Source organism: Arenibaculum pallidiluteum, from assembly GCF_017355985.1.
In the GTDB taxonomy this organism is placed as follows: Bacteria; Pseudomonadota; Alphaproteobacteria; order Azospirillales; family Azospirillaceae; genus Arenibaculum; species Arenibaculum pallidiluteum.
The window spans coordinates 1-55,443 of record NZ_JAFIQU010000016.1; the positions used below are offsets into that span (position 1 = coordinate 1).

Consider the following 55,443-nt stretch of genomic DNA (forward strand, 5'->3'; position numbering starts at 1 on the left):
CGCCAGCGACGCCCCGGTGAGCATGGAGATCATCTCCGCCGACGACATCCGCCGCACCGGCGCCACCAACATCCCCGACATCCTGCAGCAGGTGGTCGGCATGGACGTGCAGCGCTGGGGCGTTGGCGCGGCCGACGTGGCCGTGCGCGGCTACAATGCACCCTACAGCCCGCGCCTGCTGGTGCTGGTCAACGGCCGCCAGGTATATCTCGACCACTACGGCATGACGTCCTGGAACGTCATTCCCGTCGAACTCTCCGAAATCCGCCAGATCGAGGTCGTGAAGGGTCCGAACACCGCGCTGTTCGGCTTCAACGCGGTCGGCGGCGTCGTCAACATCATCACCTACAACCCGCTCTACGACGACGCCGACAACGTGACGGCGCGGATCGGGACCCAGGGCCATCGCGAGGTCTCGGGCGTGACGACCTTCAAGCTCGGCGAGAAGGTCGGCGTGCGGCTCTCAGCCGGCGGCTACAATGCCGACGAGTTCGATACCGACCGTTCCGCCGCGGAGCGTGCCCGCTGGATCGACCCGTCCCGCCGCTCCGCCGCGGCCAACGTCCTGGCCCAGGTGACGCCCGACTCGCAGCTCGGTGTCGAGCTGACCAAGAGCGACGTCGAGCAGTCGGAGGTGATCCCCGTCGCGCTGGCCACGACGCCGGCGGAATACGACACCTGGTCGGGGAAGGCGACCTACACCGTCAACACCGGCCTGGGCCTCGTCGAGGGCACGGTCTACCGGAACCAGGCGAACGTTAAGCTGTCGGGGCTCTTCGAACTCGACAACACGGTGACGGTCGCCAAGGTGCAGGACCTCTTCAAGGTCGGCACCGACCACAGCTTCCGCGTCTCCGGCGAGTTCCGGCGCAACGAGCTCGGCATCGAGGGCCAGCGGGCCGAGGTCTCCTACGACGTCTACTCGGTCGGCGGCATGTGGGACTGGGCCGTCACGGAGAAGCTGAGCCTCGTCAACGCCGTCCGCCTCGATCATCTCGTGCTGGGCCGCACCGGGCCCTTCGCGACGGCCGCTGCGCCCTACACAAACGACGATTACGACCGCACTGTCACCGAGCCCAGCCTGAACAGCGGCGTCGTCTTCAAGGCGACGGACAAGGACACGTTCCGCGTGACCTTCGCCCGTGGCGTCCAGGTCCCGAGCCTGCTCGAATACGGTTTGCAGCAGTCCAGGGTCGTCTACGGCAATCCCGACATCTCCCCGACCATCGTCACCAACTACGAGCTCGGCTACGAGCGCGCGGTTGCCGAGATCAATGGTTCCGTGAAGACCTCGGTCTACTACCAGACCAACGACGAGGTGAAGGCGCGCCTGCGCGCTGGATTTGCGAATGGCGCGCTGTACCAGACCTTCGACAACGTCGGAGACTCCTCCGCGATTGGCTTCGAGGCCTCGGCCAAGGGCAAGCTCGACGCCAACTGGGGCTGGAATGTCGGCTATGCCTTCGAATCCGTGAAGGATGATCTCGTCGCGGGCGCGCCGCTCAACTTCGAGGACGCCACGCCCCGCCACAAGGTCAATGCAGGCCTCGGCTACACCCGGGGCGCCTGGGAGGCCAACGTGAACGGCACCTACGTGTCGTCCACCGACATGCTGCGCAACCTCAACAACGGGCTCGGCGTCCGTTCCTACGATGTGCCGTCCTATGCGCTGGTGTCGGCCCGCGTCGGATACGAGTTGAACCCCGGCACTGTCGTGGCGCTCTCGGCCTTCGACCTGCTCCAGGACGAGCAGCGCCTGAACGCCGGGCCCGCCGAGGAGCGGCGGGTCTATCTCTCGCTCTCGTCGAGCTTCTGATCCCTTCGGAAGTCCGAAATGTGAAGGGGGGGCGCGCCCGGTCGGGCGCGCCCCCCTCTGTATCAAGCGCCGCCCTTACTTCCAGCCGGCGCGGTCCGTGATCTTCAGCGCCTCGGCGTTGTTGCGGCCGTAGATGCTGGCGTTCAGCTGGTCCTCCTTGAACTCGCCCCAGGAAGCGATGGTCGCGTCGGCCTCGACGCCCTTGACCACGGGATATTCGAAGCTGCGGCCCGCGAACATCTTCTGAGCCTCGGGGCTGACGAGGTACTCGATGAACTTGATCGCGTTCTCGCGGTTGGGCGCGGACTTGGCGACGCCGGCGCCGCTGATGTTCACGTGTGTCCCGCGATCGCCCTGGTTCGGGAACACGACGCCGAGCTTCTGGCCCAGCGCCTTCTCCTCGGGCTTGCTCGAGTTCAGGAGCCGCGCGAGGTAGTAGGTGTTGGAGACGGCAACGTCCCCTTCGCCGGCCGCCACCGCCTTGATCTGGTCGGTGTCGCCGCCCTGCGGCGGGCGCGCCAGGTTGGCGACGATGCCGCGGGCCCAGTCCTCGGTCTTCTTCTCGCCATGTGCAGCGAGCATCGAGCCGACCAGCGACTGGTTGTAGACGTTGGTCGAGGAGCGGATCAGCAGGCGGCCCTTCCACTTGGGATCGGCCAGGCCCTCGTAGCTCGTGATCTCGGACGGCTGCACCTTGTCCTTGTTGTAGATGATCACGCGCGCCCGCTTGGCGACGCCGGTCCAATAACCCTCCGGGTCGCGCAGGTGTGCCGGAACCTTCTCTTCGATCACGGCGGACTTCGTAGGCTGCAGAAGGCCCGCGTCCCGGGCGCGCCACAGGCGCCCGGCATCCACCGTGATCAGGACATCGGCAGGGCTGTTGGCGCCCTCGTTCCGCATGCGCTCGATCAGCTGGTCCTCGCCGCCCTCGATCAGGTTCACCTTGATGCCCGTATTCCTGGCGAAGGTGTCGTAAAGGGCGCGGTCCGTGTCATAATGCCGCGCAGAATAGACATTCACCTCGGCCGCAGAGGCGACGGAGGCCAGACCACCGACGGTGAGGCCTAGCAAGGCGGCCAATCCGCGAGCGCGCAGGGACATGTGATCCTCCGATGTAGCATTGAGAAGCGTTCTTAGGCGCGGCGACTATCAAAGCGCCCCTGAACCGTGTCAAGGATGATTGAGAACCGTTCGCATTCGCTGCGTGCTTCATTCCGGGTGCGAACCGGCCTTGGAGGGTGCCCGTGCAACACCTGCAAGAAATCGCGTCAATGTTTCTTGACCTGTTGCGCAGGGGGTTGGTCGCCTCGGAAGAAGTAGTGTATATGAACCGGACGGGGTATGGCTTCCGGTCGATAACCAAGGGAAAAACTGGGATGCGCTGGCTGAAGATCCTCATTGTGTTGGCGGGTGCGGCCCTTACCTCGGCTGCCGCGGCGCAGGGAAACCAGTTTGGGATCGACACCTCGGATTTTGGGCCTGAGGGTGTCTGGAACAACTACTGCGAAGTCGATCGGATGACCGACGTCGCTTCGTGCAGGCTCTATATCTACCGCCTGTACGAGAACGGCCGCGAGGTCGAGTACATGTCCCTAAGCATCATTCCCATGGGACAGGGCTTCGCCGTGTTCCTGTCGACCTCCGAGGGGCTGCTCGAAAGCTGTGCCGTGCGTGTGGACCGGCAGAACCGGATCGAGACGCGGATGGCCTCCATCAACATGTGCGTCTTCTCCGACGCCACGGGCAACCAGCTCGTCGAGCAGTTCAAGAGCGGCTCGTCCATGCTGGTGCGCGCGAACTACCTGCGCAACGGCCGCCGCGACGTGGACTTCACGCTGAGCGGCTTCTCCCGGAACTTCGAGGAGATGCAGCGCGCCATGCAGGTGGCGCGCCGCTGAATACGTCGGGCGGGCCCCGCGCGGGCGGTTCGGCTTACCAGATCTTCGCGCCCAGGCGCGGATGGCGAAAAAGGAACGGGCGCCCGGTTGCGGGCGCCCGTTTCTCGTTTCCGGCACTCCTTGCTCGGCCGTGCGTGCTTCGGGTTCAGCGCCGCGCTGCGCGCCTGCCGTGGGCGGGGGCCGCGCCGCGGCGCGGATCCTCGTCGAAGAGTTCGGCCAGCTTCTCCATCATGGTGCCGCCAAGCTGCTCGGCGTCCACCAGGGTGACGGCCCTGCGATAATAGCGGGTGACGTCGTGCCCGATGCCGATGGCCACCAGCTCCACCGGCGACCGCGTCTCGATCCATTCGATCACGGCGCGCAGATGCCGCTCCAGGTAGTTGCCGGCATTCACCGACAGCGTCGAGTCATCGACCGGCGCGCCGTCCGAGATCACCATCAGGATCCGCCGCTGCTCCGGCCGCGCCAGAAGCCGGTTGTGAGCCCACAGCAGCGCCTCGCCGTCGATGTTCTCCTTCAGGATGCCTTCGCGCAGCATCAGGCCGAGGTTCCGGCGGGCGCGCCGCCAGGGCTCGTCCGCGGCCTTGTAGACGATGTGGCGGAGGTCGTTCAGCCGGCCGGGGTTGGGGGGCTTGCCGGCGGCAATCCAGCGCTCCCGCGACTGCCCGCCCTTCCAGGCCCGCGTCGTGAAGCCCAGCACCTCTACCTTCACGCCGCAGCGTTCCAGCGTGCGCGCCAGGATGTCGGCGCTCATGGCGGCGATCGTGATGGGGCGCCCGCGCATGGAGCCCGAATTGTCGATCAGCAGCGAGACGACGGTGTCCCGGAAGTCCGTCTCCTTCTCGCGCTTGAAGGACAGCGGCAGGATCGGGTTCGCGACGACCCGGGCCAGCCGGGCGGAATCCAGCAGGCCTTCCTCCAGGTCGAACTCCCAGGCGCGGGTCTGCTTCGCCAGCAGCCGGCGCTGCAGCCGGTTCGCCAGCTTCGAGATCACGCCCTGCAGGTGGCGGAGCTGCTGGTCCAGCAGCATGCGCAGCCGCGTCAGCTCGTCGGCATCGCAGAGCGCGTCCGCGTCCACGACCTCGTCCAGCTCGGTGGTATAGGCCTTGTACCCGGCCTCGTCGGGCTCGTTGCGGCGCCGCGCGTCGCGCCAGGGGCGGCTCTGGCCCGCGGGGTCCTCGGACCCTTCGCCGTCCATGGGCTCGCCGTCCATGTCCTCGGCGCCGGCCTCCATGCCCTCCTGGGCGTCGCCCTCCTGGCTGTCGTCCCGGGACACGGTCTCGGTGCGGCTGCCCTCGTCCTCGGCCTCGCCGCGGATCTGCCCCTCGTTGGGCTCGTCCTCGGCCTCGGCGTCGTCGCGCTGCTCGTCCTCCTCGCTGGGCTCCGGCTCGGGGTCGGCGCCCACCTCCATGTCAAGGCGCGCCAGCAGGCGTCGGACCTCGCGCGCATAGGCCTCCTGGTCGCCGGCCAGCCGGGACAGGGACTGCAGGTCGCGCCCGAGCTTCTGCTCGATCCAGGGCCGCCAGAGATCGACCGCGAACCGGGCCGAGACCGGGGGCGGGTTGCCGGTCAGCGCCTCGCGGGCAAGCAGGCGCATGGCCTCGGCCAGGGGCGCCTCGTCCCGGTTGGTGACCTTGTCGAGCCCCTGGCGCCGGTAGCGGTCGTCCAGGGCTGCATCCAGGTTGGCCGCGACGCCGGCCATGGCGCGCGCGCCGAGCGCCTCGCAGCGCGCCTGCTCCAGCGCCTCGAAGGCGGCGCGGGCCGTGTCCCCGGACGGCATCAGGTGGCTATGCACGTCGCCGTCGTGGTGGCGCAGGCGCAGCGCCACGGCATCGGCCGCCCCGCGCAGCGCCGCGACATCGCGCGGGTTCAGGTCGCGCGCCGGCACCGGCACGCGCACGCGCGATCCCAGCAGGCCGGGCGGGTCGTTGCTGAAGGCGACCTGCACCTCCGGCCGCTCGGCCATCGCACGGACCGCGGCGGCCGTCGACCGCTTGAAGATCTCGACCGGGCTCTCTCCTTCGGCCGCCATGGCGTCAGGCCAGGTTGGCGCGCACGCCGCTCTCGGGCAGTTCGGTGCCGAAGCAGCGCTGGTAGTATTCGGCAATGGTCGGCCGTTCGACCTCGTCGCACTTGTTCAGGAACGTCGTCCGGAAGGCGAAGGGCACGTCGTCCCCGAAGATCCGGGCGTTCTCGGCCCAGGTGATCACGGTCCGCGGCGACATGACGGTCGAGATGTCGCCGTTCATGAAGCCGGCGCGGGTCAGGTCGGCGAGCTGCACCATGGCCGAGATGGTCCGGCGGCCCTGGTCGCTCTCGTAGCCCTCGACCTTGGCGAGGACGATCTTCACCTCCTCGTCATGCGGGAGGTAGTTCAGCGTCGCCACGATGTTCCAGCGGTCCATCTGGCCCTGGTTGATCTGCTGCGTGCCGTGATAGAGGCCGGTGGTGTCGCCCAGGCCCACCGTGTTGGCGGTGGCGAAGAGCCGGAAGCTCGGATGGGGCCGGATCACCTTGTTCTGGTCGAGCAGCGTCAGCTTGCCCTCGACCTCGAGGACGCGCTGGATCACGAACATCACGTCGGGGCGGCCGGCGTCGTACTCGTCGAAGACGATGGCGCAGGGGTTCTGGAGCGCCCAGGGAAGGATGCCCTCGCGGTACTCAGTCACCTGCATGCCGTCGCGCAGGACGATGGCATCCTTGCCGATCAGGTCGATGCGGCTGATGTGGCTGTCGAGGTTGACGCGGATGCAGGGCCAGTTCAGCCGGGCCGCGACCTGCTCGATATGCGTCGACTTGCCCGTGCCGTGGTAGCCCTGGACCATGACGCGGCGGTTGTAGGCGAAGCCCGCCAGGATCGCCAGCGTGGTGTCGCGGTCGAAGCGGTAGGCATCGTCCGTCTCGGGCACGTGCTGCGAGGCCTCGCTGAAGGCCGGGACCTGCATGTCGCTATCGATGCCGAAAGCCTGGCGCACCGAGACCTTGATGTCCGGCACCGCGGAGGAGGGCATGCTGGGGATGGTCTTTTCGGAAGCCATGAGCTCTTCGGTCTTTCGGATCTATGCGCCGTAGCTGGTCTTCAGCGTCGTATAGGCAAGGTTGATCTGCTTCAAGCGTTCTTCGGCCTCCCGGGCGCCGCCGTTGGCGTCGGGATGGTGCCGCTTCACCAGCTCGCGGTACCGGGCCTTGATCTGCTCGAATGTGACGGGCGGGACCAGGGCGAGGGTGGCCAGCGCTTCCTGCTCCGCCGTCCGCATGGACGGGCGGCGCGGCGGCGCGTCCTCCTCGTCCTCTTCGCGGCCGGTCCGGAAGCCGTACTGGCGCTGGCGCATGGCCTCCTCACGGAGCGCGCGCTCCCGCGCCTGCCAGCTTCCCATGGGCCATGTGGGGCGCTGCCAGGTGGTGTCAAGCCGGACGTGCCGCTCGATCTGGTCGGCGCTCATGCCGGCGTAGTAGTCCCAGGCCTTGTTGTACTCCCGTACGTGGTCCAGGCAGAACCAGAAATAGTCGTTCAGCTTGTCCCGCGCCTTGGGTGCCCTGTACTCGCCGGCGGCCGCGCAGCCGTTCGCATCGCAGCAGCGCGGTGCGGGCGGCGGCTCGGGCGCGTAACGCGGGGAATAGGGATGGCGGCCTCGTTGCATCGCCGAAGTATGGTGAGCGCCGCAGACCCTGGCAAGAACCCCCGACGGGCAAGGCTGGAATGCCGTCAGGACGCTTGTCGCGGCCGCCTGTCCGCCCCTGCCAGCACCCACAATCCGGCCCCGATCAGGGCCAGTCCCGCGAGGTTGGTTGCGGAGACCGGCTCGCCCAGCAGAAGCACCGAAAACAGCACGCCCGCGACCGGCACGCCCAGCATCGCCAGCGAGGTCGTGATCGCCGGCAGCGCGCGGTTCACGCTGACCACGGCCCAGAAGCAGAAGGCGCTGGCGAGCGGGCCGTTGTACGCGACCACCGCCAGCAGCCGTCCGGTCAGCTCGATGGGCCGGTCGTGCTCGAAGAGCACGGCGAGCGGGACCAGCATCGCGGACGCGACGGCGAACTGCCATGGCGCGAGGTCCAGCGGCGAGCCGTGCCAACGGTGATTTTTGACCTGGATGATCTGCACGGCCCAGGCCAGCGCGGCGGCCATCAGCAGCCCGTTCCCCAGCAGGACGTCGGGATCGCGCCAGTCGAAGGCCAGCGGGTTGAACATCACCGCGACCCCCGCCATTCCGAGGGCGAAGCCGGCGAGCCGCGCTCCGCTCAGCCGCTCGCCCAGGAGCAGCGCCGCGGCAGGTACGACCCAGATCGGCGTCGTATAGGCCAGGATCGAGGAGCGTCCGGCCGGGACGAACCCCAGGCCGATGTTCACGAACAGCAGGTACAGGCCCATCTGGAACAGCCCGACCGAGACCACGATCGGCCAGTCCGGCCGCGATGGAAGGCGCAGGCGCCCGCGCCAGGCGGCCAGCGCGAACAGGCAAAGGGCGCCGAGGACCATGCGCGTCGCGGCGAAGCTGATCGGGCCGATATCGCGCAGCGCCAGCTTCATGACGGGCCAGTTGAAGCCCCAGACGAGCACCACCAGCACCAGCAGAATGGCGGCCGTGCGGTGGTTGACGGGGGTGGGCTCGGGGGCGGGTGCGTACAAGGGCGGCTCGTCTTGACAGGGGGGCGGGACGATACCACCCTGCGCCGCGCCCGCGCATCCCGGGGGCGCCGCATTCCAGGAGTGTGCCATGGACGTCGCCAACCGCATCCGCGCGAAGCTGACCGAGGCGCTGGCGCCCGTCCGCCTCGAGATCGTGGACGACAGCCACCGCCACAAGGGGCATGCCGGGCATGACCCCAGGGGCGAGAGCCATTTCAGCGTGACCGTCGTTTCCGAGGCATTCCGCGGCAAGAGCCGGGTCGAGCGCCACCGCCAGGTGAACGCGCTGCTGGCCGAGGAGCTGCGCGAGCGCGTCCATGCCCTGGCGCTGCGGACCCTGACTCCCGACGAGGCGGCCTAGCCGCCCCGGATTCCCGGGGCGGCCCCTCCCAGGGGCGGCCTTTTCAGGGATTGGGGTCGCCGCGCCCGTCATCCAGGCCCGGCTTCGGCGCCTCGACGCCCTGATTGGCGGGACGGTCGGGGTTCTCGGCCTGTCCGCTCTGGCCGATCCCGCCGCCCTGGGGCATCTCGGCATCCGAGCCGGGCGGCGTGTCGCCCTGGTGCTGGCCGATGACGACGTCGTCGCGCTTGCGCTGGTTGACCATGCCGGCTCCTCCGGTTCGGGGCGTGCGGCGGCCGGGCGGCCGCCAGGGTCTGCACCCAACATCCCCGCCAGAGCGTTGGTTCCTATGGGCGGTGCGCGCCGGCGGAGGCGCTCCGCCGCCACGAAGGCATGCCGTGCATCCGCCGGGGGAGAAGGCAATGGAGCGGTCGTCGCTGGCGCGCGTCCTCGCCGCGCTGGCTATGCCGGCGCTGCTCGCCACGGGCTGCGCGGATCCCGACCAGGAGCTCGCGGTGGCGGCGCAGGCGGCGCTGGTCGGGACGCCAAAATCGTCCCTGATCGGCTGTGCGGGAGTACCGGACCGCTCGGCATCCGCCGGCGGCAAGGAGTTCCTGACCTACAGCCGGCGCGGGCTCGAATCCGTCCCGCGGGGCCAGACCGTGATGGTCGACGGCTACGACCGCAAGGGCAGGCACGTGGTCCGGCCGCGGCAGGTCACTGTCTTCGATCTGCGGGAACGCGCCTGCGAGGCGACCTTCACCCTCGGCGAGCGCGGGGTCGAGCAGGTGGTCTACGGCGAGGGGGCCAGCCCCGCGCAGTGCGCCGCGGTCGTTCGTGCCTGCATGGCTCCTGCCGCGCCGTGACGCGGGGCGGCCCGCCAGGCCCGATGGCGCAGGACCCCAGGCTGCCCGGCCTCAGGGTGCCCGGCCGGCCGGCGTGCCCTTGAAGCGCGCGGGGTCCAGGGCGCGGGCCAAGGCCGCCTCTGCCGCGTCGAGCGGCTCGCCCCTGAGCAGGGCGGCCGCCATGGCCGAGATGGCGGGTGAGGTCTGCAGGCCGTAGCCGCCCTGACCGGCCAGCCAGAAAAAGCCGGGCGCGGCTGGATCGAAGCCGACGACCGGGTTCCTGTCCGCCGCGAAGGTGCGCAGCCCGGCCCAGGCCGCCCTCGGCCGCGCAGGGGGCACCGTGGTGGCCGCATGGAAGCGGTCGAGCGCCATGGCCACGTCCATGTCGTCGGGCCAGGCGTCGCAGGGCTCGCTCGGCGTCTCCTCCGCAAGGCTCACCAGCATGCCCCCGGCATCGGGCCTGAAGTAGAAGCTGCCGTCGACCGGCCCCACGAAGGGCATGCGCGCCGTACGCGCGGCCAGGTCCGCGGGCAGCGGGATCGTCATGGCGGTGCGCTTCAGCGGCTGCAGCCCATAGGCGGGCAGGCCCGCCAGGGCGCCGACCGCGCCGGCCCAGGCGCCGGCCGCGTTCACCAGCACGGAGGCGGAAACGCTCCGCCCTCCGGCCTCGACTGTCCAGCCGCCGCCATCGTGGCGGATGTCCGCGAGCCGCGCTCCCGTCTCGATCCGAACGCCGCCCCGCCGCGCCATCCTGGCAAAGCCCTGGAGGAGGGCAGCGGCCTCGATGTCGCGGGCATTGGGCTCCAGGAAGCCCGCGGCGACACGCTCGGGACGCATCACCGGGCACAGGGCCAGGATTTCCTCGCGGTCCAGCCATCCCACCTCGCAGGTGCGCCGGGCCAGCTCGTATTCGGAGCGCAGGGTCTCCAGATCCGCCTCGCCCCCGTAGGTCAGGCTCCCGCGCGGCTGCACCAGCGGGGTCTCGGAGAAGCCCTCGGGCGGCGATTCGAAGAAGCTGCGCCCGCGGGTGGTCAGGGCGCGGATCTCGGGCGAACCGTAGGCCTCGACGAAGGCGGCGGCCGACCGGCCGGTGGCATGGGTCCCGAGATGGTCCTCCATCTCCAGGACCAGCACGTCGCGGCTTCCCGCCAGGCGGGCAGCGAGGCTGATGCCGGCGATGCCGCCCCCGACGATCAGGACATCCGCGCGCTCGGTCATGTGTGTTTCGCGTCCTTCGTCGCAACTGGCCGGTGGGATGCCTGCGATCATCGCCGTCGGGCGCGGTGCGTCAACCACGCAGCGGCAGGGGGCAGGGGGAAGGCGGCGGGCCAGGGTAGGCCGCGGCACCATTTTTCGGGGGTTTGAGCCAAGTCAAGGCCACCCCCTCCCGCGAGGTCTACAGCTTGGGGGCGACCGAAATTTGGAGCATGCGATGAACCTCGATATCTCGTTCCACAACCTGGATCCGTCCGAAGCCGTGAAGGAACGCGTCCGCGAGGGTGCCTCCAAGCTGCAGGCGCTGTTCCCGCGCCTGACCGGCTGCCAGGTCGTGCTCGAGGGCCTGCACCAGCTCAACGACCACGTTCACGGCCACCGCGTGCGCATCCGGATGACCGTCCCGGGGCAGGAGCTCGTCGTCAGCAAGGAGCCCGATGGCGGCCACAACGGCCCCGCCGGCGAGAACGACATGTACCACCTGCTGCACAAGGCCTTCGACGCGGCGCAGCGGCGCCTGCGGGACTTCAAGGAAACCCACTGAACCCGGCGCCGGGGCGGGCTGCGGAAATCCGCGCCCGCCCGGCTTGCCCATCGGAGCCATGAGATGAAGAAGATCCTGGTCCCCCTGCTCGGGCGGCAGTCCGACCGCCGGGCCGTCGCGGCGGGCTTCGCCGCGGCACGGCGCTTCGGCGCCCATGTCCAGGGGCTGGCCGTCGCCAACCCGGCCGGCATGCATGCCGACATCGAGGGCGGCATGCCGGCGTCGCTGGTCGAGACGCTGCGTCGGGTCCAGCGCGAGGAGTGGCGGCGCAGCATCGACGAGGCGCGCGCGCTGTTCGACGGGATCTCGGCCAACAGCCCGGCCCTTTCCGTGGGCTGGACCGAGGCCGTCGGCTCCACTGCCGAGATCGTGACCGAGGAGGGCCGTCTGGCCGACCTCCTGGTCTTCGCCCAGTCGACCGAGCCCAGCGAGGTCGTGCAGGAGATCGTCGAAAGCGCGCTCTTCGGCTCGGGCCGCGCCGTTCTGATGGCGTCCGGCGCCGTCCCCGGGACGATCGGGGCAAAGGTCGCGGTCGCCTGGGACGGCGGCTCCTCGGCCTCGCGCGCGGTCTGCGTGGCCATGCCCATCCTGCGCCAGGCCGAATCGGTCGACATCATATGCGTCGATCCCGTCGGCTCCAGCCGGTCGGCCTCTCCCGGCCTGCTGGCCGAGTACCTGGCGCTCCACGGCATCCAATCCACGGCGGTCCACACGGCAGCGGCGTCGCGCCCGATCAGCCGGGCTCTGACCGACACCGCCGTAGACCACGGCTGCGACCTCCTCGTCATGGGCGCCTACGGCCACAGCCGCCTGCGCGAGCTCGTGCTGGGGGGCGTCACCCGCGACCTGCTGGGCGCGACCCCGGACCTGCCCGTGCTGATGGCCCACTGACGGCCCGCCCAGCGCGTAGCCTAGCCTGCCCGCTCCCCGGCGGGGCCGAGGGAGCGGGTCAGGTTCAGCGCCGTGTTCACCAGCGCCACGTGGCTGAAGGCCTGCGGGAAGTTCCCGAGCTGCCGGCCCAGCGCGGTGTCGTACTCCTCGGCCAGCAGGCCCACGTCGTTGGACAGGCCGACCAATCTTTCCATCAGGGCCCTGGCCTCGGCTGTCCGGCCCTGCAGCACGTAGTTGTCGGCGAGCCAGAAGGAGCAGGCGAGGAATGCGCCCTCGCCCGGGGGCAGGCCATCGTCGGTCTCCCCCGTGTCGTAGCGCCGGACCAGCCCGTCCCGCAGCAGGCGGCTTTCCACCGCGCGGACCGTGCCGCGGATCCGGGGATCCTCGGGCGGCAGGAACCCCACCAGCGGCAGCAGCAGAAGGCTGGCGTCCACGTGCCGCGAGCCGAAGGCCTGGACGAAAGTGCCTCCCTCGGCATCAAAGCCGCGGCTGCAGACTTCGGCGTGGATCTCGTCGCGGACCCCGCGCCAGCGCTCGATCAGCTCCGCGTTGTCGTGCATCTCGGCGCCACGGATGGCCCGGTCGAAGGCGACCCAGGCCATGACCTTGGAATGCACGAAGTGCTGGGAGCCGCCCCGGACTTCCCAGATGCCCGCGTCGGGTTCGCGCCAGATCCCTTCCAGATGGGCCATGAGCACCCGGGCCACCGCCCATCCCTCCTCGCTCGCCGGCATGCCGTGCGTGAGGCTCTGGAGCATCGCGTCCGCGACCTCGCCGTGGACGTCGATCTGCACCTGTCCTGCCGCGCCATTCCCGATTCGTACCGGCTGGCTTCCCTCGTAGCCGGGAAGCCAGTGGGCCTCCCACTCGGGCAGCAGGCGCTCGCCGCCGACGCCGTACATGATCTGCATCTGGTCCGGCGCTCCAGCCACGGTGCGCATCAGCCAGTCGCGCCAGGTCCGCGCCTCCTCGTGGAAGCCGGCATCCATCAGGGCCAGCAGCGTGAAGGTGCTGTCGCGGAGCCAGCAGTACCGATAGTCCCAGTTGCGCGCCCCCCCGAGCTGCTCGGGCAGCGAGGTCGTGACCGCCGCGACGATGCCTCCGGTGGGCGCGTGCGTCAGCGCCTTGAGCGTGATCAGCGATCGGCGCACGGCGGGCGCCCAGCGGCCCCGATAGGTGCACCGGTCGATCCAGCCCTTCCAGAAGGTCCTGGTTTCGGCAAGGGCGGCCTCGGGATCCACCGGTGCGGGCGGCGGTCCGTGCGAGGCGCCGTAGGTCAGCACGAAGGGCACGGACTGGCCCGCAGCGACCTCGAATGTGCCGACGGTGCGCAGGTCCCAGCCCTGGAGCCGGACCGGCGTGCGGAGCGTCACCCGGTTCGGTCCCGCGATCGCCACGAGGTCCTCTCCCTCGTGCGTGACCCAGGGGACCGTCAGCCCGTAGTCGAAGCGCAGCGTGATCTCGGTGTGCATGGTGACGCGGCCCTGCACGCCGCGGACGATGCGCACCAGATCCGAGTTCCGGCCCCGAACGGGCATGAAGTCCTGGATGAGGACGGCGCCTTCCGCGGTCTCGAACCGCGTCTCGAGGATCAGCGTGTCGTCGTGATAGCGCCGGGAGACGCGGGCGCTGGGATCCGCCGGCGCCAGCAGCCATCGGCCGTGCTCTGGCCCCCCGAGCAGGGCTGCGAAGCAGGCGCCGCTGTCGAAGCGTGGCCAGCACAGCCAATCGATGGACCCGTCGCGCCCGACAAGCGCCGCGGTCTCGCAGTCCCCCAGCAGGGCATAGTCTTCGATCCTCAGGGGCATGCGGTCTCCGCCGGATGAAGCGCTCCGTCCAGCTTCATCGCCCAGCAGGCCTTTGGAAAGGCCGGCGTGCCTGATGGCGCGCAAGTCCCTGGGTCATGGCGTGGAGAGCGCGATCGCCAGGATGAAGAGCGCGCAGGCCACGGTGCAGGAAACCGTGCGCACGTGGTTCCACGCCGTCCACTCCCTGAGATAGCGCTGCCAGAGCGGCCCCGCACCGGCGGGATCGCCGGATGCGAGCGCGTTGTTCAGGGGCACGTTGAAGGCAATCGTGACGGCGAACATGCCCAGCGCGTGGATCAGGCCGCCGGCGAGCATCGCGGGGGCGCCGGCCTCGTCCCAGGTGAAGGCCGCCGTGGCGGCCAGCACGAGACCCGCCAGCGTCGTTCCGTAGAACAGGGGCAGGAAGGACGAGTGCAGGATCGCCGTGTTTATGGCGTTCATGGCCGCCATGCCGTGGCCGGATTCGATGCGCCCCAGCGCCGTCATGATGAAGGCGGAGAAGGCGAAGTATAGGCCGCCCAGGAGCCCGCAGCCGATGGCGCAGAACCAGAGCAGGGCCGTGACCAGGAGCCAGGGCATGCTCATGCCCTCCATGGGTGGCCGGCGCTGATGGCCGGGATGGAACGCTTTGCCATGGGATTCCTCCCCGCTGAGGATGCGAGATGTTCTCGCGTTTGCCGGACGCGATAAACCGTCGTATCGGGGGAGGGCGGGCGATGACCGCCGTCCGGCAGGCGGCCGGGTGCCCTTATGGCCGCGGGACCTGGATCAACCCCTGCACGATGCTGGCACCGGGCGACATGCGGGACAGGCCGGAGGCGAGCTGCTCGCCGGCTGCCAGCAGGGCATCGATCGGCATCGGCGCCAGCCGTTCGAGGACGAACCAGGCGTCGGTGGTGGACGGGCCGATCCGCGTGCGCACGCCCTGGCGCCAGTTCCAGCGCCGGCAGGTGACGCCGCGATCGTCGCGCCAGACGACCTCGCCGGGATCGGGCCGCTCGATCGCCGGCGCACCATCCCTGACCGTGTCGAAGGGTTCCGTGCCGTCGGCGCGGACGAGGCGCGGCACCCCGGCATAGGCCGTCAGATCCTCGCCGCCCACGGGGATCGCGAAATCCAGGCTGACGGCATTGTAGAGGTCGACCACAGCGCCGGCCGAAGGGATTGCCCCGTCCCGCTCGGCCCTGCGCCGCAGCGCCTCGGCCGAGCAGGGGGTGCGCTGCGGCTTCGCACCGAAGGCGCGGTACGCCTCGCGCCAAGCCTCCAGATGGCCGTCGGCCCAGGCATGCCCGGCCGCACGGTCCCGGACCGCCCGTTCAAGCGCCTCGCGGACCCAGCCCGCCTCTCCGGGATCGGCAAGGCCGCGCGCCGTGATGCTGAGCGCGGCGAAGTCCGGGCGTAGCGCCCAGATTGCGGCATCGACCTGCGGGTTCGTACCTTCCTGCATCAGTGACCTCCATTGACCGCTGCGGTAGGATATACCGACCGACTGACCGAAAGGTCAATATATCGACCGACGCAGTGTGGTGATCCGTGAGCAGTCAGGTTGAGGCCGTCAGCGCCGCCGTTTCGCGAAATATCCATGCATTGCGTCTGAAGCGGCGCCTATCGCTGGACGAGCTGTCCCGGCGGTCGGGGGTCAGCAAGGGCATGCTGGTCGAGATCGAGAAGGGCGGCGCCAATCCGAGCATCGCGACCCTTTGCAAGGTCGCGGTTCCCCTCGGCGTCTCGGTGGCCGAGCTGGTCGAGGTCGGCGAGGGGGCGGCGGGCCGGGTCGTTTCGCCCGAGGAGGCGGCGGTCCTGTGGCGCGGGCCGCAGGGCGGGTCGGCCACGCTTCTGGCCGGAACCTCGGGGACCGAGATGATCGAGCTGTGGTCCTGGGTCCTGCATCCCGGCGAGCGCCACGACAGCCCGGCCCATCCGCGCGGCACGGTCGAGCTGATCCATGTGACCGAGGGGTGCCTTGCGGTCGAGCTGGAGGGACGTCCCCTCGAGGTCGGGACCGGGGCCTCGGCGCTGCTGCGGACGGACCGCGACCATGCCTATGCCGCCCTGGGGGAGGGCCAGGTGCGCTTCGTCATGGCCGTGGCGGAGTGGAACGCGCCGGCATCCGGTGCTCCGGGCGCCTGACGCCGCGTCAGCCCGGCTGCCGGTCGCCCGTGTAGAAGGCCGGCCAATGGCGGCGGGCGAGCTCGCCGTCGCTGCTGAAGGCGTGGCAGGTATTCAGCAGCCGCGGCCGGCGCTCGGGGTCTCCGCCATCGCCCTCGACGCGGCGGCTCCGTTCCCGGGCTCGCACCGGATAGATCGTCTGGAAGGCGGTGGTGGCGACCGGGCCCAGCAGCTCCACCAGATGGGTGCAGCCCTCGACGCCCCCCAGCCGCTCCTTCACCGCGCGGGTCCAGCCCGGGCCGATGCGAAGCCCGACGAGGCGCTGGAAGCTCGGCGCGATGACGGGGCAGATCGCGGGATAGGGGCTCGCCTCGGTCACGGCCTCGACCGCCCTGACCTCCAGGGAGTCGTCCAGCGTCAGGCGGATCCACATGTCGTGCAGCGGTTCGCCCGGGATGATGGTGCCGCGTGCCTCGTTCTCGAAGGCATAGGCCTTCACATCGGTGATGTGGCCCTCGATGTCCCACAGCCCGTCGGACCGCCGGAAGCCGCGGCACACCACGGTGCGCGTGTGCATCGGCTCTCGGTCGGCCGGGGAGGAAAGCGGCATGGCGCGGTGGACCCTTGCGGTGACGTCCTCCTACTGATGGTGCCGCGCCCCGCGCCGGTCAAGGCGCGGCCGCCTGCCGCCCCCGCATTCAGGGTTCCCGCGCCGTAGGGCTCACGCCATCAGGCCGTAGCCGCCGCCGTGGATGAAGGTGTCGCGTCCCAGGATGTCCGCCTCGAGCTGGTCCTGGACCGCCGCATAGAGGTCGCGGATGGAGACGATCCCGACCACCCGTCCGTTCGCGACAACAGGCAGGTGCCGGTAGTTCCGCGTCCGCATCAAGTCCAGCGCGTCACTTGCCCTGGCGTCGGGCGGCAGCGTGTCCGGGTTGCGCGTCATGACCTCGTCGATGCGGGTGCTTGCGGGGTCGCGGCGCCGGGCGATGACCCGGGTAAGCACGTCGCGCTCGGTGAAGATCCCGACGAGGCTCGATCCCTCGACGATCAGGACGGCGCCGATGCGCCGGCGCGCCATTTCGTCGACGGCTTCCAGGACGGTCGAGTCCACGGAAAAGGTGATGATCTGCTGATCTCGGATGAGGTCGGGAATCAGCTTGCGTTGCGGCATCTTGGACTGCCTCCCCAGCAGGTATTACTTGGCCCAGGACACGATGATCCCGGCCGGCGGTTTCTTCTTTTCCATAAGTGTTGCAGCGCCGGGAGTTCCGGTCAAGACGCCTTGTTGCGCGTGCTGGTCAATTTCCTTTCCGCTGGGCAGCGGCGGACATGCGCAATCATGCCCGCGCGCGCCGCGGCGGGGTGGCGTGGGGGCAAGCGCCTTGGCTGCTGACGCGCCGGGATCAGGTCCGCTCGACGGCGCCGCCGCTCTCGATCCAATCCTTGAAGCCGCCGAGATTGCGCACGTCCCGGTAGCCGAGCTCCTGGAGCGTGCGGCCCGCCAGGGCCGACCGCCCGCCCGAGGCGCAATAGACCAGGACGGTCCTGTCGCGGTCGAAGGCGGGATCATGGTACGGCGAGTCCGGATCGGCGCGGAATTCCAGCATGCCGCGCGGCACGTGTACCGCCCCCGCGACCTTTCCGCCGGCCTGCAGCTCCGGCGTGTCGCGCACGTCGACGACGAGCGCGCTCCCGCTCTCGATCAGTTCCGCCGCCTCTCCGGGTGCGATCCGTGGCACCGCCGCGTTGGCGGCCGCGACCATCTCCTTCACCGATGTCGGCATCTCGACCTCCTCCCGCGCCATGGGAGTCTCGAGCGTGCGCCCGGCACAATGGCCGGTCAACTCCGCCGGGTGGGGCCGGGCTCTCCGTTCGCGCGCGCCGCGGCTACGGCGCAGCCGAGCCCAGAGCCTCCCAAATCCGCTTCGGATATGTTTCTATACAAACAATCTCGCGCCGGCTTCGCGGATCGCTGTAAACCTGAAGGCGGGGATGGATCGTGGCCGCGATCCAAGTGGGTCCGGGCCGGGACGCCTCCGGTTCGCCAGGAGCGCCGTCCCCGTGAGGTCGAGCTTGCGCGCTACGAAGGAGCGCCCGTGCGATGAGCATCTCCTCTGTGGTCGAGGATGGCGGAACGGACGCTCCAGGTCGTGGCGTGGGGCACGAGGCGCGCCTGATCGTGAACAGCATGCCCGGCCTTGGATGGTCCGCCGATCCATCGGGCCGCTTCGTCCATTTCGGCCTTCGGGCGCGGGAATACGCCGGGATTCCCGCAGATGCCGATGGCATCGGGGGAGAGGACGGCTTCGGCTGGACGCATCTCCTTCACCCCGACGATGTCGACCGGGCGACGGGGGCCTGGCTCCGCTGCGTCGACAGCGGCGATCCCTTCGAGACCGAATTTCGGATCCGCCGCTGCGACGGCAGCCATCGCTGGTTCCGGGCCTCCGCCCAGGCCGCATGCGACGGCCAGGGCCGGACGACGGGATGGTACGGCACGATGATCGACATCGAGGAGCAGCGGCAGGTCCAAGAGGCGTTGGGGAGAAGCGAACGGCAGCTCAGGCTGCTGGTCGATACAATCCCCGCGCTGGCCTGGTCGACGACGTCGGATGGGGAGGTCTCCTACGCCAGCAGGCGCATGCTGGACTATCTCGGACTTTCCGGCGAGGAGCCGTTCCCAATGCCGGTCGACGCGATGCATCCAGACGACGTGCCCGCCTTCAGGCGTGCCTGGGCGGCCGCGGCCGAAGCGGGAAGTCCCCTTGCATTCACCTGCCGCCTTCGGCGCGGGGACGGCGACTACCGGTGGCACGAAGGGCGGGCGGAGCCGGTACGGGATCAGTCCGGCCGCGTGATCCAGTGGTGCGGCGTGAACATCGATGTCGACGAGCGGCAGAAGGTCGAGGAGGCCTTGCGGACCAGCGCGCAGCAGCTTCGCCTGCTCATCGAAACGATTCCGGCCCTGGTCTGGTGCGTGACGCCCGAGGGGGAGCCGTCCTATCTCAGCAAGCAGCTCATGGGCCTGACCCAGGCCGAACTCGAGAGCCCCGACGGCACTTGGCTCGGCGGGGCGATCCAGGCCTTCGTCCATCCCGACGACGCCCCCGCGCTGCGCGAGAGCCTGATGCATTCCTTCCGCACGGGCGATCCCTTCAGGATGAAGTACCGGCATCGCCGGTCGGACGGCATATACAGGTGGGTCGAGGGGCGCGCGCTCGCGCTGCGCGCCGGCGATGGCCGCATCGTCCAGTGGTACGGCGTGCTGGTCGACATCGACGACGAGACGCGGGGGCAGGAGGAGCTTCGCCGCGCCCAGGACAGGCTCGCGCGCGCATCGCAGCTCACCAGCCTCGCCGAGCTGTCCGCCTCCATTGCGCACGAGATCAACCAGCCGCTGGCCGCCGTGGTCACCACCAGCCATGCCTGCCAGCACTGGCTGTCGGCCGACCCGCCCAATATCCCGCGTGCGCTGGCAGCTTCGGAGCGAATCATCCGCGATGCCAACGGGGCGGCGGCGGTCGTCAATCGGATCCGGGCGCTGTTCCAGCGGTCCGAGGCGGCGCGGCAGCCCGCCGACATGAACGAGGTCATCGCCGAAGTATGCCAATTGCTGCGCGGCGAGCTGGCGGCGAGGAACGTCCGGGTCGAGACCGACCTGGAACGGAACCTGCCCCCGGCCCTTGTCGACCGTGTCCAGATGCAGCAGGTCCTCGTGAACCTGATCAGGAACGGGATCGATGCTGTCGCGTCGCCGGACGGCGCATCCAGGCCGCTGTCCCTCCGGTCGCGCCGGGACGATGCCGGCCGCATCGTGATCGAGGTCAGGGACGAAGGCGCCGGGGTCCTGGACACCGAGCGGATCTTCGAGCCCTTCTTCACGACCAGGGAGTTCGGGATGGGCATGGGGCTGACGATTGCCCGCAGGATCGTCGAGGCGCATGACGGACGGCTGTGGGCCGCGCCGAACCAGCCGGCCGGCGCCGTCTTCACCTTCGCCATTCCGGCCGAGGAGGGCGAACCTCCATGAACCCGCCGGATCATCTGGTCCTCATCGTCGACGACGACGAGCGCATATGCCAGGCGCTGACCGACCTTCTGGAATCGCAGGGGCTGAGCGCCGTCGCCTTCAGGTCGGCGGGCGGCTATCTCGCTTATGCGCGGCCCGACGTGCCTGCCTGCCTGATCCTCGACGTGCAGCTTCCTGACATCAACGGGCTGGAATTCCAGAGGCAGATCTCCGAGGGAGACCATCCGCCCGTCGTCTTCGTCACGGGGCATGGCGACATCCCGTCCTCGGTGCGCGCCATAAAGCGCGGCGCGGTCGATTTCCTGACCAAGCCGTTCAGGGGTCCGGAGCTGATCGAGGCGATCCATGCGGCGCTCGCGCAGGACCGGCGCCTGCGGCAGGAGAAGGCCGAGCTGGAGGAGCTGCGGCAGCGCCTTTGCCGCCTGACCCCGCGGGAACGCGAAGTCCTGCCGCTGATGGTGAGCGGCCTGCTCAACAAGCAGGCCGCCGCGGAGCTCGGCATCAGCGAGATCACCTTCCAGGTTCACCGCGGCAAGGTCATGCAGAAGATGGAGGCCGCTTCGCTGGCCGACCTCGTGCGCATGGCCGAGCGGCTGCGGATCCCCGTGACGCATTCGCGGCGCAAGGCGTCCTGAGATGCCGGCACAACGTGCCCCCGGCTGCGGCCGGCCATGCGGGCGAAGGCGGGGCGGCAACGCCCGCCTTCCTAATAGAAAGCCATAATAGCCGTCCCGCGCCGCCACGAATAACCTTGGATGCAATGGGTGAACTGGGGGATTCTCGCCATCTGGCCCGAAGCGTCCCGGCGCGAGGCGCCCCGAAGCGAGAACCTGAAGAGGATCGACGTGCCCGTGCTCGTGGCCCCTGGCGAGAATGAACGGCCCGCGGCTATCGCCGAGCCGGGTCTGCGCCGGGCGGCAATCATCCCGACGTCCCGCGAGCGGCAGCCCTATCGGGATTGTCCCACCTGCGCCAGGGCATGGGCGGGGCCGCCGTCGTGGCCTCGGGAAGCCGGGCCGGAAGCTCCGCCGGAGGGGCGCATGTGGATGCATTCATACGTGGAGGTGTCGGAGAGTTCGATGGGTGAGCTGCTGGACGAGGTCATTGCGGCTCATGGCGGGCTTGCCCGGTGGAATGCGTTCTCGACGGTCCGCGCGCGGATCGTCGCGGGTGGGGATCTCTGGAGGCTCAAGGGGATTGTGGAGGATGGCGCGCCGCAGGAGGCCGTCGTGGCGCTGCACGAGGCGCGGGCGTCGGTCGCCCCCTTCGGGGCTCCCTATCAGCGGACCGCCTTCTCCCCGGGCCGCATTGCCATCGAGACCACGGACGGCGAGGTGGTGGCGGAGCGTCTGAGACCCCGCATGTCCTTCGAGGGAAACGAGCTGACGACGCGCTGGGATCCGCTGCAGCGCGCCTACTTCAACAGCTACGCCCTGTGGACCGGCCTGACCACGCCGTTCCTGCTCGGCATGCCGGGCGTGGAGACGCGGGAGATCGAGCCCTGGACCGAGGGCACAGAGGTCTGGCGCCGACTTCGTGCGTGGTTCCCCCTGGGGATCGCCACCCACAGCGAGGTCCAGGATTTCTATTTCGGCCCGGATCTCATGCTGCGGCGGCATGACTATGCCGTGGCCGTGGCCGGCGGGCTCGCGGCAGCCGAGTTCGTCCACGGCTATGTGGATGTCCAGGGCCTGCGCCTGCCGGCAAAGCTGCGCGCCTACCAGCGCGATTTCGACGACCGGCCGGTCATGGACCGGCTGTTGGCCTCGATCGACCTCAGCGACATCCGGTACGCCTGACGCCGCCTCAGAGGAAGGCGGCGGCACCCGTCAGCAGCAGAAGCACGACGGCCATGAGCCGGTAGTGGCGGTCGCCCGTGCGGCGGAAGACCCACTCGCCGCCCCAGCCGGACAGCACGATCGCCGGCGTCAGTACGGCGGTCCAGGCCAGGACGCGGCCGTCGATCAGCCCGGCGGCCGCATAGAGCGCCACGCCCATGGCGGCCAGCCCGTTGAAGAAGGTCATCAGCGTCGCGCGGGCGGTGATGGCCGGCAGGCGGCAGGCCAGCAGGTAGAGCACCACCGGCGGCCCCGGCAGGCCGATCGCGCCGCCGGCCAAGCCGCAGGCCGCACCGACTCCGAGCGTCCGGGGCGTCGTCGCCCGGACCTGCCAGCGGCGCGCGCAGGCCAGCGCCAGGCTCGACGCGATCACGAAGACGCCGACCACGCGGGTCAGCACGCCCGCGGGAACCGCCAGAAGAAGCCAGGCGCCGAAGGGCTGGGCCACGACCGCTGCAGCGCCCAGGCGCAGCATCATGCGCCGGTCGGCCTCCCGCAGCGCGCGGGGCATCTGGGGCAGGCTGCCCAGCAGCACGGAAAGGGTGGCGGCCGGCACCGCCTCGGCCGGCGGCGCGATCAGCAGCAGCAGCGGCACCATCACCAGGCCGGCGCCGAAGCCAGAAAGCCCCCGAACCAGCCCGGCGACGCAGCCGATCAGCGCCGCCGAGAGGATCTGCGGCAGCAGGAGCGTCGCAATGGCGCCCATCTCAGCCCTGGGCCGCCACCGCTTCGGCCAGGACGGCCCGCGCCTCGGCCGGGTCCACGTCCCTGGCCACGAAGCTCTTCCCGATCCCGCGCGCGAGGATGAAGGTCAGCCGGCCATCCTGCACCTTCTTGTCGTGGGCCATGTGGCCCATCAGCCGGTCGGCGTTCCACTGCACGCCGGGAATGCGCGGCAGCGCGGTCGGCAGGCCCGTGGCGTCCAGGTGACGCAGCAGCCGCTCCAGCTCCTCGGGCGGGCAAAGGCCCAGCTTGACCGACAGGCGCATGGCGAGGCACATGCCGATCGCCACCGCCTCCCCATGCAGCAGGTCGCCGCCGTAGCCGCATTCCGCCTCGAGCGCGTGGCCGAAGGTGTGGCCGAGGTTCAGCAGCGCGCGCTCCGCCGATTCGCGCTCGTCGGCGCCGACGATCCGTGCCTTGGCGGCGCAGCTCGCCCGCACGGCCTCCCGGCGGGCTGCCTCGTCCCCGCCGAGCACGGCCGCTCCCTGGCGCTCGAGCCAGGAGAAGAAGCCGGCATCGTCGATGACGCCGTACTTCACGACCTCGGCATAGCCCGCCCGCAGCTCGCGCGCGGGCAGCGTCGCCAGCGCGCCCGTATCCGCCAGCACCAGGCGCGGCTGGTGGAAGGCGCCGATCAGGTTCTTGCCGTGCCGGCTGTTGATGCCGGTCTTGCCGCCGACGGAACTGTCGACCTGGGCCAGCAGCGTCGTCGGCACCTGGATGAAGTCGAGGCCGCGCAGGGCAGTCGCTGCGGCGAAGCCGACTAGGTCGCCGATCACCCCGCCGCCCAGGGCCACGAGGACGGTGGACCGTTCGATGCCGCGCCCGAGCAGGACGTCCAGCAGCCCCTCGAGCCGGGCGAAATCCTTGGTCTTCTCGCCGGGCGGCAGGACGATCGGCTCGCCGGGCCTGAAGCCCGCCGCGTGCAGGCTCTCCGTCAGCGGGTCGAGATGGCGCGGGGCGACGTTCTCGTCGGTGACGATCTCGATCCGCCGGCTCTTCACGGCCTGGCCGACCAGCGGCCCGGCGCCGGCGATCAGGCCGGACCCGATCAGGATGTCGTAGCTGCGCGCCCCCAGCGGAACGCGGACGGTCTCGGTCATGGGGCGGGCCTCAGCTGCTGCGCGTCTCGAGGTGCCGGGCGATGGCGTCCAGAACCTTCTCGACGGTCTTCTCGGGTGGGACGTCCTCGCTCTCGACGGTCAGGTCCGCCTCGGCGTAGACGGGATAGCGCAGCGCGATCAGCCGGGCCAGCGTCTCGCGCGGATCGCCCTTGTTCAGGAGCGGCCGGTTCGTTCGCCGTGCGGTACGCCGCGCCAGCACGTCCAGGTCGGCCTTGAGCCAGACCGAGATCCCTTGGCTGCGCACCAGCCCGCGGGTGTCCGGGTCCATGAAGGCGCCGCCGCCGGTGGCGAGCACGTGCACGGGCTCCTCCTGGAGCAGCCGCGCGATCACCTTGCGCTCGCCGGCCCGGAACTCGGCTTCGCCGAAGCGCGCGAATATCTCCTCGATCGTGCAGCCGGCCGCGGATTCGATCTCGGTGTCGGCGTCTCGGAACGGCAGCCCCAGCCGCGCCGCCAGGCGCTTGCCGACGCTCGTCTTGCCGGCGCCCATCAGGCCCACAAGCACGATGGTGCGCGGCGCGGGGATCGGGAGCGGAGCGCCGGGAGCCGGTCCGGCGCCCGATGGGGCGGGTGTGGAAGAGGTCACGTTGCGCGCACGATGAAGAGGCCGGCGGTGGGGACGCCGGTGCAGGGCCGGCCTTCCTGGCACCCGTCGGCCCGGGCAGGGCAGATCCCCGCACGAACCAGATGCCCCGGAAAGGTCATGGTGCTAATTAACACAGTCCGTCCTCCTTGTCCCGAACCGACCAGGCATTCCCGTGGCCCGTTCACGCAGCTCCATGTCCGCCTCGGGCGGCTTCGCCGGCCGTCTTCTCCTGATCCTCCTGATCCTCGTCCTGCTGGCGCTGGTCGGGGCCGGGGCCTTCCTGGCCACATGGGACATTCCGGCACCATCGGCGGGGACCGAGAAGACGATCCCCGATGACCGGTTCCCGCGCTAGGCGCCTCGGCACCGGCGCCGCGGCGCTTCTCGCCGCGCTCCTGGTCGCATCGGCCGCCCGGGCCCAGCAGCCTGCCGCGGGATCCCCGCCGGATGCCGCCGCGGCCGAGCCGCCGGCCCCTGGGGCGCCCCAGGGGCCGCCGCTGCGCCTCGGCCTGAGGGCCGCGCCGGCCCTCGCGCCAACCGCGCCCGCAATGCCCGGCGCGGCTGCCACGCCCGACGCACGCGCGACGCAGGACGTCGCAGGCCGGCTGATCGCGCGCCTGCCCGGCGGCACCCCGTCACCGACCCTGCGGGCACTTGCGGCGCGCGCCCTCGCGGCTGCGGACCTGCCGGCCGCGACCATGCCGGCGCGCGTCCGAGCCCTGACGGCACTTGGCCTGCCGGACGAGGCGCTGATCCTCGCGCGCGGGGCCGGTCCGCATGCCGATCTGGGTGCCGGACGGCGTGACGCGGCCCTGCTCGCAGGCCGGATCGACGAGGCCTGCGCACCGCCACCCGAGGCCGCATCGGCCGTGCCGGAACTCGTGCTCCTGTGCCAGGTGCAGGCCGGCCGTCCCGAGGCGGCCGAGGTCACCCTCGCGCTGCTGCGCGAGCAGGGCGCCGACCCCGCCTTCCTGAAACTGGCCGAGGCCGCCACCGGCGGCCCCTCCGATCCCGTCGACAGCCTGCCCGGGGCCGATCCCGTGCGCCTGGTCCTGCTGGCCGCGGCGAAGCTTCCGGTTCCCGCGGATGCCGAGGCCGGGGCCGATGCCGGCCGCCTGGGCGCGATCGCGCGGGATACCGCCGCCCCGCCCGCGCTGCGCGCCGCGCGGGCCGAGCGAGCGGCCCGGCTTGGCGCGCTGCACGCCGAGGGACTCGCCCGGACCTATCGTTCCCTGCCGCCCGGCCCGCCGCCCGACGATTTGCCCGCGGGGGCCTCCGATGCCGCCCGCCGCGCCGTGGCCTTCCAGGCCGCCACCGGGGCATCGGGGCCCGAGATCGCCGAGCTGGTCGCCGGAGCGCTGGACAGCCTCGACCCCGTGGACCTGCCCGGCGCGGTCGGCGAGGCCTGGGCGGGGATCCTGCCGGATCCGGAACCCCGGCACGCCCCCCTCGCGGCGGCGGCCGCGCGCCTGCGCCTCGCGCGCGGAGAGATCGATGGGGCGGCGCCATGGCTCGACCTTCTCGGCCGTCACGACCCAAAGGCGGCGGCCCGCCTGTGGCCGCTGGGCATGATCGCAGAGGCGACGCCGCTCGCCGGGGCGGAGATCGGGCTTTCCGCCTGGCTCGACGGCGCCTCCGGGACGGCGCGCGGGCGCCGTCAGGCGGGCGCGCTGCTGGCGCTGTTCGAGGCGCTCGGCGAGACCGTGCCCGAAGGGGCCTGGGCCGCCGTGCTTGACGAAGGCCCCGGAAGCGCGGGCGGGCGAGAGGCCGGGACCGAGGCCGGGATCGGAATCGAGATGGCACCGGTGCCGCCCGCCGGCCTGCTGCACCGGCTGCGTGCCGCGGCGCTGGCAGGGGACCGCGATGGCACGGCCCTGGCGGCCCTGGCGGTGCTCGGGGATGCGGCGCCCGGGCGGGTTCCGGCGGCCGTCCTCGCCCCCGTGATCCAGGCGATGCGCAACGCCGGAGCCGGGACGGAGGCGCGGGCGCTGGCCCGCGAGGCCGCCGCCGTTCTCGTCGGCATGGAGGATTGAGCGTGGGAAGGCCGGGACGTCCCCCCAAGCCGAAGCCCGTGGTCGCGCCGCAGGTCGAGGCCTTCCTCGACATGCTGGTGGCAGAGCGGGGCGCGGCCGAGAATACGCGCGAGGCCTACGAGCGGGATCTCGTGGACGCGGCCGCGTTCCTGCGCGGGCGCGGCGTCGCGCTGGAGGCCGCAGGGACCGAGGACCTGCGCGCCTATCTCGCTCGGCTGGCCGCGGATTCCGCGCTCAGGACCGCGGCGCGGCGTCTATCGGCGCTGCGCCAGTTCTTCCGCTTCCTGGTATCCGAGGGCATGCGCGCCGAGGATCCCTCGGCAGCCCTGGACAGCCCCAAGCAGGGCCGCCCGCTGCCGAAGGCCCTGGCCGAGACCGAGGTCGAGGCCTTGCTGGCCGCTGCCCAGCGCCGCGGCGGGCCCGACGGCCTGCGCCTGGTGGCGCTGCTGGAGATCCTCTATGCGACCGGGCTGCGCGTCTCGGAGCTGGTCGGGCTGCCGCTCGCCGGCCTGGCGCGGGACGGCCGCTACCTCGTGGTCCGCGGCAAGGGTGGGAAGGAGCGCATGGTGCCGCTCTCGGACCCCGCGCGCACGGCGCTGGCGGCCTATCTGCCGCTGCGCCCGGCCTTCCTGGTGCCCGGCCGCGTGGAGAAGCAGCAGCGCTACGCCTTCCCGTCCCGCACCTCCGCCGAGGGGCACCTGACACGGCAGCGCTTCGCCCAGCTCCTGAAGGAGCTGTCGGCCGAGGCCGGGCTCGACCCCGGGCGCGTCAGCCCGCACGTGCTCCGCCACGCCTTCGCGACCCACCTGCTGGACCACGGCGCCGACCTGCGCTCGGTCCAGAAGATGCTGGGCCATGCGGACATCGCGACGACGCAGATCTACACCCATGTGGTCGGCGACCGGCTGCGCCAAGTCGTCACCCGGCACCACCCGCTCGCCCGGCCGCGCAAGCCCGAGCCCGCGAAGTAAGGCGGGCGGCGGTCCTGCCGCCACCCGCCGGCCCTACAGGGCCCTCACCCGTCAGGCCCGCAGCGCGGCCTTCAGCTCGCGGCGGCGGCGGTGCAGGATCGGCTCGGTATAGCCGCTGGGCTGCTCGCGGCCCTTGAAGACGAGGTCGCAGGCCGCCTGGAAGGCGATCGAGCGGTCGAAGTCCGGCGCCATGGGCCGGTAGAGCGGGTCGCCGGCGTTCTGCCGGTCGACCACCGCGGCCATGCGCTTCATGGTCTCCATCACCTGCTGCTCCGAGCAGACGCCGTGGCGCAGCCAGTTGGCGATGTGCTGGCTGGAGATCCGCAGCGTCGCGCGGTCCTCCATCAGGCCGACATTGTTGATGTCCGGCACCTTGGAGCAGCCGATGCCCTGGTCGATCCAGCGCACGACGTAGCCGAGGATGCCCTGGGCGTTGTTGTCGAGCTCCTGCTGGATCGCCTCGGCCGACCAGTTGGGCCGGTCCGCCAGAGGGATCGTCAGGATGTCGTCCAGGCTGGCGCGCCTGCGTGCGCGCAGCTCCTCCTGCCGGGCCGCCACGTCCACCTTGTGGTAGTGCAGGGCGTGCAGCGTCGCCGCCGTGGGCGAGGGGACCCAGGCGGTGTTGGCCCCGGCCATGGGATGGCCGATCTTGGCGGCAAGCATCTCGGCCATGCGGTCGGGCATGGCCCACATGCCCTTGCCGATCTGCGCGCGGCCCTTGAGCCCGCTGGCCAGGCCGATGTCGACGTTCTGGTCCTCGTAGGCCTTGATCCAGGCGGCGCCCTTCATGTCGCCCTTGCGGAGCACCGGGCCGGCTTCCATGGCCGTGTGGATCTCGTCGCCGGTGCGGTCCAGGAAGCCGGTGTTGATGAAGCAGACGCGGTCCCGCGCGGCGCGGATGCACTCCTTGAGGTTCACCGTGGTGCGGCGCTCCTCGTCCATGATGCCCATCTTGATGGTGTTCCGCGCGAGGCCCAGCGCATCCTCGACCCGGGCGAACAGGTCGTCGGCGAAAGCGACCTCCTCGGGGCCGTGCATCTTCGGCTTCACGACGTAGAGGGAGCCGGCGCGGCTGTTGCGCCGCGCGCCGTTCAGGTCGTGCAACGCGATCAGCGCCGTGAAGACCGCATCCAGGATGCCCTCGGGCGCCTCGCTGCCGTCCTTCAGCCGGATCGCGTCGATGGTCATCAGGTGGCCGACGTTGCGCACCAGCATCAGGCTGCGCCCGGGCAGCGTCAGCGCGCCGCCGTCCGGCCGCGTGTAGGTGCGGTCGGGATTCAGCCGGCGCTCGAAGGTGCGGCCGCCCTTCTCGACCGGGGCCGACAGGGTGCCCTTCATCAGTCCGAGCCAGTTCCGGTAGACGAGGACCTTGTCCTCGGCATCGACGGCCGCGATGGAATCCTCGCAGTCCATGATCGTGGTCAGCGCCGATTCCATCAGGATGTCCGCGACGCCCGCGGGATCGCCCTTGCCGATGGCATGGCCCCGGTCGATCCTGACCTCCAGGTGGATTCCGTTGTTCACCAGCAGCACCGCGGACGGCGCCGACGCCTCGCCCTGCCACCCCGCCAGCCTGCCGGGATCGCGCAGGCCGGTCTCGCCGTCCTTCGTGGCGACGACGAGGCGCCCGCCGTCGATCCGGTAGCCCGTGGCATCGGCGTGGGAGCCAGTGGCCAGCGGCGCCGCCTCGTCCAGGAAGCCCTTGGCGAAGGCGATCACCTTCGCGCCGCGCCGCGGGTCGTAGCCCTGGACCGGGTCCAGCCCGTCGGAGGGGATCGCGTCCGTGCCGTACAGGGCGTCGTAGAGGCTGCCCCAGCGCGCGTTCGCGGCGTTGAGGGCATAGCGCGCGTTCATCACGGGAACCACGAGCTGCGGCCCGGCCAGGGTCGAGATCTCGGGATCCACATTGGCGGTGCCGGCCGTGAAGTCGGGCCCTTCAGGGACCAGATAGCCGATCTCCTGGAGGAAGGCCTTGTACTCGCCGAGGTCGATGTCCTTCCCCCGGCGCTCCTGGTACCAGGCATCGATCCGCGCCTGCAGCTCGTCGCGCCGGGCCAGCAGCGCCCGGTTGCGCGGCGCGAGATCGTGCAGGATGGCGTCGAGCGATGCCCAGAGCCGTGCGGCCTCGATGCCGGTGCCCGGCAGTGCCTCCGTCTCGATGAAGGCATGAAGCTCCCGGGCGACCTCGATGTCGCCCACGCGGATCATGTCGGCCATAGTCGGTTCTTCCTCCCTTCGGCGGTGGTCGGCGCGGCCCCGGGCATGTGCCCGGCGGGGCGGGTCCGCAGCTTGCGCGCCCGGCATGGCCGGACGCACCCGTCTTTTAGACTTATGCCTTGCGCGCCGCTGTGTGAATGGCCAGGATCGGCGCAGCATCTGTGCGCGAGGTGCAAAGATAATGGACCTGATCGACGGCTTCCGGGCCCTCACCAAGGCGGTGGAGACCGGCAGCTTCTCGGCCGCGGCGCGCGAGCTCGGCGTGCGCGCCTCCTCTGTTTCGCGGCTCGTCGCGGCGCTGGAGGTGGAGTTCGGGACCCAGCTCCTGCGCCGCTCGACCCGCCGCCTCAGCCTGACCGAGGCGGGGCTTGCCTGCCACGAGCGGGCACTGCGCGTCCTGGCCGAGGTCGAGGAGATGCGCGGCGTGCTGGCCGAGCGGCAGACCAGCCCCCAGGGCCTGCTGCGCGTGAACGCCCCGGTCTCCTTCGGGCATCGTCACGTGGCCCCGCACATCCCGGCCTTCCTGCGCCGCTATCCCGATCTGCGCATCGATCTCGACCTGACGGACCACCGGGTCGACCTGGTCGAGGCAGCGGCGGACCTGGCGATCCGCATCGGCGCTCTCGACGAAGCGGGGCTGACGGCGCGGCGCCTCGCGCCCCAGCGCCGGCTGGTCTGCGCGAGCCCGGACTACCTGCGCGAGGCCCCGCCGCTGGATGCGCCCGAGGATCTCGTGCGCCACGAATGCCTGGGCTTCCATCTGCAGCCCACGGATCTCTGGCTCCTGACCGACGGAACCGGACCGCTGCGCGAGATCCGCATCGCGGGACGGATGCGCGCCAACACCTCGGACGCCCTGCTGGAGGCCGCAATCGGCGGCCTCGGCATCGCCCTGCTGCCGACCTGGCTGGTGGCGGAGGCAATCGCGGCGGGGCGGCTGGTCCATCTGCTGCCGGGCTTCGTCGGGCGCTTCAGCCGGCGCGAGCAGGGCATCTACGGCGTCTACATCCCGAACCGCCACCTCTCGCCCAAGGTGCGCCTGTTCCTGGACCATCTGGCACGCGCCTTCGGCCGTCCGCCCTACTGGGAGCGGGGTCGCGATGCCCGGTAGCGCACTGTGGGGCTTCACGGCGTTCTTTTGTCATCTGGCAGCATATGACCGCGGGCCGGCTCGGCTTCGGCGCAGCCTCTGGCCCGCAGGCGAGCTGTCGCGCCAGTCCCGGGCTAGCAAAGCGGACGATGCACCGGCTGCTGCTGCCTCGTTAGGCTGCGCCGACGGCATTTACTAGACCTATTCGCAAGAAGATCCATCAATAATTGGGCGCGACGAACCTGCCTGTGCGTTCGAGATCTTCAGAACCGAAGCTTTGTCACGGATCGGCAAAGAATCGGACACGAAGGAGTCAATGAAACCCTGCACAGTCCGCGCCACCTTCACCGCAGGAGGAGCGCGCGATGGCGGACCGGACGAACGAAGCCGCGATCCGGGTGATGCGCCTCGACAAGACCTTCGGGGACCGCAAGGCCCTGGACCAGGTCAGCATCGAGGTCCGGCCGGGCGAGATGGTCGCGCTGATCGGCGCGTCGGGATCGGGCAAGTCGACGCTGCTGCGCCACGTGGCCGGGCTGACCCGCGGCGACCGCGGCCAGGGCAGGGTCGAAGTGCTCGGCGTCTGTGTCCAGGCCGAGGGGCGCATCGCCGCCGACATCCGGCGCATCCGCCCGCAGATCGGCTTCGTCTTCCAGCAGTTCAACCTGGTGGGCCGGCTGCCGGTGATCACCAACGTGCTGACCGGCGCGCTGGGCCGCATGCCCGCCTGGCGCAGCCTGGCTGGCCGGTTCACGCTTGAGGAGCGCCGGGCCGCAGTGGACGCGCTGTCGCGCGTCGGCATCGCCGAGACCGCCTGGCAGCGCGCCTCCACCCTCTCGGGCGGGCAGCAGCAGCGCGCCGCAATCGCCCGGACGCTGGTCCAGGGCGCCGGGATCATCCTGGCGGACGAGCCCATCGCCTCGCTGGACCCCGAATCCTCGCGTCGGGTGATGGAGATCCTGGCCGCTGCGAATGCCGAGGACGGGACCACGGTCCTCGTGTCGCTCCACCAGGTCGACTATGCCGTGCGCTATTGCCCGCGCACGGTCGCGCTGCGCCAGGGACGCGTCGTCTATGACGGACCCAGCGCCGCGCTGACGCCGCGCTTCCTGCGCGAGCTCTACGGGGCCGAGGCCTCCGCGCTCATCGACGGCGCCGCGCCGCGCCAGGCGCCGGTCAAGCCCCAGATGCCGCTCGGCCCGGACCGCGCCGCCGCGGTGGCCTGAGCGGCGGCCTCACACCGGCTTCAAGCAAGAACCCGTCAAACCCAGGAGGCACCATTGAGGCTTGCATCGACCCTCGCGGCCGTGGCCGTCATCGCGCTTTCGGCGCCCGCACAGGCCCAGCTCAAGGAGCTGAGCTTCGGCATCATCTCGACGGAATCGACCCAGAACCTGAAGCAGGACTGGATGCCCTTCCTCGAGGATATGGAGAAACAGACGGGGCTGAAGGTGAACGCCTTCTTCTCCCCAGATTATGCCGGGATCATCGAGGGCATGCGCTTCAACAAGGTCCAGGCCGCCTGGTACGGCAACAAGGCCGCCATGGAGGCGGTGGACCGCGCGGGCGGGGAGGTCTTCGCGCAGTCCGTCGATATCGACGGCAATCCCGGCTACTGGTCGCACCTGATCGTTCACAAGGACGCCGCCGGCCTGAACTCGGCCGAGGACGTGCTGAAGAAGGCGGGCGAGCTCGCCTTCGGCAACGGCGATCCCAATTCGACCTCGGGCTTCCTGGTGCCGGGCTACTACGTCTTCGCCCAGAACGGCGTCCAGGACCCCAAGAAGATCTTCAAGCGCACCGTCAGCGCCAATCACGAGACCAACGCGCTGGCGGTGGCCAACCGGCAGGTCGACGTCGCCACCAACAACAGCGAGAACCTGACCAAGCTGAAGGAGCGGTTCCCCGACAAGCACGCCCAGCTCAAGGTCGTCTGGACATCGCCCCTGATCCCGTCGGATCCGCTGGTCTGGCGCAAGGACCTGGCCGAGGCCGACAAGAAGAGGATCAAGGACTTCGTCCTCGGCTACGGCGTCGCCACGCCCGGCAAGGCCGAGGCGGAGGTGGCGCGCGAGCGCAAGGTGCTCGCCGGGCTGAAATGGGCGCCGTTCAAGCCATCCACCGACGCGCAGCTGATCCCGATCCGCCAGCTCGAGCTCTTCAAGGAGCGGAGCAAGGTCGAGGCCGCGGCCGACATGCCCGAAGCCGACCGCAAGGCCAGACTGGCGCAGATCGACGCCGATCTCGCCGCGCTGCAGAAGCAGGCGACCGTCGCCGCCAAGTGACCGCGCCGGGGCGGCCGGAAGCCACCGGGGCGGCCGCCCCCTCCCGTTCGTCTTCCGGAAGCTCCGCCAATGACCGTCTCGACGCATGCAGTCCCGCTGTCGCCGCCGCTGCGCAGGTCCGTGCTCCGCCTGATCGGCTGGGGCATCGTGCTCGGCGCGCTGGCGGCGTCATGGAAAGGCGCCGACATGCGGCCCTGGGCGCTGTTCCAGGATGCGGGGAACATGGCGGTCTTCGCCGCCGACTTCTTCCCGCCGGACTTCACGGAATGGCGCTACTACCTCGGCGAGCTGCTGGTCACGCTGCAGATCGCGGCCTGGGGCACGGCGCTCGCGATCGTCGGAGCCATTCCCTTCGGCCTGTTGTCGGCCGAGAACATCGCGCCGGTCTGGGTCCGCCAGCCGGTTCGGCGGCTGATGGATGCCTTTCGCGCCATCAACGAGATGGTCTTCGCCATGCTCTTCGTGGTGGCCGTCGGGCTCGGCCCCTTCGCGGGCGTGCTGGCGCTGTTCCTGCACACCACGGGCATCCTCGCCAAGCTGTTCTCCGAGGCGGTCGAGGCGATCGACCCGCGCCCGGTCGAGGGCATCCGCGCCACCGGCGCAGGCCCGCTGGAGGAGATCGTCTACGGCGTGATCCCACAGGTCCTGCCGCTGTGGATCAGCTACTCGCTATACCGGTTCGAATCCAACGTCCGCTCGGCCACGGTCGTGGGAATGGTCGGCGCGGGCGGCATCGGCGTCGTGCTGTGGGAGATCATCCGCGGCTTCTACTTCGCGCAGACCTCGGCGGTGATGATCATGATCATCGTCACGGTGACCGTGATCGACCTGGTCTCGGCGCGGCTGCGGCGCCTGTTCATATGATGATCCCATCGTATGGCCGGGCCGAATCCGGAGCGGTCCGCCCCGAGATGCCGTGAATGGTCCTGGCGGGCGCATGCGCGGACGGCTCTGATCGGCCATCCGCAACCGAGAGGGACGCGCCGTCCGTGTACGAGCTCTTCATCGCCAACAAGAACTATTCGTCCTGGTCGCTGCGGCCATGGGTGCTGATGCGCGAGCGCGCGATCCCGTTCCGGGAGACGCTGGTGCCCTTCTCGGAAGGGTCGAGCTTCGAGGCGTTCCGACGGTTCTCGCCGACCGGCCGGGTGCCCTGCCTGCGGGACGGGGAGGTGGTGGTCTGGGATTCGCTGGCGATCACCGAATACCTCGCGGAGCGCCACCCGGGTCTATGGCCCGCCGATCCGGTGGCGCGGGCCTGGGCGCGCTGCGCCGCCGCCGAGATGCATTCCGGCTTCGGGGTCCTGCGCGACCGCTGCTCCATGAATGTCGGCCTGCGCATCCGGCTGGCCGAGACGCCGGAGGCGCTGCTGCGCGATGTCAGGCGCATCGGCGAGCTGTGGGAGGAGGGGCTGGCGCGTTTCGGCGGGCCGTTCCTGGCGGGGGCGGAGTTCACGGCCGTGGACGCGTTCTTCGCGCCGGTCGCCTTCCGCGTGCGAACCTACGGGCTCGAGCTTGGCGCCGTGGCCGCCGCCTATGCGGCGCAGCTGCTGGAACTGCCGTCCATGCGCCAGTGGGAGACCGAGGCGCTGGCCGAGCCCTGGCGGGAGCCCGGGCACGAGGACGAGGTCCGGCGGGCGGGCGCCTGGCTGGAGGACCGGCGAAGGCCCGTCCCGGCCTGAGGTGGCGGGGCGAGCCCCAGGGGCGGCCGGCAGCCGGTCGCCCCACCTGAACAACTGGCGACGCCTGGGCGCGCGCCCAGGCGCGTTGCTTACTGCTTGCCGAAGCGGACGGCGTAGGGAATCTGCTCGCGGCTGACGCCGATGTCGCGCAGCTCGCGATCGTTCATCGCGGACAGCTCGTCCTGGGCGTGCCAGATCTCCAGCCGCTCGCGGATGCTCTGGGCGATCCGGGTGAGAAGGCTGGCGCTCTTGCGCTGGGTGCCGGCGCCGACGGCACCGGTGTAAGTCATCGTAGCCATGATGGACCTGTGTTCTCTTATCCGTTCACGCGATACAGATAGGTCTTTTGCTGCATGCGCGAAATGGACGTTGGTGCAAAGCAGCGTTGACGCTGCTGCGATGCAGACGTCAGGAACTGTTGCAAAGCGGGCGCGCTCTTTGTTCGTCGAACAAAGCAATGTCGAAGAGATGCGAATGTCGCGCCGCTCCGCGCTGGGTGCCGCTTACTTGACGTCCAGCCGGTCGAGCCCGTCGCGCTGTTTGGAGACGACATAGCCAGCGACCGGTTCGGTCCCGCCCGCACCGCTCCGGAAAATGCCGACCAGGTAGTCGTCGGATTCGCGCCAGCCGCGGGTGCCCTTGCTGATGCGGACGAGATAAGGGCCGCCCTGGCCGTCGAATCGGAAGATCGGCGAGCCGGTCGCGAAGTCCAGCATATCGGCGTTCGCGGTGCGGCCGAGCGTGGGCAGGCGCGCCATGGGCCCTTCATCCGCATTCCCCGCGAACCCCGAGGGCGCCAGGCCGGGCGGTGGCGTCGGTTCAGCGCCGTCCTGCGCAGCGGCCGCGACGGCCCAGCCCACGGCCTCGCGGCGCAGTGTCGCGCAGGGCTCTCCTGCGCAGAACTCCTCGGTCAGCGCGAGGCGGGACTTGTAATGCACGGTGATGGTGCAACGCGGCTCCCACCCCGCGCGCCCCAAGCGCAGCAGGCGCAGGCTCGCCTCCTCGAGCTGCCCGCGGCCGACCGCCAGCGCCGGCGCCCCCTCGAACTCGCCGAGATAGCCGACCTCGTTGTAGCAGTAGCCCTCCCCGTCCCCCGGGGTCTCGGGCGCTTCCATGGCCTTCCAGGAGCCGGCGGCGTCGCGGATGAACCATTCCATGCGCTGGCAGGAGAGACTGCCGCCGAAGGCCTGCACGACGATCACCGGCGGATCCGTCTCGGCCCTCAGCATGGTCTGCGCGAGGTGGTTCGAGGACCAGTCCTTGAACTCCTCGCTCAGCGGGAGCCGGTTCGCCCATTCCCGGGTCAGCGGCTCCTCGTCGAGGTCGAGATGCAGCGGCCCCCCCGAAAGCGACAGGCCGTGGCTGAGCTCCCCGCCGTACCGGCCTTCCGGAAAGCCGCCGGCGGCACGCGCGGTCTCGGCAAGGACGGCGCAGGCGTCGGCCGGTGGGCGACCGAGGACCTGCAGCCCCGCGATGCGCGCTCGGTATGCCGCGGCAAGGCACGCGGGATTGTCGGTGCCGCTGCCCGTGCAGAGCTTCGCGCGATCCGCGAGCCACCGGCGTTGCGACCGGAGAAGGGGGGCGCCGCGCTCGCCCGCGGCGTCCATCGCGCGGCGATAGGCCTGCGCCATATCCCAATCCAGCGCCGAGAGCTCGGGGCTGCCGCAGATTGCCCGATCGACCGGCGTGGATGCCTTTGCGCAGTCAAAGCTGGGCCCCGTGGCGGCTGTGGCGGAAGCGACCCAGATCGCCGCAGAAAGGGGGGCGAGGCAGGCGGCGAGGCGCATGAGGGACATCATCGCTCCGGAGGGAAAGGTTTGGCGGAGCTTATCATCTGATTGTCCAAGACCCCGTGCATTTGTGTAATACCGAATTGCGCACAGTGTATGCAGCGATGGCGTTTGAGCGAAAAGTCATATTGATAGGTCATTGGTTTAGAAATGCGAGTAGCGGATTAGTGAAATACGATGAATTTCGTAAAAAAGCCCTATTGGGTAGTGCAGATGCATGCTTCGTCGTTTTTGGCGGGCTATGCGATATGTCGGTTGAGCAGGTGAAAGTCCTGTCGGCATCGACTACACAGATCATCATGATTGATATATTGATATCCGGAGGACCAAAGGGACATGACGCTCGATATCAAGGCACAGTTGTCGCAGCGCTTCGATAAGCCCCACTATCGGTTGTTGCGTCAGGTTGGCCTGTTCGAGCCCCTGCAGAGGGCCAATCGCTGGATGTACCGGATCAAGTCCGAGCGGCGTGCCCTCCGCGGCGAAGGCCTGGTCCCCGAGGATCGACTGCGGGACTGCTACGGCGCGGCGCTGCGCCGCCTGCGCGAGCTCTCCGGGGACGAGCCGCTGGGCGACTACCTGGAATTCGGCGTCGCCTTCGGCTCGTCCATGGCGTGCATGCACGAGGCGCTGGTCCGCAGCGGAGAAAAATCGGTCCGCCTCTTCGGCTTCGACAGCTTCGAGGGGCTGCCCCCCGAGGCGGACGAGGAGCGCGAGCACGGCTGGTTCTCGGGCCAGCTCCAGGCGACGCTGCCCTTCGCGCAGAAGCTGCTGACCCGTCGCGGGGTCGACTGGAACCGGACCTTCCTGATCAAGGGATGGTTCAAGGACACGCTGACGCCGGAACTCGTCGCCCGCCACCAGATCAAGCGGGCCGGCGTCATCATGATCGACAGCGACCTCTACTCCTCGGCCTCAGAGGCGCTGGCCTTCTGCGAGCCCCTGATCGGCCGGCATGCGGTGATCCTGTTCGACGAGTGGAATTCCTACAAGCTGGCCGAGCGGAACCTCGGTGAACGGCGTGCCTTCGAAGAGTTCCTCGCGCGCAATCCCGATCTCTCGGCCGAGCCGATGCCGAGCTACTGGCGGTCCTCCGCCGTCTTCCTGCTGACGCGCCGCTGATCGCGCAGCGCACGACCGGGCCGGGCCCCGTCCAGTGACGAGGCCCGGCCTGCGTGAGCGTCCCCCGACGTGGCGCCTCAGGCCGTGCGGATCGAAGCGATGAAGGAATCGACCTCGCGCCGCAGCGCGTCGGCCTCGCTCGACAGCTCGCTCGCGCCGCCGAGCACTTGGCTTGCGGCCGAGCCGGTTTCTGCCGTCGCACGATTCACGTCCGAAATGTTCGAGGACACCACCTGGGTGCTGCGCGCGGCTTGCTGAACATTGGCGGAAATATCCCGCGTCGCCGCCCCCTGCTGCTCCATGGCTGTCGCGATGGTGCCTGCAATCTCGTTCAGCCTTCCGATTGTGCTTTCGATGCCTTCCACGGCCGCCTGGGCCCCGCCGGTGGCCGCCTGGATCTCCGCGACCTTCGCCTGGATATCCTCGGTCGCCTTGGCTGTCTGGTTGGCCAGAGTCTTCACTTCCGACGCCACGACCGCGAAGCCCTTGCCTGCCTCGCCGGCCCGTGCCGCCTCGATGGTCGCATTGAGCGCCAGCAGGTTCGTCTGGCCAGCGATGGTCTGGATCATGTCGACCACCGCTCCGATCTGCCTGGATGCTTCGACCAGCCCCCGAATGGTCTCGGCCGTGCGCCGGGTGTCATGCACCGCCTGCGAAGAAATGTTGCTCGAGTTCGCGATCTGCCGGCCGATCTCCTGAATGGAGGCTGAGAGCTCCTCGGTCGCTGTGGCAACCGTCTGCACATTGGCGCTGGCCTGCTCGGCGGCCGATGCGACAGCCGTAGCCCGACGGCTGGCCTCCTCGGCCGTGCCGGCCATGGAGGAGGCCGTGCTCCGCATTTCGGTGGCGGCGGAAGCGACGGTCTCTGCCACGCCCCTAACCCTGACCTCGAATTCGTCGGCGAGCCGGCTCATGGCGGCCCGACGCTCCGCTTCGGCCTTGTGCTTGGCGGCTTCCTGCTCCGTCCGCAGTTGCTCGGCTTCGACAAGGCCCGTCCTGAAGCTCTCGACCGCATCTGCCAGCGCGCCGATCTCGTCGCCGCGGCCGATCCCCGGGACGGCCACGGCCGTGTCGCCCCCGGCAAGGGCCCGCACGGAATCAGCCAGAGCGCTGAGGGGGCCGGTGACGCGCCTGATCGTGACGACGGCCAATGCAGCAATCAGCATGAGTGCAAAGCCGAGCAGGACGAGCTGGGTGGCAAGGACCTCGAAGGCATCGCTCTTCAGCCCCGCGGTGCGGGTCTCGCTGGCCTCTCCGGCGGCATAGAGCACCTGGAGCAGCGTGCCGAGCTGGGGGGTGGTGGTGTCCACCCACTGGGCCGTGTCGATCGGGTACTTGCCACCCTCGTCGCTGGCCTTCCTCATCTGGTCCGAGAGCTTGCGGAAGGCGTCGAAATACCCGGCCTTTGCACCGCTGACGGCCTGCCTGATCCCGGGATGGGTCGCCGGGTCAAGTGTCAGGTTCTCGAGCTGCTGCCACAACAGGTCGACGCGCGAACGGATTTCGGCATTGGCCACGACGCGATCCGCAGGAATCGGTATTCCTGCCGAGATCGCGGAGGCGATGTTGGAGCGCTCCATGCCGGCGATGTCCCGCATGCGCCAGCCGATCTCCTTGACCGTCGCGAGGCGTGCCAGGACGGGATCGGCCGCGGCGGCATGGTGGAGCGCGACAAACCAGACCTTCAGAGCGGCATTCACCGAAGCGGTGATGGTCGGGATGAATGTCTTGCGGAGGTTCTCGTCGCGCTGCTCGCGCGGCTGCTTCAGCGCCTGATCGGCCTGGGCACGCGCTTTGTTGGCGGTATCGAGTGCCACCTTCAGCTCGCGCATGAGCTCCGGCTGGTTCGGGAATTCACGTGCCTCGAGGACGCGGAGGCCCTGCTCGAAGCTGTCCCGGACGGTGGCCCTGCGTCGTTCGATCTCGCGCAGGACATCGGGTCCGGCCGGTGCGGGGGCTTGAAGACCGTTGTTGGTGGCGAGGCGCTCCATCAGCACCTCGAAGAGCCCCGCGATGAACTTGTTCGCTCCAGTGTCGAATTCCTGGACGGATTCGATGGTTCTATACTGCGACCAAGCGCTCACGCCTTGCCTGACGAGCAGTGCTAGGACCAGCAGTGAAAGCGCGGAAAGCGCGCCGAGCAGCAAGACGCGGATGCTGAATTGCGGGCTTCGGCCCTGGGGACGCGACTGGCTGCTCGCCTGAACGAGGCTCATGGCGGCTCTCCCTGATTTAATGCAAATAGTAACTATTCATATGCGACCTTCCTCCTCCGCCGGAGGTTTGTCATTAGGCGGAATTGCATACTCAGATATGCAAAGGTGTGGACGGCATCCAAGCGTCGACCGCGATGATCCCCGCGGTGCACCGGTCCTGGTCTGGATCGCCGGGCGTCGTGGAGCAGGGTGCCGATGGCCGCCAGCGTCCGAGCGGCCGCCGTCGAACGGCGTGTCCGAAACGCAGGTCATCGTCCGAACCTGATCCGGAGCGCCATGGAGTCGCTCCTTGAATGCGTTTCCGGCGGAGCGCCGCTCAGGCAGGCGCTCCAACGCGTTCGTACGAGCGCTCGTCCGGACCTGCGATGCCGGCGCCGCTCAGGCCGCGCGCTGGCGCCGGCTCCCGCCGCCCAGCACCCTGGCGAGAACCGCCCTGTCGATGTTGCCGCCCGACAGGATCACGGCCACGCGGCGGCCGCGCATGGCCTCGCGCTCCTGCAGCAGGCCCGCGAGCGCCGCGGCGCCGGCACCTTCGGCGGTGTTGTGGGTGTCCTCGTGGAGGATGCGGATCGCGGCGGCGATCTCGGGGTCGGAGACCTGCAGGATCCTGTCCGCGCCGGCGGCGATGGCGGCCACGGCTTCGGGGCAGGGCATGCGGCAGGCGATGCCGTCGGCGAAGGTCCGCGCCGTCTCGGTGGAGACGGGCTGGCCGGCGGCGACGGACAGGGCATAGGCGGGCGCCTCGGTGGAGACAACGCCGACGATTCGGGTGCGCAGCCCCAGCAGGTCGCGGGTGCGGATCAGGCCGCAGATGCCAGACCCCATTCCAATGGCGACATAGACGGTGTCGAGATCCGGCACCGCGCCGAACAGCTCGCGCGCATAGGTCGCGACCCCCGTCACCAGATCCGTGTGGAGCGCGGGCACCATCTCGTAGCCGCGTTCCTGCGCGATCCGCGCCGCCGCGCTCCGCGCCTGATCGAAATCCCTGCCGGCCTCGATCAGCTCGGCCCCGAAGGCACGCATGGCGGCGTTCTTCTCGGCGCTGTTGCCACGTGGCACGCAGATGGCCGCGGGCAGCCCAACCCTCCGCGCGGCGAAGGCGAGGCTCTGCCCGTGGTTGCCGCGCGTCGCGCTGACGATGCCGGGCACCTGCGGCCGCTCCGCCTTCAGCCGCTCCAGATAGACCAATCCGCCGCGCAGCTTGAAGGCGCCGGTGACGCCGTGGTTCTCGTGCTTCACCCAGACATCGCAGCCGGTCCGCGCCGCCAGCAGCGGCCAGGCGATCTGCGGGGTGGGCGGCTGCACCGCGCCGACGATCGTGGCGGCGCGGTTCAGGGCTGGCATGTCGAACACGGGCGCTCCTCCGGTGGAATGGGACGGCCGGGAGCGTGCCTTGGCTGCATTGTGTGGGTCAATCAATGTATTGTATGGCAGACAATGGCGTCCATCTGGAGCGCTGCTGCGCCGGGCGGGGTCGCGGCCGTCTTCGATAGGGCTTGTCTATCGATCGCGATGGGACAATCGCATGGCCCCGAGCGGCGCGTGCCATTATTGTCGCGGTCTGGCGCCGGGAGCTTGCCTGCTGCCGGAATCGCGCCAGTTGAAGGGCGACGCTCCGGCGGCGCGCAGCGCCGCCGGCCCCGATAGCACTGCCTGAAGGTGACCGATCATGACGATGCCCATTCCCGCCGGCCACCCCCCGATCCCCGCGCGCCGCATCGGCGTCCTCCTGATCAACCTCGGCACGCCGGAGGGAACGGACTACTGGCCCATGCGCCGGTACCTCAGGGAGTTCCTGTCCGACCCGCGCGTGATCGAGGTGCCGCGGGCCGTCTGGTGGCCGGTTCTGAACGGCATCATCCTGACGGTCCGCCCCGGCCGGAGCGGCCATGCCTACAAGAGCATCTGGAACGAGGAGCGGAACGAAAGCCCGCTGAAGACCATCACCCGCTCCCAGGCCGAGCGTGTGGCCGGGCTGCTTAGGGACAGGCATGGCGACGCGCTTGTGGTGGACTGGGCCATGCGCTACGGCCAGCCCGCCACAGGGCCCGCGATCGAGCGCCTGAAGGCCCAGGGTTGCGACCGCATCCTGCTGTTTCCGCTCTATCCCCAGTATTCGGCGACCACCACGGCCACGGCCAACGACCAGGCCTTCCGCCATCTCATGAAGATGCGCTGGCAGCCGGCCGTGAGGACGGTGCCGGCCTATCACGACGAGCCCGGCTACATCGAGGCGCTGGCGCGGTCGGTCGAGCGCCACATGGAGACGCTGGATTTCACGCCGGACATCCTGCTGGCGAGCTTCCACGGGCTTCCGCGCGCCTATCTCGACCGCGGCGACCCCTATCACTGCTTCTGCGTGAAGACCGCGCGGCTGCTGGCCGAGCGGCTGGGCTGGGCCGAGGGCCGGGTGCGGCACAGCTTCCAGTCCCGCTTCGGCCGCGCGGAATGGCTGAAGCCCTATACGGACAAGACGGTGGAGGAGCTCGCGCGGCAGGGGCACCGGCGGATCGCGCTGATCGCCCCGGGCTTCGCCGCCGACTGCGTGGAGACGCTGGAGGAGATCCAGTTCCAGGTGAAGGATGCTTTTATGGCGGCCGGGGGCGAGAAATTCACCTACGTGCCCTGCCTGAACGACCAGCCCGACCACATCGCCTTCCTTGCCGCCGTGGTCGAGCGCGAGCTCGGCGGGTGGATCGGCGGCGCGCGGGCCGGGGTCCGGGACGGCGAGGGCATCGCCGCCTGAGCGCCGGCCGCGCCTGCGCGGAAGCCCGCAGATCTACTCGATCCGTACCGGCAGGCGGATGAGGTCGCGGTCCCAGCCGATCCTGCATTCCGCGAGGTTGAGCCGCGTCATGTAGAGATAGGCGCGGTCGCCCACATCCTCGAAGCTGAGGCTGCGGCTGCCGGGGTCGAGCAGGGAGGGGTAGTCGAAGGCCTCGGCATCCGCGCAGCCGTAGCGGAAGAGCAGGGGCGCGGCCCAGACGAGCCGGGGCGCCGACCAGGTGAGGAGGTCGGGCGAGGTGGTCGTCCACATGCCGGTCGTGCCGTCGCGGCTCATGGCCAGGGTCGCGATGAACAGGCCGCTGGGACGGTGGCGGGCGATGCTGCGGACGGTGCCCGCCAGGATCCCGGGCGCCACGGGCCGGCAGGTGTGGGCCTCCGGCGGTTCGCCCGCGGACCGGGCGCCGGGGGCGAAGCGGACCGAGAAGCCCCGCCCGTCCCAGGCACGCCAGGCGCGCGGGTCGGACAGGTCGTCGGTGCGCAGCAGGCAGGCGCCGCGCTGCTGCGCCTCGAACCGCTCGGCCCAGACGAAGGCGTACCAGTGGTCCTGGTGCCGGACGATGTTGGTCGGCGCGAAATAGCCCGTCCGGCGCCCGGTGTCGCCGGCATAGGGGTACGGAAGGGCCGCGACCGTATGGGCCGGGGGCTTGGCCGCGAGGCGGAAGCTGGCGCCGCCATCCGTCGAGACCGCGGCGGTGATGCTGTTGCGCCAACAGTTCATGTATTGGCCCGAGGGGCAGAGCTCGCGCCGCCTCTGGCCGTGGAACTCGTTGCTGACCAGGGCGAAGACCGTCCTGCCGTCCAGCGTGTGGACGGACGAGATCCAGCTCCGGTCGTCGTGGAGATCGGGATCGTCCTGCCCGTGGCCTTCGAAGATCACGGCGCAGTTCGGCCGCACCTCGTCCAGCGACGGGCCGGTAAGGGCCCGCGCCGTCGAGTGGGACGCGATCACGTGGACGGTTCCGCCGGCATCCCGGAAGGCGCGCGCCGGGGTGTCGGGCACGTCGGTCCGGGTGCAGGCGTCGCGCCGCCACAGGGCTACCGTCTCGGGCTCGCCGGCCGGCGTGACCGTCAGCGCCTGCGCCGCGAGGGCGGCCGGTGCCAGCCCGAGAAGGAGCGCGAGGGCGCGTGCGAGAACCCCAGCGGGCCCTGTTCTGATCCCTCGTGCCCCGTTCATGGGCCGGTGCCGCGCTCTCAGGCGCCCGCCGCGATGCGCTTCAGGAAGGCTGCCGGCTGGATGCCGTTGGCCTCCAGGAAGCCCAGGTAGCGTCCGGCGGATTCGGCGCGGTGCCGGTCGTAGGCGTCGGGGTCGAAGCTCACGAGCTTCCTCAGCCGCGCGCGGGTGAGCGGCATGGTGAGTTCGCCCGCATCGACATGGGGCACGCCGGTATTCTCGCAGAGCTCGCGCGTGCGGGAATCGATGGTGATCGTCAGGCCCATCCGCTCGGCCTGCAGGGCCAGCGCGACGCCGTGATAGCGGCAGCCGACCGTCAGGTCCTGGTAGCGCAGGAAGTCCATCCAGGCCGGCACGTCATAGAAGGAGCGCATGTAGTTGCGGCACCAGGCCTTGAACTCCTCGACGGAGTAGTGGGGCACCGTGTGGGCGTGGATCTCCTTTAGCGCCTGCGGCTCCATGTCGAAGATTCCGCGGGACGCCTTGATCATCTCGCCCATGGACTGGACGACGTACTGGCCGGGGGCGAGCGGGTCCATCATCAGTGAGACGAGCTGGTGCTCGATCTCCCGCGTGCGCGTCCAGGACTGGTGTCCCGCCGCGACCGTGACCGAGCGCGGCAGGTCACGGGCCGTCCAGGCTGCGTGAATCTTCCGGCCCAGTCCCGGCTGCTGGTTGATGAAGTGGGACGGGCAGCCCCCGGCGAGCGTGCCGGTGATGCCCAGCCTGTCGAGCTGCGCGCTGGTATAGGCTCCGCGGGTATAGATGTTGGACGAGGCCGAGGCCCCGTTGGACGCGGCGATCACCCGCGCCCAGCGCAGGGTGCCGTCGCTGATCTCGATGTCATGCTCGTAGCTGTTGGCCTGGGCGCCCAGGCCGATCGCCACGATCGGCAGGCCGGACTTCTCGAGGTTCTCGGCCATGGCGCCGTAGTCGGTGTGGCGGCCGAGCTGGTTCGCGCAGGGAATGACGACGATGTCGGCATTCTCGCGCAGCGTCTCGGCGGTCACGCTCCAGCCGAAGAACTTCACGGGGTTCGCGACGTGGCTGGCGATCGCGTGCACGAAGGCGAGATTGCCGTTGTTGTGCCCGATCGCGGTGAAGAGCTCGTCGAAGGGCGCGTTGGAGTAGAGGCCGAGATCCGGCGTCCGCCACAGGATCGCCACCCGCTGGGGCCCAGTCCCCCGGGTCAGGGCGGGCTTCGCATGAACGGCAGGCCGCTCGAGTGTGACGTCGTCAAGCATTTGAACTCGTGCCTCGAAGGGAGTGATTGGTGACTGCCATTCCACCCTAAGCGCAGCCCTCGCAGACCGGCAAGCGACTTCCTGAAAATGCGCCGGAATATTTTAAGAATGTCGCCGCTAATTCTCCGTTGGTGATACTGTCGATGCGAATTGCATCGAAAATCACTGCAGTTGCAGAGGGTTCTCCCACCTTCGATGCACCGGTCGGCAGCCGATGCTTGAGCATCACCAGGGCGCGGACGGGCATCCGTGCCGTCTTGCCGGCTCGCCCGCCGCGGTCTACAGAGGCCTCTGGCCAAGGCCCCGGGACGGCCGGGGCGTTGGGCCGCCGACTGGTCAGCGCCACGCCCATGTGGATTCCCGACCTGGACGGGCGAAACCCCGTCCGCTACCTCGCCATCGTCGAGGCGCTGGCCGAGGCCATCGCCGGGGGCGCGCTCCGTCCGGGCGACCGCCTTCCCACCCATCGCGACCTCGCCTGGACGCTCGGCGTGAACGTCAGCACGGTGACGCAGGCCTATCGCGAGGCCGCGCGCCGGCACCTGGTGGCGGGCGAGGTCGGGCGCGGCACATACGTCCTCGCCGACAGCCGGGAGGCGACGCTCTTCGCGCTCGGCGGCGAGGCGGTCGAGACGATGGTCGACCTGTCCACCAACCGGCCGGCGCTCGACCCCGACGACACCGATCTCGCCGATGCGTTGCGCGGGCTGCTGGACGGGCCCGGCGCCGCGGCGCTCCAGGGCTATCCCGCGCCCGCGCTGCTGCGGCGGGCGCAGGTCGCAGGCGCGGCCTGGCTCGCCCGGCGCGGGCTGGAACTGCGGCCGGCATCGGTCGTGCCCTGCGCGGGCGCCCAGCAGGCGCTTCTTGCCGCGCTGCTGGCGCTGTGCCGTCCGGGCGACCCGGTGCTGGTCGAGGAGGTCACCTTCCCCGGCATCCGCGCCGTGGCCCGGCAGCTCGACCTGCGGCTGGTCGGTGTCGCCATGGACGGGGAGGGAGTGCTGCCCGAAGCGCTGGAACGCGCGGCGCGCGCGTCGGGCGCCCGCGTCGCCGTTCTGGTGCCGGTGCTCCAGAACCCGACCGGCGCGGTGATGGGCCATGCCCGGCGCGCCGAGGTCGCCGAGGCGGCCGGCCGCTCCGGCCTGACCCTGGTGGAGGACGACGTCTATGGCGGGCTCGCGGACATGCCGCCGCTGGCGGCGCTGTGTCCCGGGCGCGCCGTCCTGGTCTCCAGCCTGTCTAAGACCGTCGCCCCGGGCCTGCGCTTCGGCTTCGTGGCCGGCGGCGCGCCCGCCATGTCAGCCGTCGCGTCCGAGACCCATGCGACGGTCTGGCAGATGAGCCCGATCGCGCTGGAGCTCGGCTGCCGCTGGATCGAGGACGGAACCGCCTTCGCGCGGTCCGGGCGCCAGCGCGCCGAGGTCGAGGCGCGCTGGCGGCTCGCGCTCGGCGTCCTCGGCCGTCCGGCCGGGCGCGGCCAGCCTAGCCCGCATCTCTGGCTGCCGGTGCAGGGCTGCCCCGAGGCCGCGGCCGAGCGCTGCCGCGCCGAGGGGGCCGAGGTCGCGCCGGGCACCCTGTTCGCGGCAGGGCGCGAGCGCCCGCCCTTCCTGCGCGCCAGCCTGACGACCCCGCCGACGCGCCGCGACCTCGGCCTCGGGCTGGGGCGGGTCGCCAGGGCCTTGCGCGCCGCCTGAGGATCCGCGCCCCCGAGGTCGGCCAGAAATCCCGCCATGCGATGCGGCGCCGCGACAATGCTCGCGGGCGCGCCCAAGTCTTCATTCCGTAACACTGGAATAGAGAAGGAATTTTCGCTCCGGCGGCGGAGTCCGCTTGCAGCGGTCCGAACTTCGTCATAGCCTGTCTCTTATAAGAGAACATATTCTACAGTAATGGAATACATGGCCATGACGGAAGTGCGGCGATCCCGGGTCAGCGGCATCGACAGGGCAATCCAGGTCCTCGACTGCCTCGTGAACCGCGGAGCCCCGGCCACGGCCTACGACATCGCGAAGGACATCGGGGCGCCCGTTTCGACGATCTACGTCATCATCGACACGCTGGTCGAAAGGGGGCTGCTGACGCGGCGGCCCGAGACCGGCGCGGTGTTCCTGGGATCGAAGCTCCATTTCTACGGCCTGGCCTATGTCCGCGACCTGAACATCGCCGAGGTCTTCCAGAGGGCGATGGAGGAACTCAGCCGCATTCATGGCGAGACGGTCCAGATCTGCGGCCGGGACGGCGATCGGATGGTCGTCCAGATGATGGAGGAGGCGCAGGGCTACTTCCGCATAGCCTCCCAGGTCGGGACCCGCGTCCCGCTCAACTGGACGGCCTCGGGGCGCCTGCTGGTCGGGCACATGTCGCCGGAGGAGCGCGCGCGGATCTTCGCGCGGGCCATGCCTTCGCCCACCGGGCGCGCCGAGACCGATCCCGCCAGGCTGGAGGCCGCCTGCCGCAAGGCCTGGCAGGAGCGGTTGTCGATCCAGCTCGGCGAGGCCGACTACGCCGTCGCCTGCATCGCGGCGCCGATCCGCACCGCGAGCGGCGAGTGCATCGCGACGATCAGCATGGTCGTCCCGGAGACGCGCGCCGCCGAGCGTGCCGCGGTCCTCGCGGACGCCGTGCGGGATGCGGCGCTGAAGATCGAGGACGCCATGGGCTGGCGCCGCGGCGGCGCTTCGGCACCGACCGCGGCCGAGGCCTCGGCCGCGGAGTGATTTGCCCTAATCAATCCAAGAACGGGAGGTGGCAATGAACGCGTTGGTGAGACTGTCCCTGGCCGGCCTGCTGATGGCAGGCACCGCCGCAGGTGCCGCGGCGGCCGACATGAAGCGCGGCGGGTCCGTGAACGTGGCCACCATCGGTGAGCCGCCGACGCTCGACCCCTCGGCGAGCACGGCCGACGTCGTCGGCATGATCGCGCAGCACTATTTCGAGACGCTCTACACCTTCGGCAGGGACTGGAAGGTGGTGCCGCTCCTCGCTGCCGAGGCGCCGCGGATCTCGGCCGACGGGAAGGAGTACGTGATCCCGCTGCGCAGCGGGGTGAAGTTCCACGACGGCTCGGTCATGACCGCCGCCGATGCCGTGGCCTCGCTCCAGCGCTGGCTGCAGAACGCCGTGCGCGGCAAGCAGGCGGCGCCCTTCGTCGCTGAAGTCGCGGCCAGCGATCCCCAGACCGTCCGGATCGCGCTCAAGGAGCCCTATGCACCGCTGCTCGGCCTGCTGGCGCTGCCGACCAGCGCCGCGGTGATCATGCCGGCGGCAAAGGCGACACCGCAGATCACCGATATCGTCGGCACGGGCCCCTACCGGTTCAAGGAGCGCCAGCCGGACCGCTACATCCTGCTGACGCGCTTCGAGGACTACACGGCCCGGTCCGGGGAGCCGGACTTCTTCGGCGGCAGGCGCACGCCCTATCTCGACGAGGTCCGCTTCGTCCCGGCGCCCAATGCCAACACCCGGGTGGAGGGAGCGCTGGGCGGCCAGTACCACTACGCGGACTCGCTCCCGGTCGAGGCCTTCCCGAGCCTGTCCGGCCAGGCCAAGGTCGAGCCCGTGGTGCTGGAGCGCTTCGGCTGGCCCGTGATGTACTTCAACACCAAGGAAGGCGCGCTGACGAACCAGGGCGTGCGCCAGGCCGTGCTCGCCAGCCTGAACTTCTCGGACATGCTCGAGGCTGCCTTCGGCGACCGCAAGTTCTTCGAGCCCGACGGCGCCCTGTATCCCAAGGGCTTCGTCTGGCACGCCACCGCCGGCACCGAAGCCTACGACAAGGGGGATGCGGGCAAGGCCAAGGCGATGGCCAAGGCGGCGGGGTACGACGGCAGGCCGATCCGCATCCTGACCAGCATGCAATACGAGTTCCACCACAAGATGGCGGTGGTCGCGGCGGAGTACATGAAGCAGGCGGGCTTCACCGTCGACCTGCAGGTCAGCGACTGGGCGACACTGACCCAGCGCCGCGGCGAGCCCGGGCTCTGGGAGATCTACTTCACCCACAGCCCCTTCCTGCCCGAGCCCGCGCTTAACTCCTTCCTCAGCAACAGCGCGCCCGGCTGGTGGGCGACGCCCGAGAAGGACAGGCTCGTCGGCGCCTTCAACGCGACCGGCGACACCGCCAAGCGCGCGGAGATCTGGGCCGAGATCCAGAAGCTCGCCTACGAGCAGGTGCCCATCGCCAAGGTCGGCAACTTCAGCAGCCTCGGCGCGCGGAGCAAGAACCTGACCGGGTTCCAGCCCTCGCCCTGGCCCTTCTTCTGGGACGTCGCGCTCCAGAACTGACGCCGCCCGGAACCGACACCGTCGAGAACCTACTCTGCGGGGCCGGACGGATCCGTCCGGCCCCGGGGGACCGGTCACATGCAGACCTACATCCTGAAGCGTATCCTGGGCATGGCGGTCGTGATGCTGATCGTCGCGACCATCTCCTTCGTGATCGTCCGGGTCGTTCCCGGCGATCCCGCGGCGATCATGCTCGGCCCCGACGCCTCGCCCGCGGACATCGCCGATTTGCGCGCGCGCCTCGGGCTCGAGCGGCCGCTGCCCGCGCAGTACGCGATCTTCATGGGCGACCTGCTGACCGGCGACCTGGGGCGATCGATCTTCCTGGACCGGCCGGTCGTGCAGGCTCTGGCCGAGCGGGCCGAGCCGACGATCTGCCTCACGGTCATGGCGACCCTGGTGGCCCTGCTGATCGGCATTCCGGCCGGCATCGTCTCGGCCGTCCGCCGGGGCAGCGCGGTCGACCAGGCGACGCTGGGACTTGCGATGCTGGGCGCCAGCATCCCGAGCTTCTGGCTCGGGCTTCTCTTCATCCAGTTCTTCGCGGTCCGGCTCGGATGGTTCCCCGTGGCCGGCTACGGGGATCCCGGCGCGGGCTTCCTGGAGCGGCTCCGTCACCTGGTGCTGCCCGCCCTCGTCCTGGGGCTGCTGAGCTCGGCCCTGATTACCCGCTTCACCCGCGCGAGCATGCTCGACGTGCTCGGCGACGACTACGTGCGCACCGGCCGGGCCAAGGGGCTGGACGAGTGGACGGTGATCATGAAGCACGCCTTCCGCAACGCCCTGATCCCCGTGCTGACGGTGATCGGGCTGACCGTCGCGGTGCTGCTGGGTGGCGCCATCGTGACCGAGACGGTCTTCGGGCTGCCCGGGGTCGGGAACCTGGTCGTCCAGGCGGTCCTGCGGCGCGACTACCCCGTGATCCAGGGCACGCTGATCGTGGTGGCCGCGGTCTACGTGCTGGTGAACCTGACGATCGACCTTCTCTACACCGTCGTCGACCCGCGCGTGAGGTACTGACCCATGACGGCCGTCCACCCCGCCGGCATCCCGGATGAGCTTCCCGAAGGCCCGGCCGCGCGCCCGCGCTGGGCCGTGGCGGCCCGCCACCTGTGGCGGAACAAGCTGCTGCTGCTCGCGGTCATCGTCCTGCTCGCCGTCGTCGCCCTGGCGGCGCTGGCGCCGCTGGTCGCGGAATACGGGCCGAACGCCATGCGGATCTCCCGGCGCCTGCAGGCGCCGAGCGCCGCCCATTTCTTCGGAACCGACGAGTTCGGGCGCGACATCTTCTCGCGCGTGATCCATGGCGGGCGGATCTCGCTGGCGGCGGGGGGCCTAACGGTCCTCGTCGCCTGCGCGGGGGGCGTGCTGCTGGGCGTCCTGTCCGGCTACTTCGCAGCGCTCGACGGCATCCTGGTCAAGGTCGTCGATTCCATGATGGCCTTCCCGGACATCCTGCTGGCGATCGCGCTGGTCGCGGTGCTCGGCCCCACGCTGTCCAACGTCGTGGTGGCGCTCGGCATCGTCTACATGCCCCGGGTCGCGCGGGTCGTCCGGGCCTCGACCCTGGTGCTGCGCGAGCTGCCCTTCGTGGAGGCGGCGCGGGCGCTCGGCGTCCCGACGCACCGGATCCTGCGCCGCCACATCCTGCGCAACCTCGCCTCGCCCATCACGGTGCAGGGCACCTTCATCTTCGCCTACGCGATCCTCGCGGAGGCGGGGCTCTCCTTCCTCGGCGTCGGCGTGTCCAGCGAGACGCCGACCTGGGGGACAATCATCAACGCCGGCCAGCAGTATGCCCGCCAGGCGCCGTGGATCATGCTGTTCCCGGGCCTCGCCATCGTGCTGTCGGTCTTCTCGCTCCAGATCATCGGGGACGCGCTGCGCGACGCCCTCGATCCCAAGCTCCAGAAAGAGGTCTGAGGACCATGAGCACCGAGCCTGCCACCCCCGCGTCCTCGCCCCTGCTGCTGCGCCGCGCGCGTCCCGTCGGCTTCACGGATGCAGGGACGGGCCCCACGGACGTGCTCGTCGGAGCCGACGGGCGCATCGCAGCCCTGGGGACCGGCCTTGCGGACCAGGGGGCGCGCGTCGTCGATCTCGGCGGCTGGCGCCTCTCGCCGGGGTGGGCCGACCTGCACACGCACATCTACTACGGCGCGACGGACATCTCGGTGCGCGCTCGCCAGGTCGGCGCCAAGACCGGCGTCACGACCCTGGTGGATGCGGGGTCGGCGGGCGAGGCGAACTTCACGGGCTTTCGGGAGTACGTGGCCGAGCCCTCGCGGGAGGAGATTTTCGCCTTCCTGAACATCGGCTCCATCGGGCTCGTCGCGTGCAACCGCGTCAGCGAGCTGATCGACGCGCGCAGCATCGACATCGACCGCACCCTCGAATGCATCGAGGCCAACCGCGACGTGATCCGCGGCGTCAAGGTCCGGGCGAGCGGGGTGATCGTCGGCGCCTGGGGCGCGGCCCCCGCGAAGATCGCGCGCAAGGTCGCGAAGATCATGGGCCTGCCCATGATGGTCCATGTCGGCGAGATGCCGCCCGTGATCGACGAGATCTTCGAGATCCTGCGCCCCGGCGACATCGTCACGCACTGCTTCAACGGCAAGCGCGGCGGCAACATCATCGAGGATCCCGAACTCTTCGAATGGGCCCGGGAGCTCGCCGCCCGCGGCGTCGTCATGGATATCGGCCATGGCGTCGCGTCCTTCTCCTACGACGTCGGCGCGGCTGCCATCGAGCGAGGCCTGCTGCCCACCACCATCAGCAGCGACCTGCACCAGCGCAATCTCGGCGGGCCCGTCTGGGACCTGTCGCTGGTAATGTCCAAGCTGATGGCGCTCGGCATGCCGGAAGATGCGGTGATCGCCGCGGTCACGACCAGCCCGCGCAAGGCGATCGGCGAGGCCCCGCAGAACCGCCTGGCGGTGGGCGAGCCGGCTCGCTTCACGGCTTTCGAAATCGCTGACGCCGAGCTGAGCCTGCCCGATTCCATGGGCCGCGAGCTCGTGCTCCGCAAGCGGTTCCTGCCGCGCTTTGCGGTACTCGGCGCAACCGTGGTCGAGGCCGACAGCAACCTGCCGGTGGAGGGCTGCTGCCATGGCCATGGCTGAAGCCGCGGCCGAGCCTGCGGCGATCGCCGACGAGACGCTCCTTCAGATCGAAGGGCTGCGCACGCATTTCCGCAAGGACGGCGCGGTGGTCCGGTCCGTCGACGGCGTCGACCTGCGGATCCCAAGGGGCAGGACCCTGGCCGTCGTGGGAGAGTCGGGGTCGGGCAAGTCCGTCACCAGCCTGTCGATCATGCGGCTGATCCCGGAGCCGGCAGGCCGGATCGTCGGCGGGCGGATGCTGTATCGCGACCGCACGGGCAGGCTGCTCGACCTCGCCCGCCTGCCGGTCTCCGAGATGCGGCGGATACGGGGCGGCGAGATCTCCATGATCTTCCAGGAGCCCATGACGAGCCTGAACCCCGTCTTCACGGTCGGGGACCAGATCGCCGAGGCGGTGGCCCTGCATGCCGGCAAGGACCGTGCCGAGGCGCGCCGCGTCGCCGTCGAGATGCTGCGCCTGGTCGAGATACCCGCGGCCGAGCGCCGCGTGGACGAGTATCCCCACCAGATGTCGGGCGGCATGCGCCAGCGCGTGATGATCGCCCTGGCGCTGTCCTGCCGCCCTTCGCTGCTGATCGCCGACGAGCCGACGACCGCGCTCGACGTCACGATCCAGGCGCAGATCCTGGACCTCATGCGCCGGCTCCAGCGCGAGATCGGCATGAGCATGCTGTTCGTCACGCACAACCTCGGCGTGGTGGCCGAGATCGCGCACGAGGTCGCCGTCATGTATGCCGGCCGGGTCGTCGAGCAGGCCGGCGTGGAGGCGATCTTCGCGCACCCGCGCCATCCCTACACCGAGGGGCTGATCGCCTGCATACCGCGCCTGCGGCGCCACGCGCCGGGGCAGCAGCGGGATCGGGAGCCGGGCGGGCGGCGCCACCGGCTCGTGGCGATCCCGGGCTCCATTCCGAGCCCGGCCGCGCTGCCCCCGGGCTGCGCCTTCGCGCCGCGCTGCAGCCGCGCCGTCGATGCATGCCGCCTCGAGATTCCGGACCTCGTGGAGGTCGCTCCGGGCCACCGATCGCGCTGCCTGCGCTGGAGGGACCTGTGAGCGCCCCGCATCCGTCCGAGGCGGCGATGGGCCCGGCGGCAGCGGGGGGGCCGACGGCGGTGCCGTCGCGTCCGGCCGATCTCCTTCGGGTGCAGGGGCTGCGCAAGCACTTCCCCGTCGGCGGCGGCTGGGGTCGTCCGCGCGTGGTCGTGAAGGCGGTCGAGGATGTCAGCTTCGCGGTTCCGCGCGGGCACATCGTCGGCCTGGTCGGCGAATCCGGGTCGGGCAAGACGACTGTCGGGCGCGCGATCCTGCGCCTGATCGAGCCCACCGCGGGCCGCGTGGAGTTCGACGGCACCGATGTCGCGAAGCTGGGCGCGGCGGCGCTCCGGCGCTTCCGGCAGCGCATGCAGATCATCTTCCAGGACCCTTATTCCAGCCTCAACCCGCGGATGCGGGTGGACGAGATCATCGCCGAGGCGCTGACGGCCCAGGCCCCGATGCCGCGGGCCGAGCGGCGCGACCGCACGGAGAGGCTGCTCTTGCGCGTCGGGCTCCGCCCCGAACAGATGCGGCGCTACCCGCACGAATTCTCGGGCGGGCAACGCCAGCGCATCGGCATCGCCCGCGCGCTCGCCGTCGAGCCCGACTTCATCGTGGCCGACGAGGCCGTCTCCGCGCTCGACGTGTCGGTCCAGGCCCAGGTGCTGAACCTGCTGCAGGACCTGCGCGAGGATCTCGGCCTGACCATGCTGTTCATCGGGCACGACCTCGCGGTCGTGGAATATCTCTGCGACGAGATCGTGGTGATGTATCTCGGCCGCGTGATGGAGATCGGCCCGTCCGAGGAGCTCTGCGCCGCGCCGAGCCACCCCTATACCCGGGCGCTGCTGTCCGCGGCCCCGATCCCCGATCCCGCCGCCCCGCGCAGCCGGATCGTGCTGAAGGGCGACATCCCGAGCCCCGTCGAGGTGCCGTCCGGCTGCGTGTTCCGCACGCGCTGCCCCCATTCCGTCGCCGCCTGCGCGACCGTCGTCCCGCCGTTGGTCGAGGTCGCTCCGGGCCGCTTCTCCGCATGCATTCGCGAGGACATCCGATGACCGCCCGAACCGTGCTGCCGGCCAGCCCCGAGGCCAGGCTCGCAGCGCTCGGCCTGACACTGCCGCCCGCCCCGGAGCCCATCGCCAATTTCGTGCCCTGCCGGCGCGTCGGCCAGCTCCTGTTCCTGTCGGGGCAGGGGCCGGTTCATCCCGACGGCACGCTGTGCACGGGAAAGGTCGGCGCCGGCGTCGACGTCGCCAGCGCCTACGACCATGCCCGCCTGACCGGGGTGAACCTGCTGGCGGTGATGCGCGAAGCCCTGGGCTCGCTGGACCGCGTGGAGGCCGTCGTGAAGCTGCTGGGCATGGTCAACGCCGCACCCGACTTCGGCGAGCATCCCAAGGTCATCAACGGCTGCTCCGACCTGATGATGGAGGTCTTCGGCGCCGACGGGATCCATGCCCGCTCGGCCGTGGGCGTCGGGTCGCTCCCGAACCGCATCACGGTCGAGATCGAGGCCATCGTCGCCGTCAGGGACTGATCCGGGGAAGCACAGCATGCGCACCGAGAAGCCATCCGATCCGCGCCCTGCCGAGGGGCTCCGCCCGGTGATCAACGTCTCCGGCACAATGACGAGCCTGGGCGCCTCCATCGTCGTGCCCGAGGCGGTCGAGGCCATGGCCGCCTTCCTTCCGCATTTCGTCGAGATCGACGACCTCCAGCGGCGCGCCTCCGGCGTGATCGCCCGCCTGTGCGGCAGCGAGGCCGGCTACGTGACCGCCTCGGCCTCCGCCGGGATGACCCTGGCGATCGCCGGATGCATGACCGGGTCCGATCTCGCGGCCATCGAGCGCCTGCCGGCGACCGACGGCCTCAGGAACGAGGTGGTGGTCCAGATCGGCCATCTCTGCCATTACGGCGCGCCGGTCGAGCAGGCCATCCGCCTGGCAGGGGCGAAGGTGGTGCCGGTCGGGACCTCGACCCAATCGGAGTC

General features: G+C 70.2%; 53 protein-coding genes (1 of these 53 only partly in view). 30 read left to right on the forward strand and 23 right to left on the reverse strand.

What is annotated here, in order from left to right; all coding sequences use genetic code 11:
- Positions 1-1,816, forward strand: a 1,816-nt coding sequence (locus JUB13_RS23890; protein ID WP_207483435.1) for a TonB-dependent receptor plug domain-containing protein, incomplete at its 5' end; no start/stop codon positions are given.
- A gap of 75 nt (positions 1,817-1,891) precedes the next feature.
- Here the strand turns inward: JUB13_RS23890 and JUB13_RS23895 are convergent.
- Positions 1,892-2,917, reverse strand: coding sequence for a Fe(3+) ABC transporter substrate-binding protein (locus JUB13_RS23895; RefSeq protein ID WP_207483437.1), 1,026 nt, complete (start codon positions 2,915-2,917; stop codon positions 1,892-1,894).
- 416 nt (positions 2,918-3,333) lie between these two features.
- On the opposite strand from JUB13_RS23895, the gene JUB13_RS23900 reads away from it, so the two are divergent.
- On the forward strand, positions 3,334-3,714 hold the full coding sequence (locus tag JUB13_RS23900) for a hypothetical protein (RefSeq protein ID WP_207483439.1): 381 nt from the start codon (positions 3,334-3,336) through the stop codon (positions 3,712-3,714).
- Between the two features lie 145 nt (positions 3,715-3,859).
- Here the strand turns inward: JUB13_RS23900 and cobT are convergent, their stop codons facing one another.
- The 4 genes from cobT to JUB13_RS23920 all read right to left on the reverse strand — a co-directional run bounded on the left by cobT (position 3,860) and on the right by JUB13_RS23920 (position 8,344).
- Positions 3,860-5,746 (reverse strand): cobaltochelatase subunit CobT, encoded by a 1,887-nt coding sequence (gene cobT / locus JUB13_RS23905; RefSeq protein ID WP_207483441.1) that lies wholly within the window; start codon positions 5,744-5,746, stop codon positions 3,860-3,862.
- 4 nt (positions 5,747-5,750) lie between these two features.
- Complete coding sequence (gene cobS / locus JUB13_RS23910) at positions 5,751-6,752, reverse strand: cobaltochelatase subunit CobS (protein WP_207483443.1); 1,002 nt, start codon at positions 6,750-6,752, stop codon at positions 5,751-5,753.
- A gap of 21 nt (positions 6,753-6,773) precedes the next feature.
- Positions 6,774-7,355, reverse strand: coding sequence for a J domain-containing protein (locus JUB13_RS23915; protein ID WP_207483445.1), 582 nt, complete (start codon positions 7,353-7,355; stop codon positions 6,774-6,776).
- 65 nt (positions 7,356-7,420) lie between these two features.
- Positions 7,421-8,344 carry a DMT family transporter gene (locus JUB13_RS23920; protein WP_236025183.1) on the reverse strand — a complete coding sequence of 308 codons (924 nt, stop codon included), beginning with the start codon at positions 8,342-8,344 and terminating at the stop codon, positions 7,421-7,423.
- Between the two features lie 88 nt (positions 8,345-8,432).
- On the opposite strand from JUB13_RS23920, the gene JUB13_RS23925 reads away from it, so the two are divergent.
- Positions 8,433-8,705: a BolA family protein gene (locus JUB13_RS23925; protein ID WP_207483449.1), complete on the forward strand. Its 273-nt coding sequence runs from the start codon at positions 8,433-8,435 to the stop codon at positions 8,703-8,705.
- Between the two features lie 43 nt (positions 8,706-8,748).
- On the opposite strand, the gene JUB13_RS23930 is transcribed toward JUB13_RS23925, so the two are convergent.
- Positions 8,749-8,949: a hypothetical protein gene (locus tag JUB13_RS23930; RefSeq protein ID WP_207483451.1), complete on the reverse strand. Its 201-nt coding sequence runs from the start codon at positions 8,947-8,949 to the stop codon at positions 8,749-8,751.
- A 157-nt stretch (positions 8,950-9,106) separates the two neighbouring features.
- On the opposite strand from JUB13_RS23930, the gene JUB13_RS23935 reads away from it, so the two are divergent.
- Entirely contained in the window at positions 9,107-9,550 is a 444-nt protein-coding gene (locus JUB13_RS23935) for a hypothetical protein (RefSeq protein ID WP_207483452.1), read from the forward strand.
- 51 nt (positions 9,551-9,601) lie between these two features.
- On the opposite strand, the gene JUB13_RS23940 is transcribed toward JUB13_RS23935, so the two are convergent.
- The gene (locus JUB13_RS23940; RefSeq protein ID WP_207483454.1) at positions 9,602-10,747 is read right to left on the reverse strand and encodes an NAD(P)/FAD-dependent oxidoreductase; all 1,146 of its coding nucleotides are present in this window, start codon (positions 10,745-10,747) and stop codon (positions 9,602-9,604) included.
- Positions 10,748-10,961: 214 nt separating this feature from the next.
- On the opposite strand from JUB13_RS23940, the gene JUB13_RS23945 reads away from it, so the two are divergent.
- Positions 10,962-11,288 carry an HPF/RaiA family ribosome-associated protein gene (locus JUB13_RS23945; protein ID WP_207483456.1) on the forward strand — a complete coding sequence of 109 codons (327 nt, stop codon included), beginning with the start codon at positions 10,962-10,964 and terminating at the stop codon, positions 11,286-11,288.
- 63 nt (positions 11,289-11,351) lie between these two features.
- The gene (locus tag JUB13_RS23950) at positions 11,352-12,179 is read left to right on the forward strand and encodes a universal stress protein (RefSeq protein WP_207483458.1); all 828 of its coding nucleotides are present in this window, start codon (positions 11,352-11,354) and stop codon (positions 12,177-12,179) included.
- 20 nt (positions 12,180-12,199) lie between these two features.
- Here JUB13_RS23950 and JUB13_RS23955 read toward each other — a convergent pair whose 3' ends face one another.
- The 3 genes from JUB13_RS23955 to JUB13_RS23965 form a co-directional block, all read right to left on the reverse strand.
- The gene (locus tag JUB13_RS23955) at positions 12,200-13,987 is read right to left on the reverse strand and encodes a glycoside hydrolase family 15 protein (protein ID WP_207483460.1); all 1,788 of its coding nucleotides are present in this window, start codon (positions 13,985-13,987) and stop codon (positions 12,200-12,202) included.
- 93 nt (positions 13,988-14,080) lie between these two features.
- Positions 14,081-14,566: an anthrone oxygenase family protein gene (locus JUB13_RS23960; RefSeq protein ID WP_207483462.1), complete on the reverse strand. Its 486-nt coding sequence runs from the start codon at positions 14,564-14,566 to the stop codon at positions 14,081-14,083.
- Positions 14,567-14,735: 169 nt separating this feature from the next.
- Positions 14,736-15,434 (reverse strand): B3/B4 domain-containing protein, encoded by a 699-nt coding sequence (locus tag JUB13_RS23965; RefSeq protein ID WP_207483464.1) that lies wholly within the window; start codon positions 15,432-15,434, stop codon positions 14,736-14,738.
- A 140-nt stretch (positions 15,435-15,574) separates the two neighbouring features.
- On the opposite strand from JUB13_RS23965, the gene JUB13_RS23970 reads away from it, so the two are divergent.
- Complete coding sequence (locus JUB13_RS23970; protein WP_207483466.1) at positions 15,575-16,117, forward strand: helix-turn-helix domain-containing protein; 543 nt, start codon at positions 15,575-15,577, stop codon at positions 16,115-16,117.
- A gap of 7 nt (positions 16,118-16,124) precedes the next feature.
- Here JUB13_RS23970 and JUB13_RS23975 read toward each other — a convergent pair whose 3' ends face one another.
- The 3 genes from JUB13_RS23975 to JUB13_RS23985 form a co-directional block, all read right to left on the reverse strand.
- A complete protein-coding gene (locus JUB13_RS23975; protein ID WP_207483468.1) occupies positions 16,125-16,706 on the reverse strand; it encodes a DUF2889 domain-containing protein in 582 nt (193 codons plus the stop codon).
- Positions 16,707-16,817: 111 nt separating this feature from the next.
- Positions 16,818-17,270, reverse strand: a complete 453-nt coding sequence (locus JUB13_RS23980; RefSeq protein ID WP_207483470.1) for a CBS domain-containing protein — start codon at positions 17,268-17,270, stop codon at positions 16,818-16,820.
- A gap of 232 nt (positions 17,271-17,502) precedes the next feature.
- Entirely contained in the window at positions 17,503-17,904 is a 402-nt protein-coding gene (locus JUB13_RS23985; RefSeq protein ID WP_207483472.1) for a rhodanese-like domain-containing protein, read from the reverse strand.
- A gap of 296 nt (positions 17,905-18,200) precedes the next feature.
- Between JUB13_RS23985 and JUB13_RS23990 the strand changes: the two genes are divergently transcribed.
- From JUB13_RS23990 to JUB13_RS24000, 3 genes are all read left to right on the forward strand, one after another.
- Positions 18,201-20,129, forward strand: coding sequence for a PAS domain-containing protein (locus tag JUB13_RS23990; protein WP_207483474.1), 1,929 nt, complete (start codon positions 18,201-18,203; stop codon positions 20,127-20,129).
- Positions 20,126-20,764, forward strand: a complete 639-nt coding sequence (locus JUB13_RS23995) for a response regulator transcription factor (protein ID WP_207483476.1) — start codon at positions 20,126-20,128, stop codon at positions 20,762-20,764. The genes JUB13_RS23990 and JUB13_RS23995 overlap by 4 nt, the downstream gene beginning before the upstream one ends.
- 405 nt (positions 20,765-21,169) lie before the next feature.
- Complete coding sequence (locus JUB13_RS24000; RefSeq protein ID WP_207483478.1) at positions 21,170-21,928, forward strand: hypothetical protein; 759 nt, start codon at positions 21,170-21,172, stop codon at positions 21,926-21,928.
- 7 nt (positions 21,929-21,935) lie between these two features.
- Here JUB13_RS24000 and JUB13_RS24005 read toward each other — a convergent pair whose 3' ends face one another.
- From JUB13_RS24005 to JUB13_RS24015, 3 genes are read right to left on the reverse strand one after another with little or no spacing between them, the layout of a single operon-like run.
- The gene (locus JUB13_RS24005; protein ID WP_207483479.1) at positions 21,936-22,673 is read right to left on the reverse strand and encodes a sulfite exporter TauE/SafE family protein; all 738 of its coding nucleotides are present in this window, start codon (positions 22,671-22,673) and stop codon (positions 21,936-21,938) included.
- Position 22,674: 1 nt separating this feature from the next.
- Entirely contained in the window at positions 22,675-23,793 is a 1,119-nt protein-coding gene (gene aroB, locus JUB13_RS24010) for a 3-dehydroquinate synthase (RefSeq protein WP_207483481.1), read from the reverse strand.
- Between the two features lie 10 nt (positions 23,794-23,803).
- Complete coding sequence (locus JUB13_RS24015) at positions 23,804-24,400, reverse strand: shikimate kinase (RefSeq protein WP_407928168.1); 597 nt, start codon at positions 24,398-24,400, stop codon at positions 23,804-23,806.
- 172 nt (positions 24,401-24,572) lie between these two features.
- Here JUB13_RS24015 and JUB13_RS24020 point away from each other — a divergent pair, with 172 nt between their 5' ends.
- Genes JUB13_RS24020 through JUB13_RS24030 form a run of 3 tightly spaced genes read left to right on the forward strand, consistent with a single transcriptional unit; the run spans position 24,573 to position 27,404 of the window.
- Positions 24,573-24,755: a hypothetical protein gene (locus tag JUB13_RS24020; RefSeq protein WP_207483731.1), complete on the forward strand. Its 183-nt coding sequence runs from the start codon at positions 24,573-24,575 to the stop codon at positions 24,753-24,755.
- Positions 24,736-26,433 (forward strand): hypothetical protein, encoded by a 1,698-nt coding sequence (locus JUB13_RS24025; RefSeq protein ID WP_207483483.1) that lies wholly within the window; start codon positions 24,736-24,738, stop codon positions 26,431-26,433. The genes JUB13_RS24020 and JUB13_RS24025 overlap by 20 nt, the downstream gene beginning before the upstream one ends.
- 2 nt (positions 26,434-26,435) lie before the next feature.
- Positions 26,436-27,404 carry a site-specific tyrosine recombinase XerD gene (locus tag JUB13_RS24030; protein ID WP_328702998.1) on the forward strand — a complete coding sequence of 323 codons (969 nt, stop codon included), beginning with the start codon at positions 26,436-26,438 and terminating at the stop codon, positions 27,402-27,404.
- Positions 27,405-27,455: 51 nt separating this feature from the next.
- Here JUB13_RS24030 and JUB13_RS24035 read toward each other — a convergent pair whose 3' ends face one another.
- Positions 27,456-29,621 (reverse strand): malate synthase G, encoded by a 2,166-nt coding sequence (locus JUB13_RS24035; protein WP_207483485.1) that lies wholly within the window; start codon positions 29,619-29,621, stop codon positions 27,456-27,458.
- A gap of 181 nt (positions 29,622-29,802) precedes the next feature.
- Between JUB13_RS24035 and JUB13_RS24040 the strand changes: the two genes are divergently transcribed.
- The 5 genes from JUB13_RS24040 (at position 29,803) to JUB13_RS24060 (ending at position 34,678) form a co-directional block, all read left to right on the forward strand.
- A complete protein-coding gene (locus JUB13_RS24040; protein WP_207483487.1) occupies positions 29,803-30,732 on the forward strand; it encodes a LysR family transcriptional regulator in 930 nt (309 codons plus the stop codon).
- Between the two features lie 344 nt (positions 30,733-31,076).
- Positions 31,077-31,937, forward strand: a complete 861-nt coding sequence (gene phnC / locus JUB13_RS24045; RefSeq protein ID WP_207483489.1) for a phosphonate ABC transporter ATP-binding protein — start codon at positions 31,077-31,079, stop codon at positions 31,935-31,937.
- A gap of 54 nt (positions 31,938-31,991) precedes the next feature.
- Complete coding sequence (gene phnD, locus JUB13_RS24050; RefSeq protein ID WP_207483491.1) at positions 31,992-32,996, forward strand: phosphonate ABC transporter substrate-binding protein; 1,005 nt, start codon at positions 31,992-31,994, stop codon at positions 32,994-32,996.
- 69 nt (positions 32,997-33,065) lie between these two features.
- Positions 33,066-33,860 carry a phosphonate ABC transporter, permease protein PhnE gene (gene phnE, locus JUB13_RS24055; protein WP_207483493.1) on the forward strand — a complete coding sequence of 265 codons (795 nt, stop codon included), beginning with the start codon at positions 33,066-33,068 and terminating at the stop codon, positions 33,858-33,860.
- A gap of 125 nt (positions 33,861-33,985) precedes the next feature.
- Positions 33,986-34,678: a glutathione S-transferase N-terminal domain-containing protein gene (locus JUB13_RS24060; protein ID WP_207483495.1), complete on the forward strand. Its 693-nt coding sequence runs from the start codon at positions 33,986-33,988 to the stop codon at positions 34,676-34,678.
- 89 nt (positions 34,679-34,767) lie between these two features.
- Here the strand turns inward: JUB13_RS24060 and JUB13_RS24065 are convergent, their stop codons facing one another.
- Positions 34,768-34,977, reverse strand: a complete 210-nt coding sequence (locus tag JUB13_RS24065; protein WP_207483497.1) for a DUF1127 domain-containing protein — start codon at positions 34,975-34,977, stop codon at positions 34,768-34,770.
- Between the two features lie 204 nt (positions 34,978-35,181).
- Positions 35,182-36,474: a lysozyme inhibitor LprI family protein gene (locus JUB13_RS24070; protein WP_207483499.1), complete on the reverse strand. Its 1,293-nt coding sequence runs from the start codon at positions 36,472-36,474 to the stop codon at positions 35,182-35,184.
- Between the two features lie 330 nt (positions 36,475-36,804).
- Here JUB13_RS24070 and JUB13_RS24075 point away from each other — a divergent pair, with 330 nt between their 5' ends.
- Entirely contained in the window at positions 36,805-37,590 is a 786-nt protein-coding gene (locus tag JUB13_RS24075) for a TylF/MycF/NovP-related O-methyltransferase (RefSeq protein WP_207483501.1), read from the forward strand.
- A gap of 77 nt (positions 37,591-37,667) precedes the next feature.
- Here the strand turns inward: JUB13_RS24075 and JUB13_RS24080 are convergent, their stop codons facing one another.
- Together JUB13_RS24080 and JUB13_RS24085 are read right to left on the reverse strand one after the other, a co-directional pair.
- Positions 37,668-39,806, reverse strand: a complete 2,139-nt coding sequence (locus tag JUB13_RS24080; protein WP_207483503.1) for a methyl-accepting chemotaxis protein — start codon at positions 39,804-39,806, stop codon at positions 37,668-37,670.
- 378 nt (positions 39,807-40,184) lie between these two features.
- Positions 40,185-41,153, reverse strand: a complete 969-nt coding sequence (locus JUB13_RS24085) for a threonine dehydratase (protein ID WP_207483712.1) — start codon at positions 41,151-41,153, stop codon at positions 40,185-40,187.
- 325 nt (positions 41,154-41,478) lie between these two features.
- Between JUB13_RS24085 and hemH the strand changes: the two genes are divergently transcribed.
- Entirely contained in the window at positions 41,479-42,555 is a 1,077-nt protein-coding gene (gene hemH / locus JUB13_RS24090) for a ferrochelatase (protein WP_207483505.1), read from the forward strand.
- 33 nt (positions 42,556-42,588) lie between these two features.
- Here hemH and JUB13_RS24095 read toward each other — a convergent pair whose 3' ends face one another.
- Positions 42,589-43,770, reverse strand: coding sequence for a hypothetical protein (locus JUB13_RS24095; protein WP_207483507.1), 1,182 nt, complete (start codon positions 43,768-43,770; stop codon positions 42,589-42,591).
- Between the two features lie 17 nt (positions 43,771-43,787).
- Positions 43,788-45,011, reverse strand: coding sequence for a polysaccharide pyruvyl transferase family protein (locus JUB13_RS24100; protein WP_207483509.1), 1,224 nt, complete (start codon positions 45,009-45,011; stop codon positions 43,788-43,790).
- 320 nt (positions 45,012-45,331) lie between these two features.
- On the opposite strand from JUB13_RS24100, the gene JUB13_RS24105 reads away from it, so the two are divergent.
- From JUB13_RS24105 to JUB13_RS24150, 10 genes are all read left to right on the forward strand, one after another.
- Entirely contained in the window at positions 45,332-46,702 is a 1,371-nt protein-coding gene (locus JUB13_RS24105; protein ID WP_236025184.1) for an aminotransferase-like domain-containing protein, read from the forward strand.
- A 210-nt stretch (positions 46,703-46,912) separates the two neighbouring features.
- Entirely contained in the window at positions 46,913-47,725 is an 813-nt protein-coding gene (locus tag JUB13_RS24110; protein ID WP_207483511.1) for an IclR family transcriptional regulator, read from the forward strand.
- A gap of 34 nt (positions 47,726-47,759) precedes the next feature.
- Positions 47,760-49,292, forward strand: coding sequence for an ABC transporter substrate-binding protein (locus tag JUB13_RS24115; RefSeq protein WP_207483513.1), 1,533 nt, complete (start codon positions 47,760-47,762; stop codon positions 49,290-49,292).
- A gap of 78 nt (positions 49,293-49,370) precedes the next feature.
- Positions 49,371-50,312 (forward strand): ABC transporter permease, encoded by a 942-nt coding sequence (locus tag JUB13_RS24120; RefSeq protein WP_207483515.1) that lies wholly within the window; start codon positions 49,371-49,373, stop codon positions 50,310-50,312.
- A gap of 3 nt (positions 50,313-50,315) precedes the next feature.
- Complete coding sequence (locus tag JUB13_RS24125) at positions 50,316-51,215, forward strand: ABC transporter permease (RefSeq protein WP_207483517.1); 900 nt, start codon at positions 50,316-50,318, stop codon at positions 51,213-51,215.
- Between the two features lie 5 nt (positions 51,216-51,220).
- Positions 51,221-52,414, forward strand: coding sequence for an amidohydrolase/deacetylase family metallohydrolase (locus JUB13_RS24130; protein WP_207483519.1), 1,194 nt, complete (start codon positions 51,221-51,223; stop codon positions 52,412-52,414).
- Entirely contained in the window at positions 52,401-53,468 is a 1,068-nt protein-coding gene (locus tag JUB13_RS24135; protein WP_407928169.1) for an ABC transporter ATP-binding protein, read from the forward strand. Before JUB13_RS24130 ends, JUB13_RS24135 begins: the two co-directional genes overlap by 14 nt.
- Complete coding sequence (locus tag JUB13_RS24140; RefSeq protein WP_328702999.1) at positions 53,465-54,508, forward strand: ABC transporter ATP-binding protein; 1,044 nt, start codon at positions 53,465-53,467, stop codon at positions 54,506-54,508. Before JUB13_RS24135 ends, JUB13_RS24140 begins: the two co-directional genes overlap by 4 nt.
- On the forward strand, positions 54,505-54,990 hold the full coding sequence (locus tag JUB13_RS24145; RefSeq protein ID WP_207483521.1) for a RidA family protein: 486 nt from the start codon (positions 54,505-54,507) through the stop codon (positions 54,988-54,990). The genes JUB13_RS24140 and JUB13_RS24145 overlap by 4 nt, the downstream gene beginning before the upstream one ends.
- A 16-nt stretch (positions 54,991-55,006) precedes the next feature.
- Positions 55,007-55,443: the 5' portion of an aminotransferase class V-fold PLP-dependent enzyme gene (locus JUB13_RS24150; protein WP_207483525.1), read on the forward strand. 772 nt of this gene lie beyond the right edge of the window; 437 of the gene's 1,209 nt are visible here — the first part of the coding sequence; it begins with the start codon at positions 55,007-55,009; its stop codon lies off the right edge, out of view.

Coding starts and splice junctions, on each gene's coding strand:
- JUB13_RS23895 (WP_207483437.1), bottom strand. CDS start 2,917: ATGTCCCTGCGCGCTCGCGGATTGGCCGCCTTGCTAGGCCTCACCGTC.
- JUB13_RS23900 (WP_207483439.1), top strand. CDS start 3,334: ATGACCGACGTCGCTTCGTGCAGGCTCTATATCTACCGCCTGTACGAG.
- cobT (WP_207483441.1), bottom strand. CDS start 5,746: ATGGCGGCCGAAGGAGAGAGCCCGGTCGAGATCTTCAAGCGGTCGACG.
- cobS (WP_207483443.1), bottom strand. CDS start 6,752: ATGGCTTCCGAAAAGACCATCCCCAGCATGCCCTCCTCCGCGGTGCCG.
- JUB13_RS23915 (WP_207483445.1), bottom strand. CDS start 7,355: ATGCAACGAGGCCGCCATCCCTATTCCCCGCGTTACGCGCCCGAGCCG.
- JUB13_RS23925 (WP_207483449.1), top strand. CDS start 8,433: ATGGACGTCGCCAACCGCATCCGCGCGAAGCTGACCGAGGCGCTGGCG.
- JUB13_RS23930 (WP_207483451.1), bottom strand. CDS start 8,949: ATGGTCAACCAGCGCAAGCGCGACGACGTCGTCATCGGCCAGCACCAG.
- JUB13_RS23935 (WP_207483452.1), top strand. CDS start 9,107: ATGGAGCGGTCGTCGCTGGCGCGCGTCCTCGCCGCGCTGGCTATGCCG.
- JUB13_RS23940 (WP_207483454.1), bottom strand. CDS start 10,747: ATGACCGAGCGCGCGGATGTCCTGATCGTCGGGGGCGGCATCGCCGGC.
- JUB13_RS23945 (WP_207483456.1), top strand. CDS start 10,962: ATGAACCTCGATATCTCGTTCCACAACCTGGATCCGTCCGAAGCCGTG.
- JUB13_RS23950 (WP_207483458.1), top strand. CDS start 11,352: ATGAAGAAGATCCTGGTCCCCCTGCTCGGGCGGCAGTCCGACCGCCGG.
- JUB13_RS23955 (WP_207483460.1), bottom strand. CDS start 13,987: ATGCCCCTGAGGATCGAAGACTATGCCCTGCTGGGGGACTGCGAGACC.
- JUB13_RS23960 (WP_207483462.1), bottom strand. CDS start 14,566: ATGCCCTGGCTCCTGGTCACGGCCCTGCTCTGGTTCTGCGCCATCGGC.
- JUB13_RS23965 (WP_207483464.1), bottom strand. CDS start 15,434: ATGCAGGAAGGTACGAACCCGCAGGTCGATGCCGCAATCTGGGCGCTA.
- JUB13_RS23975 (WP_207483468.1), bottom strand. CDS start 16,706: ATGCCGCTTTCCTCCCCGGCCGACCGAGAGCCGATGCACACGCGCACC.
- JUB13_RS23980 (WP_207483470.1), bottom strand. CDS start 17,270: ATGCCGCAACGCAAGCTGATTCCCGACCTCATCCGAGATCAGCAGATC.
- JUB13_RS23985 (WP_207483472.1), bottom strand. CDS start 17,904: ATGGCGCGGGAGGAGGTCGAGATGCCGACATCGGTGAAGGAGATGGTC.
- JUB13_RS23990 (WP_207483474.1), top strand. CDS start 18,201: ATGAGCATCTCCTCTGTGGTCGAGGATGGCGGAACGGACGCTCCAGGT.
- JUB13_RS23995 (WP_207483476.1), top strand. CDS start 20,126: ATGAACCCGCCGGATCATCTGGTCCTCATCGTCGACGACGACGAGCGC.
- JUB13_RS24000 (WP_207483478.1), top strand. CDS start 21,170: ATGTGGATGCATTCATACGTGGAGGTGTCGGAGAGTTCGATGGGTGAG.
- JUB13_RS24005 (WP_207483479.1), bottom strand. CDS start 22,673: ATGGGCGCCATTGCGACGCTCCTGCTGCCGCAGATCCTCTCGGCGGCG.
- aroB (WP_207483481.1), bottom strand. CDS start 23,793: ATGACCGAGACCGTCCGCGTTCCGCTGGGGGCGCGCAGCTACGACATC.
- JUB13_RS24025 (WP_207483483.1), top strand. CDS start 24,736: ATGACCGGTTCCCGCGCTAGGCGCCTCGGCACCGGCGCCGCGGCGCTT.
- JUB13_RS24035 (WP_207483485.1), bottom strand. CDS start 29,621: ATGGCCGACATGATCCGCGTGGGCGACATCGAGGTCGCCCGGGAGCTT.
- JUB13_RS24040 (WP_207483487.1), top strand. CDS start 29,803: ATGGACCTGATCGACGGCTTCCGGGCCCTCACCAAGGCGGTGGAGACC.
- phnC (WP_207483489.1), top strand. CDS start 31,077: ATGGCGGACCGGACGAACGAAGCCGCGATCCGGGTGATGCGCCTCGAC.
- phnE (WP_207483493.1), top strand. CDS start 33,066: ATGACCGTCTCGACGCATGCAGTCCCGCTGTCGCCGCCGCTGCGCAGG.
- JUB13_RS24065 (WP_207483497.1), bottom strand. CDS start 34,977: ATGGCTACGATGACTTACACCGGTGCCGTCGGCGCCGGCACCCAGCGC.
- JUB13_RS24070 (WP_207483499.1), bottom strand. CDS start 36,474: ATGTCCCTCATGCGCCTCGCCGCCTGCCTCGCCCCCCTTTCTGCGGCG.
- JUB13_RS24075 (WP_207483501.1), top strand. CDS start 36,805: ATGACGCTCGATATCAAGGCACAGTTGTCGCAGCGCTTCGATAAGCCC.
- JUB13_RS24080 (WP_207483503.1), bottom strand. CDS start 39,806: ATGAGCCTCGTTCAGGCGAGCAGCCAGTCGCGTCCCCAGGGCCGAAGC.
- JUB13_RS24085 (WP_207483712.1), bottom strand. CDS start 41,153: ATGCCAGCCCTGAACCGCGCCGCCACGATCGTCGGCGCGGTGCAGCCG.
- hemH (WP_207483505.1), top strand. CDS start 41,479: ATGACGATGCCCATTCCCGCCGGCCACCCCCCGATCCCCGCGCGCCGC.
- JUB13_RS24095 (WP_207483507.1), bottom strand. CDS start 43,770: ATGAACGGGGCACGAGGGATCAGAACAGGGCCCGCTGGGGTTCTCGCA.
- JUB13_RS24100 (WP_207483509.1), bottom strand. CDS start 45,011: ATGCTTGACGACGTCACACTCGAGCGGCCTGCCGTTCATGCGAAGCCC.
- JUB13_RS24110 (WP_207483511.1), top strand. CDS start 46,913: ATGACGGAAGTGCGGCGATCCCGGGTCAGCGGCATCGACAGGGCAATC.
- JUB13_RS24115 (WP_207483513.1), top strand. CDS start 47,760: ATGAACGCGTTGGTGAGACTGTCCCTGGCCGGCCTGCTGATGGCAGGC.
- JUB13_RS24120 (WP_207483515.1), top strand. CDS start 49,371: ATGCAGACCTACATCCTGAAGCGTATCCTGGGCATGGCGGTCGTGATG.
- JUB13_RS24125 (WP_207483517.1), top strand. CDS start 50,316: ATGACGGCCGTCCACCCCGCCGGCATCCCGGATGAGCTTCCCGAAGGC.
- JUB13_RS24130 (WP_207483519.1), top strand. CDS start 51,221: ATGAGCACCGAGCCTGCCACCCCCGCGTCCTCGCCCCTGCTGCTGCGC.
- JUB13_RS24135 (WP_407928169.1), top strand. CDS start 52,401: ATGGCCATGGCTGAAGCCGCGGCCGAGCCTGCGGCGATCGCCGACGAG.
- JUB13_RS24145 (WP_207483521.1), top strand. CDS start 54,505: ATGACCGCCCGAACCGTGCTGCCGGCCAGCCCCGAGGCCAGGCTCGCA.